General features: G+C 71.2%; 44 protein-coding genes, 1 pseudogene and 1 riboswitch (1 of these 46 running past the window's edge). Of the genes and pseudogenes, 25 read left to right on the top strand and 20 right to left on the bottom strand.

What is annotated here, in order from left to right; all coding sequences use genetic code 11:
• The 4 genes from EPO13_00680 to coxB form a co-directional block, all read right to left on the bottom strand.
• A protein-coding gene (locus EPO13_00680) for a L,D-transpeptidase (GenBank protein ID TAK71045.1) crosses the window boundary here: on the bottom strand, positions 1-649 show its 5' portion. Its footprint begins 566 nt before the window's first position; the window shows 649 of its 1,215 coding nt (coding positions 1-649); its start codon is at positions 647-649; its stop codon lies off the left edge, out of view.
• A 300-nt stretch (positions 650-949) separates the two neighbouring features.
• Complete coding sequence (locus EPO13_00675; GenBank protein TAK71044.1) at positions 950-1,345, bottom strand: cytochrome c oxidase subunit 4; 396 nt, start codon at positions 1,343-1,345, stop codon at positions 950-952.
• Positions 1,342-3,099 carry a cytochrome c oxidase subunit I gene (gene ctaD / locus EPO13_00670; protein ID TAK71043.1) on the bottom strand — a complete coding sequence of 586 codons (1,758 nt, stop codon included), beginning with the start codon at positions 3,097-3,099 and terminating at the stop codon, positions 1,342-1,344. Before ctaD ends, EPO13_00675 begins: the two co-directional genes overlap by 4 nt.
• Positions 3,096-3,872 carry a cytochrome c oxidase subunit II gene (gene coxB / locus EPO13_00665; GenBank protein TAK71192.1) on the bottom strand — a complete coding sequence of 259 codons (777 nt, stop codon included), beginning with the start codon at positions 3,870-3,872 and terminating at the stop codon, positions 3,096-3,098. Before coxB ends, ctaD begins: the two co-directional genes overlap by 4 nt.
• Positions 3,873-4,023: 151 nt before the next feature.
• On the opposite strand from coxB, the pseudogene EPO13_00660 reads away from it, so the two are divergent.
• Together EPO13_00660 and EPO13_00655 are read left to right on the top strand one after the other, a co-directional pair.
• Positions 4,024-5,494: pseudogene (locus tag EPO13_00660) on the top strand (aminotransferase class V-fold PLP-dependent enzyme).
• Between the two features lie 13 nt (positions 5,495-5,507).
• Positions 5,508-5,705: a sulfurtransferase TusA family protein gene (locus tag EPO13_00655; GenBank protein TAK71191.1), complete on the top strand. Its 198-nt coding sequence runs from the start codon at positions 5,508-5,510 to the stop codon at positions 5,703-5,705.
• Positions 5,706-5,869: 164 nt separating this feature from the next.
• Here the strand turns inward: EPO13_00655 and EPO13_00650 are convergent, their stop codons facing one another.
• The 4 genes from EPO13_00650 to EPO13_00635 form a co-directional block, all read right to left on the bottom strand.
• Positions 5,870-6,559 carry a leucyl/phenylalanyl-tRNA--protein transferase gene (locus EPO13_00650; GenBank protein TAK71190.1) on the bottom strand — a complete coding sequence of 230 codons (690 nt, stop codon included), beginning with the start codon at positions 6,557-6,559 and terminating at the stop codon, positions 5,870-5,872.
• Positions 6,560-6,617: 58 nt separating this feature from the next.
• A complete protein-coding gene (locus EPO13_00645; GenBank protein ID TAK71042.1) occupies positions 6,618-7,604 on the bottom strand; it encodes a carbohydrate kinase family protein in 987 nt (328 codons plus the stop codon).
• A 94-nt stretch (positions 7,605-7,698) separates the two neighbouring features.
• Positions 7,699-8,067, bottom strand: a complete 369-nt coding sequence (locus EPO13_00640) for an iron-sulfur cluster assembly accessory protein (GenBank protein ID TAK71041.1) — start codon at positions 8,065-8,067, stop codon at positions 7,699-7,701.
• A gap of 362 nt (positions 8,068-8,429) precedes the next feature.
• Positions 8,430-9,680 carry a glycerate kinase gene (locus tag EPO13_00635; protein ID TAK71040.1) on the bottom strand — a complete coding sequence of 417 codons (1,251 nt, stop codon included), beginning with the start codon at positions 9,678-9,680 and terminating at the stop codon, positions 8,430-8,432.
• Between the two features lie 187 nt (positions 9,681-9,867).
• Between EPO13_00635 and nadA the strand changes: the two genes are divergently transcribed.
• Both nadA and EPO13_00625 read left to right on the top strand, forming a co-directional pair.
• On the top strand, positions 9,868-11,049 hold the full coding sequence (nadA, locus tag EPO13_00630; protein ID TAK71039.1) for a quinolinate synthase NadA: 1,182 nt from the start codon (positions 9,868-9,870) through the stop codon (positions 11,047-11,049).
• Between the two features lie 208 nt (positions 11,050-11,257).
• Positions 11,258-12,055 (top strand): calcium-binding protein, encoded by a 798-nt coding sequence (locus tag EPO13_00625; GenBank protein ID TAK71038.1) that lies wholly within the window; start codon positions 11,258-11,260, stop codon positions 12,053-12,055.
• Between the two features lie 102 nt (positions 12,056-12,157).
• On the opposite strand, the gene EPO13_00620 is transcribed toward EPO13_00625, so the two are convergent.
• The 4 genes from EPO13_00620 to EPO13_00605 are packed head-to-tail and all read right to left on the bottom strand — an operon-like array spanning position 12,158 to position 14,708.
• A complete protein-coding gene (locus EPO13_00620; GenBank protein ID TAK71037.1) occupies positions 12,158-12,733 on the bottom strand; it encodes a hypothetical protein in 576 nt (191 codons plus the stop codon).
• A gap of 4 nt (positions 12,734-12,737) precedes the next feature.
• Positions 12,738-13,637, bottom strand: coding sequence for a zinc metalloprotease HtpX (gene htpX, locus EPO13_00615; GenBank protein ID TAK71036.1), 900 nt, complete (start codon positions 13,635-13,637; stop codon positions 12,738-12,740).
• 43 nt (positions 13,638-13,680) lie between these two features.
• Positions 13,681-13,956 (bottom strand): hypothetical protein, encoded by a 276-nt coding sequence (locus EPO13_00610; protein ID TAK71035.1) that lies wholly within the window; start codon positions 13,954-13,956, stop codon positions 13,681-13,683.
• Positions 13,953-14,708, bottom strand: coding sequence for a PspA/IM30 family protein (locus EPO13_00605; GenBank protein TAK71189.1), 756 nt, complete (start codon positions 14,706-14,708; stop codon positions 13,953-13,955). Before EPO13_00605 ends, EPO13_00610 begins: the two co-directional genes overlap by 4 nt.
• A gap of 317 nt (positions 14,709-15,025) precedes the next feature.
• Between EPO13_00605 and EPO13_00600 the strand changes: the two genes are divergently transcribed.
• Positions 15,026-15,625, top strand: coding sequence for a DUF3043 domain-containing protein (locus EPO13_00600; protein TAK71034.1), 600 nt, complete (start codon positions 15,026-15,028; stop codon positions 15,623-15,625).
• A 53-nt stretch (positions 15,626-15,678) separates the two neighbouring features.
• Here EPO13_00600 and EPO13_00595 read toward each other — a convergent pair whose 3' ends face one another.
• Positions 15,679-15,906 (bottom strand): hypothetical protein, encoded by a 228-nt coding sequence (locus tag EPO13_00595; protein TAK71188.1) that lies wholly within the window; start codon positions 15,904-15,906, stop codon positions 15,679-15,681.
• Between the two features lie 103 nt (positions 15,907-16,009).
• Positions 16,010-16,153, top strand: a riboswitch (cobalamin riboswitch).
• A 157-nt stretch (positions 16,154-16,310) separates the two neighbouring features.
• On the opposite strand from EPO13_00595, the gene EPO13_00590 reads away from it, so the two are divergent.
• The 18 genes from EPO13_00590 to EPO13_00505 all read left to right on the top strand — a co-directional run bounded on the left by EPO13_00590 (position 16,311) and on the right by EPO13_00505 (position 46,496).
• The gene (locus tag EPO13_00590; protein TAK71033.1) at positions 16,311-17,507 is read left to right on the top strand and encodes a hypothetical protein; all 1,197 of its coding nucleotides are present in this window, start codon (positions 16,311-16,313) and stop codon (positions 17,505-17,507) included.
• A 14-nt stretch (positions 17,508-17,521) separates the two neighbouring features.
• On the top strand, positions 17,522-18,502 hold the full coding sequence (locus EPO13_00585) for a hypothetical protein (protein TAK71032.1): 981 nt from the start codon (positions 17,522-17,524) through the stop codon (positions 18,500-18,502).
• 64 nt (positions 18,503-18,566) lie between these two features.
• Positions 18,567-19,760 carry an energy-coupling factor transporter transmembrane protein EcfT gene (locus EPO13_00580; protein ID TAK71187.1) on the top strand — a complete coding sequence of 398 codons (1,194 nt, stop codon included), beginning with the start codon at positions 18,567-18,569 and terminating at the stop codon, positions 19,758-19,760.
• Positions 19,757-21,367, top strand: coding sequence for an ABC transporter ATP-binding protein (locus EPO13_00575; protein ID TAK71031.1), 1,611 nt, complete (start codon positions 19,757-19,759; stop codon positions 21,365-21,367). Before EPO13_00580 ends, EPO13_00575 begins: the two co-directional genes overlap by 4 nt.
• A 47-nt stretch (positions 21,368-21,414) precedes the next feature.
• Positions 21,415-22,335: an ECF transporter S component gene (locus tag EPO13_00570; GenBank protein TAK71186.1), complete on the top strand. Its 921-nt coding sequence runs from the start codon at positions 21,415-21,417 to the stop codon at positions 22,333-22,335.
• Positions 22,332-23,867 carry a bifunctional adenosylcobinamide kinase/adenosylcobinamide-phosphate guanylyltransferase gene (locus EPO13_00565; GenBank protein TAK71030.1) on the top strand — a complete coding sequence of 512 codons (1,536 nt, stop codon included), beginning with the start codon at positions 22,332-22,334 and terminating at the stop codon, positions 23,865-23,867. Before EPO13_00570 ends, EPO13_00565 begins: the two co-directional genes overlap by 4 nt.
• Positions 23,864-24,958, top strand: coding sequence for a nicotinate-nucleotide--dimethylbenzimidazole phosphoribosyltransferase (cobT, locus tag EPO13_00560; protein TAK71029.1), 1,095 nt, complete (start codon positions 23,864-23,866; stop codon positions 24,956-24,958). The genes EPO13_00565 and cobT overlap by 4 nt, the downstream gene beginning before the upstream one ends.
• The gene (locus tag EPO13_00555) at positions 24,955-25,809 is read left to right on the top strand and encodes an adenosylcobinamide-GDP ribazoletransferase (protein TAK71028.1); all 855 of its coding nucleotides are present in this window, start codon (positions 24,955-24,957) and stop codon (positions 25,807-25,809) included. The genes cobT and EPO13_00555 overlap by 4 nt, the downstream gene beginning before the upstream one ends.
• A 98-nt stretch (positions 25,810-25,907) precedes the next feature.
• Positions 25,908-29,234, top strand: coding sequence for a transglutaminase family protein (locus tag EPO13_00550; GenBank protein TAK71027.1), 3,327 nt, complete (start codon positions 25,908-25,910; stop codon positions 29,232-29,234).
• Positions 29,231-31,810, top strand: coding sequence for a hypothetical protein (locus tag EPO13_00545; GenBank protein ID TAK71026.1), 2,580 nt, complete (start codon positions 29,231-29,233; stop codon positions 31,808-31,810). The genes EPO13_00550 and EPO13_00545 overlap by 4 nt, the downstream gene beginning before the upstream one ends.
• A 45-nt stretch (positions 31,811-31,855) precedes the next feature.
• Positions 31,856-32,743 (top strand): transglutaminase family protein, encoded by an 888-nt coding sequence (locus tag EPO13_00540; GenBank protein TAK71025.1) that lies wholly within the window; start codon positions 31,856-31,858, stop codon positions 32,741-32,743.
• Between the two features lie 87 nt (positions 32,744-32,830).
• Positions 32,831-33,028, top strand: a complete 198-nt coding sequence (locus tag EPO13_00535) for a hypothetical protein (GenBank protein ID TAK71024.1) — start codon at positions 32,831-32,833, stop codon at positions 33,026-33,028.
• A gap of 235 nt (positions 33,029-33,263) precedes the next feature.
• Positions 33,264-35,465 carry an Ig-like domain repeat protein gene (locus EPO13_00530; protein ID TAK71023.1) on the top strand — a complete coding sequence of 734 codons (2,202 nt, stop codon included), beginning with the start codon at positions 33,264-33,266 and terminating at the stop codon, positions 35,463-35,465.
• Positions 35,466-35,696: 231 nt separating this feature from the next.
• The gene (locus EPO13_00525; protein ID TAK71022.1) at positions 35,697-37,283 is read left to right on the top strand and encodes an Ig-like domain repeat protein; all 1,587 of its coding nucleotides are present in this window, start codon (positions 35,697-35,699) and stop codon (positions 37,281-37,283) included.
• Positions 37,284-37,886: 603 nt separating this feature from the next.
• Positions 37,887-39,854: an Ig-like domain repeat protein gene (locus EPO13_00520; protein TAK71021.1), complete on the top strand. Its 1,968-nt coding sequence runs from the start codon at positions 37,887-37,889 to the stop codon at positions 39,852-39,854.
• A gap of 133 nt (positions 39,855-39,987) precedes the next feature.
• Complete coding sequence (locus EPO13_00515) at positions 39,988-42,654, top strand: hypothetical protein (GenBank protein ID TAK71020.1); 2,667 nt, start codon at positions 39,988-39,990, stop codon at positions 42,652-42,654.
• Between the two features lie 219 nt (positions 42,655-42,873).
• Positions 42,874-44,643, top strand: coding sequence for an Ig-like domain repeat protein (locus EPO13_00510; GenBank protein TAK71019.1), 1,770 nt, complete (start codon positions 42,874-42,876; stop codon positions 44,641-44,643).
• Positions 44,644-44,705: 62 nt separating this feature from the next.
• Complete coding sequence (locus tag EPO13_00505; GenBank protein TAK71018.1) at positions 44,706-46,496, top strand: hypothetical protein; 1,791 nt, start codon at positions 44,706-44,708, stop codon at positions 46,494-46,496.
• Positions 46,497-46,620: 124 nt separating this feature from the next.
• Here EPO13_00505 and EPO13_00500 read toward each other — a convergent pair whose 3' ends face one another.
• Positions 46,621-47,790 carry an RtcB family protein gene (locus EPO13_00500; GenBank protein ID TAK71017.1) on the bottom strand — a complete coding sequence of 390 codons (1,170 nt, stop codon included), beginning with the start codon at positions 47,788-47,790 and terminating at the stop codon, positions 46,621-46,623.
• 102 nt (positions 47,791-47,892) lie between these two features.
• Complete coding sequence (locus tag EPO13_00495; GenBank protein TAK71016.1) at positions 47,893-49,548, bottom strand: alpha-D-glucose phosphate-specific phosphoglucomutase; 1,656 nt, start codon at positions 49,546-49,548, stop codon at positions 47,893-47,895.
• Between the two features lie 138 nt (positions 49,549-49,686).
• Between EPO13_00495 and EPO13_00490 the strand changes: the two genes are divergently transcribed.
• Together EPO13_00490 and EPO13_00485 are read left to right on the top strand one after the other, a co-directional pair.
• On the top strand, positions 49,687-50,946 hold the full coding sequence (locus EPO13_00490) for an MFS transporter (GenBank protein ID TAK71015.1): 1,260 nt from the start codon (positions 49,687-49,689) through the stop codon (positions 50,944-50,946).
• 133 nt (positions 50,947-51,079) lie between these two features.
• Positions 51,080-51,595 (top strand): DUF1990 domain-containing protein, encoded by a 516-nt coding sequence (locus EPO13_00485; protein TAK71185.1) that lies wholly within the window; start codon positions 51,080-51,082, stop codon positions 51,593-51,595.
• An 80-nt stretch (positions 51,596-51,675) separates the two neighbouring features.
• Here the strand turns inward: EPO13_00485 and gcvT are convergent, their stop codons facing one another.
• From gcvT to EPO13_00460, 5 genes are all read right to left on the bottom strand, one after another.
• Positions 51,676-52,815 carry a glycine cleavage system aminomethyltransferase GcvT gene (gene gcvT / locus EPO13_00480; GenBank protein TAK71014.1) on the bottom strand — a complete coding sequence of 380 codons (1,140 nt, stop codon included), beginning with the start codon at positions 52,813-52,815 and terminating at the stop codon, positions 51,676-51,678.
• 247 nt (positions 52,816-53,062) lie between these two features.
• Positions 53,063-54,067, bottom strand: coding sequence for a hypothetical protein (locus tag EPO13_00475; protein TAK71013.1), 1,005 nt, complete (start codon positions 54,065-54,067; stop codon positions 53,063-53,065).
• A gap of 1,803 nt (positions 54,068-55,870) precedes the next feature.
• Positions 55,871-56,110 carry a hypothetical protein gene (locus EPO13_00470; GenBank protein TAK71012.1) on the bottom strand — a complete coding sequence of 80 codons (240 nt, stop codon included), beginning with the start codon at positions 56,108-56,110 and terminating at the stop codon, positions 55,871-55,873.
• A gap of 478 nt (positions 56,111-56,588) precedes the next feature.
• Positions 56,589-57,035, bottom strand: a complete 447-nt coding sequence (locus tag EPO13_00465) for a hypothetical protein (GenBank protein ID TAK71011.1) — start codon at positions 57,033-57,035, stop codon at positions 56,589-56,591.
• A gap of 75 nt (positions 57,036-57,110) precedes the next feature.
• A partial coding sequence (locus tag EPO13_00460) for a hypothetical protein (protein ID TAK71010.1) occupies positions 57,111-57,671 on the bottom strand: 561 nt, incomplete at its 5' end.

The raw sequence follows: 57,671 nt of genomic DNA, 5'->3' as shown, positions 1-57,671 counted from the left end.
CCAAGATCGTGGAGTTCGCCGGCCAGTACGTCTGCGGCCGGTACTGCAGGACCGTGTCGCTCTGCCAGGACCAGGCCCCCGGGGCGGCCGGGACGGACGACGTGACGATCAGGTTGCGCTCGACGGCCGCGCGCGCCGCCTGCCCGGCGACCGCACGATCGAGGGTGACGGTGATGGGCATCCCGACGCCCACGACGGCGTCGGCCGCCGGAGTCACCGACGCCACGCGCAGCAGCCGGGTCGGCGTCAAGGTGGTGAACTCGCTCTGCGTCGTCGTCGGCACACCGCGGCTGTCGACAGCGTCAGCCTTGACCCGGTATGTCGTCCCGAACGCCAGCGACGTCGACGCGGAGGTCCAGGTGGCGCCGTCCTCGGAGATGGCGCCGGCGACCACCACGCCCTTCGGGCCGGTCACCGACACCGACGTCAGCCAACCGTCCTCGGCGGTCAGCACGACCGGCTCGTCCACCGCCACGTCAGTCTGGCCCAGCACGGGGGCGTCGATCGTCGCGCTGCTCTGGGTACCGCTGGGCGAGGTGGACAACCGCAGCGCCGGACCGCACGCGCTGACCGCCACGATCGCCGCAACCGCGGCAGCACCCGCGGCGACCGCCCGCACCCGCACGACAGTTCGACCTGCCTGGCCCACGGCCCTGCCCCTTCTGCTGGGCCACGCCGGGCCCGTCTGCCGCAGCTCCGGATCGCGGAGCCTGTCCACCCTCCGGCGCTGTTGCCCGGGAGACGTCGGTCCCGCTGCTACCGAACGACTATCGGACATCGTCGGTGGGCGCGGGACCGCCGAGGACATCCTGCGCAGGACAGCGCCGACGAGTCCAGCCGAGCGGGGCAAGCGTGGTCGGACGTTCACCGAATGGACCCGCCCAGCTGACCACGCTCGGCCGTGCGGGTGAGCGGCGGTCAACCGCAGCCAGGCGGCGCAGCGAGCGGGTCAGTGGGCGAAGTCGCCGCGGTAGTACTCGAAGACCCAGCCCACCAGCCCGACGAAGAGCATGAAGACGCCGAAGACGACCAACCACGCGGCGAACACGAAGCCGAACGAGATGCACGCCGCGCCGAAGGCTGTCGGCAGCGGCCACCAGCTGTGCGGGCTGAAGAAACCGTAGTCCGGGTCGGCGTCGTCGACCTCGGCGTCGGTGCGGTCCTCCGGTCGCGGATACACCCGCCGTGAGGTGAACAGCGCGTAGAAGGCGACCAGGAAGGCCAGGGCGCCGGTGAGGGCGAGGGTCGTCGTCCCGGCGACGTCGTACGACAGCAGCCAGTACACCAATGCGACGAGGCCGTAGAACAGGCAGCCTCCGGCGAAGAGATACCCCTCCATCTTCATCGCTCGTTCACCTCCTTTACTGCCTCGCCTGCGGCGGTGGCCGGCTGCGAGCCCGGGACCGGATGGGACTGCGGCCCGTGCGCGGACAGCGCGGCGTACTCCGGGTAGTGCAGGTCGAACGCGGGCGCCTCGGATCGGATCCGCGGCAGCGAGCTGAAGTTGTGCCGCGGCGGCGGGCAGGAGGTCGCCCACTCCAACGACCTGCCCCAGCCCCACGGGTCGTCCACGGTCACCTTCGGCGCATGACGCCAGGTGATGTAGACGTTCCAGAAGAAGAACAGGGTCGAGGCACCCAGGATCGTCGCCCCGATCGTGGACACGGTGTTCAAGGTGGTGAAGTTGTCGCTGTCCAGATAGTCCGCGTACCGCCGCGGCATGCCCTGCACGCCGAGCCAGTGCTGCACCAGGAAAGTCGTCTGGAAGCCGATGAACAGCAGCCAGAAATGCACCTTGCCGAGCCGCTCGTTGAGCATCCGGCCGGTCCACTTCGGCCACCAGAAGTAGAACCCGGCGAACATCAGGAACACGACCGTGCCGAACACGACGTAGTGGAAGTGGGCCACGACGAAGTAGCTGTCGGAGACCGGGAAGTCCAGCGGCGGCGCGCTGAGGATGATGCCGGTCAGGCCGCCGAACAGGAACGTGACGAGGAAGCCCAGAACCCACAGCATCGGGGTCTCGAACGAGATCGAGCCGCCCCACATCGTGCCGATCCAGTTGAAGAACTTCACCCCCGTCGGCACCGCGATCAGCATGGTCATCAGGGCGAAGAACGGCAGGAAGACCGAGCCGGTCACGTACATGTGGTGGGCCCACACCGCGACCGACAGCCCCGCGATGCCGATCGTCGCGAAGACCAAGCCCTTGTAGCCGAAGATCGGCTTGCGGCTGAACACCGGGATGATCTCCGAGGCGATACCGAAGAACGGCAACGCCAGGATGTAGACCTCCGGATGGCCGAAGAACCAGAACAGGTGCTGCCAGAGGATCGCGCCGCCGTTCGACGCGTCGAAGACGACCGCGCCGAACTTGCGGTCGACCTCGAGGACGACCAGGGCGGCGGCCAGCACCGGGAAGGCCATGAGGACCAGCACGCTGGTCAGCAGCGACGTCCACGTGAAGATCGACATCCGGAACATCGTCATACCCGGGGCGCGCATGCAGAAGATCGTCGTGACGAAGTTGACGGCCGACAGGATGGTGCCGAGCCCGGTCAACGCGAAGCCCATGATCCACAGGTCGGATCCGAGGTTCGGCGAGTTGACGATGTTGGACAGCGGGGCGTACGCGAACCAGCCGAACGACGCGGCACCGCCCGGCATGAAGAAACCCAGGATGACGATGATGCCGCCGAACAGGAACAGCCAGTAGCCGAACATGTTCAGCCGCGGGAATGCGACGTCCGGCGCCCCGATCTGCAACGGCATGATCACGTTGGTGAAGCCGATGAACAGCGGCGTCGCGAACAGCAGCAGCATGATCGAGCCGTGCATGGTGAACAGCTGGTTGTACTGCTCGGCGGAGAAGAACTGCAGGCCCGGCTGCGCGAGTTCGGCGCGGATGCCCAGCGCCAGTATGCCGCCGAGCAGGAAGAACACGAACGACGTGATCAGGTAGAGGTAGCCGATCGTCTTGTGGTCAGTCGAGGTGGCCCACGTGACGATGACCTTGCCCCAGCGGCGCCGCTTCGGCGTGGTGAGGAAGACCGGCGAGGTCACGCCGGTATCGGTGACCGGCTCCTCCAGGATCGTCATCCCCGACCACCGTTCTGGTTCTGGGTCTTCTCCACGTTGTCGGCGTTCTCCAGCTCCCGGTCAGACCCGAAGACACCGGTCTGACCCTTGGCCCGTAGCTCGGCCATGTGCGCGGCGTACTGCGCCCGCGACACGACACGGACGTCGAACAGCATCCGCGAGTGGTCGACGCCGCACAGTTCCGCGCACTTGCCGGCGTAGGTCCCCTCCTTGGTGGGAGTCACCTCGAAGCGGTTCACCCGGCCGGGGATGACGTCCATCTTGTAGAGGAACTGCGGCACCCAGAACGAGTGGTTTACGTCCGGCGAGGTCAGCTCGAATCGCACCGACTCGTCGACCGGCAGCCACAGCGTCGGACGCTGGCCGGGCGTCCCGACGTCGTAGACCTGCTCGTCCAGGTAGTTGAAGCCCCAGCTCCACCGGAAGGCCACCACGTTGACGGTGTTGTCCGGCTCCGGGCTCAACTCCTGGATGGCCAACTGGTCGCGGGTGCTGAAGAAGAACAGGCCCAAGATCATGATCAGCGGCGCGACCGTGTACATGATCTCGATGGGCAGGTTGTAGCGGGTCTGGACCGGCGTCGGCGCCCCGCGGCGGCGCCGGTACACGATGATCGCGTAGATGATCAGCGCCCAGGTGAGGACGCCGACCGCCCAGGCTGCGATCCAGGCGCCTTCCCACAGATGCCGGATCCGGTCGGTCAGGTTCGTCACGCCCTCAGGCATGTCGAAGAAGAATGCCTCGTTGGCCGTGCATCCGGTGGCCGACAACATGACCGCAGCGGCGCCGCCGACGCCGAGCACGATGCGCCGACGGGAGGATCGAGTCGAGCCCACGCGTGGCCTTCCTGCCGAGCCGGACATGGCCGCGAGACTAGCGCAGCGCACCGGCGCCGACGTGCGGAGGGGGCGGTAGGTTCACGGCATGTCGGACACCGGCTTTGACCGGACGACCGGCGCCGCGACGACGCCGTCGGGACGGCGCGGTGAACCGGGCCGGTCCACCTCCACGACACCTGTCCGATCGCAGCGATCCGGTGCCGGAGAACCGGCATCGGCCGGCCCCGAGGTCGCCTACCTCGACGCGACGGCCGGCCTGCCGCTGCATCCGGCGGCCCGCGCTGCGTTGCTGGTCGCCCTCGACGAGGGCTGGGCGGACCCGGTCCGGCTGTACCGCGACGGCCGCCGCGCCCGGCAGCTGCTCGATGCCGCTCGCGAGTCCGTGGCGACCGTCCTCGGTGCCCGCCCGGACGAGGTGTCGTTCACGTCGTCCGGCACCCAGGCGCTGCACCTCGCGCTGGCCGGGACCGTGCTGGGCCGAGCCAGGACGGGTCGGCGGGTGGTGGTCAGCGCAGTCGAGCATTCCGCCGTACTGCGCGCCGCCGATCGGCACGAAGCGGCCGGCGGCGAGGTGGTGGTCGTGGGCGTCGACTCGCTGGGCCGCGTCGACGTCCCGCAGTTCGTGGCCGCCGCCGAACCGGGGACGGCGGTCGCGTGCCTGCAAGCGGCCAACCACGAGGTCGGCACCCGACAGCCGGTCGAGCCGGTGGCCGCCGAACTGCGCGTCCGGGACGTGCCGTTGCTGGTGGACGCCGCGGCCTGCCTCGGGGTCGCGGGTGTCCCGGCCGGCTGGGATCTGCTGACGGCCAGCGCGCACAAGTGGGGCGGCCCGGCCGGGGTCGGCCTGCTGGCGGTACGGACCGCGGTGCGGTGGCGCTCACCGCAGCCGGCCGACGAGCGGGAGGCGGGCCGCGTCCCGGGCTTCCCCGCCGTGCCCGCGATCGTGGCCGCCGCGGCGGCGCTGGAGGCGGTGACCGAAAGCCGGGCCAGCACCGAGCCGCGGCTGCAGGCGCAGGTCGACCGGCTCCGCCGGGAGGTCGTGGCGACCGTGCCCGATGCGGTCGCGGTCGGCGACGCGGTGGACCGGCTGCCGCACGTCGCGACGTTCTCCTTCCTCTATGTCGACGGTGAAGCGCTCGTCGGCGAACTGGACCGGGCCGGCATCGCGGTGTCCAGCGGATCGGCCTGTACGTCGGACACCCGCCGGCCCAGTCATGTGCTCGCCGCGATGGGGGTACTGACCGAGGGCAACCTGCGGATCTCGCTCCCCCCGGACTGCCCCGACCGTCACATCGACCGGCTGCTGGCAGTGCTGCCAGCGGCGGTGGCCCGGGTCCGCGACGCCCTCGGCGCCGGCGGGCTGTGACCGGCGACCCGCTGCGCGTTGCGGCCGCAGCGTTCACCGAGCCGGGCGGGCCGACGCCGTACCTGGTGGACGAACGCGGTCACGCCTGTCCGCTGCCGGTGATCGCCCTGGCCCGCGCCGCCGCCGACCGGACCGCCGCCGCTGCCAAGACCGAGGGCAGCCCGGCGGAGGCCGACCCGGCGGGGACTGAGCCAGCCGGGACTGTGCTGGCCGGGGCGGTGCTGGTGGTGGTGGCCGACGACCCCGCGGCTCGGCACGACATTCCCGCGTGGTGCCAGCTGCGCGGGCACACCTATCTCGGCGACGTCCCGCTCGGCGAAGCCGAGCCCTCCGAGGCGAGCGGTGCGACGGCGTACGGCGTACGGCTGGAACCGGGCGCTACCGCACCGCGCTCCGACTGAGTCGTCGCGGATCTCGGGCGTCGTCGCGGATCGGTCAGGGTCGCTTGCGGATCGGTCAGGATCGCTGGCGTCGGTCAGGGTCGCGGACCTCGGCAGGGCCGCGGGCCTCGGTCAGGGTCACTGGCGTCGGCGGCCGCGGACCTCGGCAGGTGGCCGGGCGCCGGTCAGAACGCCGGCGGCAGGGTGAGCGCGCGGGACAGGCGCCGCAGGTACTCGGCTCGCGGTACGGCGACGGCGCCCAAGGTCGCCAGGTGGTCGGTGAGCCACTGCACGTCGAGCAACCGGTCGGCCGGCGCGGGTGCGGCCCGCAGCACCTCGACGAGCGCGACCAGCGCGACCTTGGAGGCGTCGCGGCGACGGTGGAACATCGACTCCCCCGCAAACAGACCGCCGACTTCGACGCCGTACAGCCCGCCGACGAGTTCACCGCCGTCACGGACCTCGATGGAGTGCGCCCAGCCGCGGGCGTGCAGGTCGGCGTACGCCACGGCGAACTGCGGCGTGATCCAGCCGTGGTCGCGAGCCGGATCGGCGCAACCGGCGACGACCGCGTCGAACTGCGTGTCGACAGTGACCTCGAACCGCCGGCAGGACCGTGCCAGCGACCGGCTCACCCGCAGGCCCCACAGCGGCAGCACGCCGCGGGGGTCAGGCGACCACCAGCCGAGCAGGCCGGGCCGCTCCGCCGACGGCGGGCCCGGTTCGGGGTCGGCGGCATCGACCCCCATCGGGAACAGCCCGGCACGGTACGCCGCCACCAGCGTCCCGGGCGCAAGGTCGGCCCCGACGCCCAGCAGGTCCTGGCCGGGCTCGGCCCGCAGCGGGTCGGGTAGGACCCAGCGGCTGTGCGGCAACGGCGACGGACTCACGGTCGACGTCGCAGCCGGGGTGGCTGTCGCGACCGGCGGCCGTTCACCGCCGCGCGCCCTCCAGCGGGCCGGCGACGTCGGCGGCCGCGTCGTCGCCGTACGCGGCGGCCAGCCGGTCGAGGAACTCACGCGGCGTGAACTCGTACTCCTGCGTCCCGACGGTCTCGATGACGTACGCCGCCAGCAGCGAGCCGACCTGCGCACAACGCTGGTCCGACAGTCCCCAGCCCACTGCGGCCAGATACCCGGCCCGGAACGCGTCACCGACGCCGGTCGGGTCGGCCTTGCGTTGCTCGGGTGCGGCCGCGACGACGACCGGCGGCTGGCCGGCGCGCTCCACCTGGGCGCCGGCCGCTCCCCGCGTGGTCACCCGCACACCGACCCGTGCGAGCACCTCGTCGCTGGACCAGCCGGTGCGCGATTCGATGAGCGCGGACTCGTACTCGTTGGAGAACAGGTACGCCGCACCGTCGAGCAGCTCACGGACCTCGGCGCCGTCCATGCTGGTCAGTTGCTGGCTGGGGTCGGCGGCGAACGGATAGCCGCGGAACCGGCACTCCTCGGTATGGCGCACCATCGCGGCCGGGTCGTTGGCGGCGATCACGACGAGATCCAGCGTGCCCGTGCGATCCACGACGGGCTTGAGCTCGATCTCCCGCGCCTCGTGCATCGCCCCGGCGTAGAAGGAGGCGATCTGGTTGTGGTCGGCGTCGGTGGTGCAGACGAAGCGCGCGGTGTGCCGGACGTCGGACACCAGCACGGACTCGGTGTCGACGCCGTGCCGCTGCAGCCAGGAGCGGTAGTCCGCGAAGTCCGAGCCGACCGCGCCGACCAGGACCGGCTGCAGCCCCAGGCACCCCATCCCGAAGGCGATGTTGGCGGCCACGCCGCCGCGGCGTACCTCGAGCTCGTCGACGAGGAACGACAGCGACACCTTGTCGAGCTTGTCCGCGATGAACGAGTCGGCGAACCGGCCCGGGAAGGTCATCAGGTGATCGGTGGCAATCGAGCCGGTTACCGCGATGGGCACGTCGCTCCTGCAGGGCTACCGGGCCTGCCAGACCGACCCCAGCAGGCGACAAAGCGGCCGGCGCGATTGCGCCGGCCGCTGGGAGCGGGTTCGCTCAGTGGAACGAGTCGCCGCAGGCGCACGAGCCCGTGGCGTTCGGGTTGTCGATGGTGAAGCCCTGCTTCTCGATCGTGTCGACGAAGTCGATGGTCGCGCCCATGAGGTACGGCGCGCTCATCCGGTCGGTCACCACGCCGACGCCGCCGAAGTCCTTGACCACGTCGCCGTCGAGCGAACGGTCGTCGAAGAAGAGCTGGTAGCGCAGGCCCGAGCAACCGCCGGGCTGCACCGCGACCCGCAGCGCGAGATCGTCGCGACCTTCAGCTTCCAGCAGCGCCTTGACCTTGGTGGCGGCGACCTCGGTGAGGACGATGCCGTCGGTCGGCTGCGTGCTGAGGATCTGCAGGGTGGTGTCAGCGGTCATGTCGAGAACTCCCGGACTGGATCCACGTGGACGGGCTGGTACGAGCGCCAACGCAGCGTCGCGCACGGCGATTCCCAGGATCGCACACCCGGGCCGCTCACGCGGTGCCGACGCCCCACCGGCGTGACCACGGCCCAGCGCGACCGGGACTCAGCGTGACCAGGCGCCCGGCATGATCACGGCCCAGCTCCGGCCGCCGTACCACCAGCCGCCGTCCTGGCTCGGGCGCCGTGCCACCAGCCGTCGTGCCACCAGAAGGGCTGCTATCGCGCCGACGATGACGACCCTTGTGGTGGCACGGCGGCTTGGGTGGCGCGGCAGCGCGACCCAAGGCTCCGTGACCGGCCCAGCCCGACCGGGACTCAGCGCGACCAGGACTTGGCCACCCGGGCGGCCAGGGCGGCCAGCAACTCGGCCGGGTCGCCCTCGGGCGGGCCGGGCACGGCCTCCCCGGACCCGGCCACAACGTCGTCGAATCCGGGCCCGGCGTCGTCGGACCTGGGCGCGGCGTCCCCGGACCTGGGCGCGGCGGCGCCGGGCGGCGGAGGTACGGCTTCCGTGGGTGCGATGTCGGATACGGCGTACGCCGCCGACACCCCGATCGCGACCCACTCGCGTCGGCCGACCGCCACCCGACCGGCGAGCACCACCACCGGCCGGGCGGACGGCAACGCGGCGGCGGCGACCCCGGCGACGACCTTGCCCCGCAGCGACTGCCAGTCGAACGTGCCCTCGCCGGTCAGCACGAGATCTGCCGCGGCGGCCCGACCGGTCAGCCCCACGGCTTCGGTCACCGTGGCGATGCCGGGCACGCGACGGCCACCCAGCGCCAGGAGGGCATACCCGAGTCCACCACCGGCGCCGGCGCCCAGCGCCACCGCCGGATCGCGCCCGCCCGGCGCATCGTCCGCTGGCTGCCGGCCCACGGCGGCGGCGAAGGCCTCGAGCGAGCCCTCCAGCAGCATCACCGACGCGTCGTCGGCGCCTTTCTGCCGGGCGAATCCGTTGCTGGCACCGCGCAGGCCGAGCAGAGGTACGTCGACGTCGGACGCCACGACGAGCTCGACGCCGGCCATCGCCGCCCGGGCGGGCGCGAGGTCGACCGCCGTCACCGACCGGAGGCCGCCACCGCCGCCGGTCAGTACCTCCGGGTGGTCCGCCGTCGCACCGAGCGCCGCCAGCAGTCCGGCGCCGGCGTCGGTGGTCCCCGTACCGCCGACTCCGACGATCACGCGGCGAGCACCGCGGGCCACGGCAGCGGCGATCAGGTCGCCGACCCCGGCGCTCGTGGTGACGGCAGGATCGCGGCGAGCGTCCGGGATCAGGTGCAGGCCGCAGGCACTGGCGGCCTCGACGTACGCCGTACCGTCCGGGCCCAGCAGCCAGGTGGCCTGCACGGGCTCGCGCAGCGGACCGGTGACCGTCTCGGACACGAGCTGCCCGCCCAGCGAGGCGTACATGACCTCGACGAAACCGGGCCCCCCGTCCGAGAGCGGAGCGAGGTCGAGTTCGTCGGCCGGAGCGCTGCGCGCCCAGCCTCGGCGGATCGCGACGGCCGCCTGCGTCGCCGTCAGCGTGCCGGTGAAGGCATCGGGAGCCACCAGCACGCGCACCGGCCGACCGTATCCGGCGAGCACACCGTCGCGCTGCGACCGATCCGACTGACCGAGCTAACTGTCGCGGCGACCGATGGCGTGCCGCCTCGACGGATCTGCCTACCGCGGCGATCAGCCGGAAGGTGCTGTGCGAGCATCGCGTTGCACGGGAGCAACCCACCTCCGAGACCCCCGGCAGGATCCGATGACAGCCTGGACCGAGCCGTCGCCGACTCCGCTCGCCCTGTTGCTCCTGGGCCGCGGCGCTGACCCGGACAGCGAGCGGGGCGTGGAATGTCCCGGCGCACTCCCCGCCGCCTCCGACCCCGACCTGGTCGCGCGGGCGCAGCGGGCCAAGGAAGCCCTCGGCTCGCGGGTCTACGTGCTGGGTCACCACTACCAACGCGACGAGGTCATCGCCTTCGCCGACACCACCGGCGACTCCTTCAAACTCGCGCAGCAGGCCGCCGCGCATCCGGAGGCGGAGTACATCCTCTTCTGCGGCGTGCATTTCATGGCCGAGAGCGCCGACATCCTGACCTCGCCGTCGCAACAGGTCGTCCTTCCCGACCTCGCCGCCGGCTGCTCGATGGCCGACATGGCCGCGATCGGCCAGGTGCAGGACGCCTGGGATGTCCTGGTCGACGCCGGCGTGGCCGACCGGACGGTGCCGATCACGTACATGAACTCGACGGCGGCGATCAAGGCATTCACCGGGCGTCACGGCGGCGCGGTCTGTACGTCGAGCAACGCGCGGCAGGCGCTGCAGTGGGCCTTCGAACGCGGCGAGAAGGTGCTGTTCCTCCCCGACCAGCACCTCGGGCGCAACACCGCCATCCTCGACCTCGGGATGTCCGCTGCGGACTGCGTGGTGTTCGACCCGCACCGGCCCGGCGGCGGGTTGACCGTCGAGCAGCTGCAAGCGGCGCGGATGATCCTGTGGCGCGGCCATTGCTCGGTCCACGGCCGATTCAGCGAGGACTCGGTTCACGATGTCCGGCAACGGATCCCGGGCGTGACGGTCATCGTTCACCCCGAATGCCGCCACGAGGTGGTCCGGGCCGCCGACATCGTCGGATCGACCGAGCGGATCATCGCGACCATCGACGCCGCCCCGGCCGGGACCGCGTTCGCGGTGGGCACCGAGCTCAACCTGGTGAAGCGACTGGCGCTGCGGCACCCGGACAAGCAGATCGTCTTCCTCGACCGCACGGTGTGCTTCTGCTCCACCATGAATCGCATCGACCTGCCCCACCTGGTGTGGGCCTTGGAAAACCTCGTCGCCGGCACGGTGGTCAACCGCATCGACGTCGACCCCGAGGTCGCGCACTGGGCGAGAGTCGCTCTCGACCGCATGCTCGCACTCCCCGCGGCGGCGGCCGGATAGCCGCCTGCAGCGGCAGTAGCCGGATAGCCGCCCGCTGCGGCAGTGGCCGGAGCGGCCGGCACCGGGGGCACGGGGGCGGCGACCCGCCAGGCCGGCGTGCACCTTCGGAGTAACGCCGTACCGCATTCCGTACGTCGGCTAAGAGCCGGACAAGGACGTCACAAGGCAGCCGGGGGACGCGTGATCGGGTCCCTGACCCCGGGTAGTCATGGGCCGCACTGGCGCGACGGAGCGCCGGCATGTGACGGAAGGGGTCACCATGAGCATCGTCCGGGCAGGACTCGGCGGTATCGCCGGTCTCGGCATGATCGCCGCCGGAACACTTCTCGCGGCACCGGCACAGGCAGCCAACGACCCAACCCCCGCACCGGTCAGCTGCAACGGGCTGGCAGCCACCATCACCGGTTCCGGGAAGGTCAAGGGAACCAGCGGTGACGACGTCATCGTGCTGACCGGACCCGGCGTCGTGCTGGCCGGTGCCGGGAACGACACGATCTGCGGCTCCGCCGAGCGGGACGTGATCCTCGCCGGCGCAGGCGCGGACTGGGTCGACGCGGGTGCCGGGGACGACCTCGTCATCGGTGACATGGGCTGGTTCGGCTTCCGCCACCACCACAAGGCCGGCTGGTTCTTCTCCAGCGGTGGCAACGACACGCTGGCCGGCGGCCTCGGCGACGACAAGATCCTGGGCGACGGCGGCAACGACGTCATCGACGCCGGTGCCGGCGACGACCGGGTCAGCGGTGGCCGCGGCAACGACACGATCGTGGGCGGCGAGGGCGACGACGTGGTCGCCGGGGACGCCGGCCGCGACACGCTCGTCATCGGGCCGGGCGCGGACCGGGCGTACGGCGGGAAGGGCCGCGACACCATCGTCGGGGCGACCTCCGACGACGTGGTCCGGCAGGGCGACGCCCGGCACCACAAGAACAAGGCGCACCACAAGGGCGACGACCACCGTGGCGTCGACGACCGCGGTGGCGACGACCGTCGTACCGACAGCTAACGAGGGGGAACGCCTCTCCCGCAGTTGACGGGCGCGATCACCGTGCCCGTCGCCACGACCAGGGGGCGGAGGAGAGGGGAGGTTCGCCGGCGGCCGCCGGGCTCAACAGCCCGGTGCGCCCCAGACGGCGAACCAGCGCGCGAGCTCGGGTTCGATCCGCAGATCGGACCCGAGCTCGTCGCGTACCTGCAGCTCCAGGATGTTGTCGCGTCGCTCAGCCCCGGAGACGTCGGGAGCGAACGGATAGAACGTGCCCTGCTTGAACAGGTACACTAGCCCCAGCCGCCGGCCGTCGGCTCCGACGAAGCCGACCAGCGAGCACAGCAACGTCGGGCCGAATCCACTGTCCTGCAACGACACGTTGACCGCGTGCAGATCGGTCACCAGCGCCGAGACGTCCGGCGGATCGGTACGGACGACCAGCCAGGTATAGCCGAACGAGTCCGGCGTCAACTCCACGGCCGGTCCGGCGTCGGCGTCCAGCAGCGCCCGTACGTCGGACTGCAGCTCGGCGAAGGCCCGGCCCTCCGGCGGACGGAAGGCGACCGAACCCACGCCGGTCGGCCGCAGGCCGAGCGAGGCCTCGAGAGTCAATGCCGCAGAAGGGATCGCGAACAGCTGGTCCAGATCCGGCGGTACCGCCTTACGGCGACCGAACACGCTGTCGAACAAGCCCATCGGCTCAGCGGCCCAGTTCGGTACTGATCCGGGCGAGGTTGGCTAGCCGCCGCTCCAGCGGCGGATGAGTGGCGAACAGGTGCGCGAGGTCCATGCCCTTGCCGGACAGCGCCGGAATGAAGGCGAAGGCGCTGACCGGCTCCATCGACCGCAGGTCCCGGTTCGGGATCTGCGCCATATCGCCGGAGACCTTCTGCAGGGCCCGAGCCAGCGCCGAGGGGTTGCCGGTCAGCAGCGCTCCCCCGCGGTCGGCGGCCAGTTCCCGATAGCGCGACAGTGCGCGGGTCAGCACGAACGACACGATGTAGACCACCGCGCTGACCAGGATCACCACCAGCGCCACCACCGCGGCGTTGTTGTCCCGGCGGTTGCCCCCGAGTCCGCCCCACATCGCCGTACGCGCCAGCAGACCGGCCAGCACCGCCGCGAAGGATGCGACGGTCATCACCGTCACATCCCGGTGGGCGACATGCGACAACTCGTGGGACAGCACGCCTTCGAGCTCGTCGCGATCCAGCCGGCGCAACAGCCCGGTGGTCACGCAGACCACGGACCGGTGCGGGCTGCGGCCGGTCGCGAAGGCATTCGGGACGTCGCTGTCGGCGATCGCGACCCGCGGTTTGGGCATGTCCGCCAAGGCGCAGAGCCGGTCCACGATGCCGTGCAGCTGCGGTGCCTGCTCCGCAGTGACGACGTGCGCACGCATCGCGGCCAGGGCCATCGAGTCGGAGAAGAACCACTGCCCCCACAGCAGCCCCGCGGCGATCACCACGACGACGATCGCGTTGACGCCGACGATGATGAGGACGACCGCGACCGCGACGTACAGCAGCAGCAACCCGCCCATCGTTCCGGCCATCCGGCGGGTCAGGCCGCTGTCGCTGGCGTACCGGGTCCGTGCCACGAGCCGTCCTCCGATCGTGCGTTGCTGCTGCGGGCCAACCACCTCAGCCCGGCAGCAGCCCTTCGTCGGTGAGCATCCCCCGCACGTCGTCCGCCGACGCGTCCTCGCCGGGCAGGATCACGTCGCTCTCCAGCAGTTCCTCGTCGTCGAGCAGCTGGCCGTCGGCGCGGACCCGCGACAGCAGGGCGGACAACGCCGTACGGAACTCCTGCTCGGTTCCACCCAGCGCGCCCTCGAGCGCCGCGTCCAGCTGGTTGACCTGGTCGATGACGTCGTCGGCGAGGCGGTACTGCCCCTCGCCGGAGATCCGGACGATCACGACGCCGCACCCTTCGAGCCGTTCGTCCCTTCGATGGCCGGGGTGGCCGGAGCACCGCCGAGTTCAGCCCGCATCGATGCCAGCTGGGCTTCGACGTCGTTGCTGCTGGCCAGCCGCTCCAGCTCCAGCGTGAGGTTGTCCTTCGACGTGCCGGTGGCGTCCTCCAGCGCGCCGGAGGCGATCAGCTCGTCGATCGCTCCCGCGCGGGCCGTCATCTGCGCGGTCTTGTCCTCGGCCCGCTGGATCGCCAGCCCAACGTCGCCCATCTCCTCGGAGATGCCCGAGAACGCCTCGTTGATCTTGGTCTGGGCCTCGGCGGCGGTGTACGTCGCCTTGATGGTCTCCTTCTTGGTGCGGAAGGTCTCCACCTTCGTCTGCAGCCGCTGCGAAGCCAGGACCAGTTTCTCCTCCTGCGCCTGCAGGCCGGCGAGCTGGCTCTGCAGGTCGGCCACCTGGGTCTGCAGGCCGCTGCGCCGGGTGAGCGCCTCGCGCGCGAGATCCTCGCGACCGGCACCAAGGGCCGCCTTGGCCTGGCCTTCCAGCTTGTCGCTCTGCTGGTTGAGGCCCTGCATCTGCAACTCCAGGCGCTTGCGGCTGGTGGCCACGTCGGCCACGCCACGACGGACCTTCTGCAGCAGTTCGAGCTGCTTCTCGTAGGAGTAGTCGAGCGTCTCGCGCGGGTCCTCGGCCTTGTCGAGAACCCGGTTGGCCTTGGACTTGAAGACCAGGGTGAAGCGCTGCCACAGGCCCATCGCCTGCTCCTTCCCTCGCGACGTCGGCGGTTGCTGGTCCATCGCCTTGCGGTCCATCGATGTGCTGCCGCATCGACATGCCGGTCCGGCGCATTGCCAGCGGTCGACACGTCGACAGCGCGTCGAACGGAGCCGGCCCGCCTCCACACTAGGGCGCTCCCCGCTCCGACGGCGACGACGCGACCCGACGGGTGCGCCTTCCCCGGCAGCGACGACGCGCACCACCGAATCACGACCAGCCGCCCGGTGCCTCTCGCCGACTGCGTGCCGTCATCGCGGTGGCGCCGCCCCCCGCACCGCCCGACTACGCTGCTGCCGTGTTCAAGCGCCGTACGCCCGAACCCGAGGCGCCCGTCTCCGAGGCCACCGTCGACCCCTCGCGGGCGGCGAAGGGCCGGCCCACCCCGAGCCGCAAGGAGGCCGAAGCGGCCCGGCGGCACGCGATCAAGGTGCCGGCCGACCCCAAGGCGGCGCGGCGGGCGGCTCGCGAACGCGACCGCGCGGCCCGGGTCGCAGCGCGGGCGGCGTTGGCGGCCGGTGACGAACGGGCGCTACCGGCCCGCGACCGTGGCCCGGTGCGCGCCTTCGCCCGCGACTTCGTCGATTCCCGCCGGACGTTGGCCGAGTTCTTCATCATCCTGGCCGTCGTCGTGCTCGTCCTGAACTTCATCCGGCTGCCCGGGCTGCAGGCGTTCGTCACGCTGATCTGGTTCGTCATGACCGCGGTCATCGTCATCGACACCGCGATCCTGCTGTTCCGGATGAGCCGGGCGATGAAGGCGCAATGGCCGGATCCGAAGGACCGCAAGGGGACGTTGCTGTACGCCGGAATGCGCTGCCTGCAGTTTCGCCGGTTGCGGTTGCCGCCGCCGCGGTTCCGTCCCGGCGGGCGACCGGTCGAGCCCCGGACCCGCTGAGCAGCAACCGGTCCGGCGAACCGCACCCGGTCCGGGCGAGCGACGACGAACTGCTAGGACGCGGGTGGGTGCAAACTCATTCCGGCGTACACCACACGGTCGCCTTCGAGCAGAGTCACCGCGTCGACCCCGGCGCCCAGCAGGTCCCGCCAGACCTCGCCCACCCACGTTTCGGCGTCACTCTGGCTCGGGAAACCCTCGGCCGGTGCGGCCGGCTCGATCCCGTCGTGCAGCGCGACGGGACTGCCGTCGACCCGCTCGTAGCGCCAGGTCCAGGACATTGCCGCCGCCTCCCGTCCAGCCGTGACGAGCAGTGCCACGGCGACGCCGACGGTACCCGGCGGGCCGCCGTACCGATCCGGGGGTTGCTTTGACGGCGCCGCCGCGGTCGTGGGAAGGTCCGTTGGTCCACAACTGAATTCACGTGTCCGAGATCCAGGGGAAGCCGGTGCGATTCCGGCGCTGACCCGCAACCGTGAGCCGCCTTTGCGGCAAGCCGGAGCACCTGGCGGTCACGATCGGCTCCATCCGTCGAGGTCTACGAGGCGGAGCCCGGGTCACGCCCGAGCCTCCGTCCCTCGCCGTCGCAGCAGCGATGCCGGGGGACGACGTGCGTCCGCAGTGGTCGCACCAGGCACCGGCCGGCCGGGGCGGCTCCTCAGACCGTGCTTCGAAAGGCCCTGCCATGCCCGGCCCGTCCCCTGCCACTCCTGCTGTCCCAGCCGCGAGGCCGCGTCGTACGACAGCCCTCGCCGGCGTCGCGGCCACCGCCGTCGCCGCCAGCCTGCTCGTGCCGGTCCTGCCGGCCGCCGCAGCCCCCGCACCGAGCACCGCCACCACGGTCGCGACGGCAAACAGCGCGACGCCGGTCGCGACGGCACTGAGCGCCAACGGCCCGGCCACCAAGGGCCTGTTCGGTGCCCAGGACCCGACGTACGACGGCGTCTACCGGCAGAGCCTGGCCATCCTCGGCCTGGTCGCTGCCGACTCGGCGGTCCCGACATCGGCGATCGACTGGCTGGTCCGCCAGCAGTGCGCCGACGGCGGTTTCGTGGCGTTCCGCGCCGACCTCACCGCACCGTGCCCGGCGACCGACCTGGCGACGTTCACCGGGGAGGACACGAACTCCACCGCTGCGGCGGCCCTGGCGCTGGCGGCCGTCGGCCGGTCCGGCAAGGCCGCCCGGGCGATCGGCTGGGTGAAGCGGGCGCAGAACCCCGACGGCGGCTTCCCCTACTACGACGGCGGGCAGTCCGACGCCAACTCGACCGGGATCGTGCTGAGCGCGTTCCGCGGTACGGCGACGCCGGTGGGCAAGACGAAGACGAACGGCAAGAACGGCGCGGCGTTCCTGCGCACCGTGGCGCTCGGATGCGCGGCCGGTGCCGACGCCGGCGCGCTGGCCTACCAGGGCCCGGCGCCGCTGCTGGCCAACGCCTACGCCACCGCCCAGGGTCTGGCCGGGCTGACCACCGCGCTGCCCCGGCCCGCCCAGCCGGTCAGCAAGGTCACGCCAAACGCGTGCGCCGGTACGGCGGCCGCCGGGACGACCGTGGCGATGAGTGCCGCAGGCTGGCTCGCCCGCACCCTCAACAGCGGCAACGGCACGATTCCCAACGCCTTCGGGCCTGGCACGGACTGGAACACCACGGCGTACTCGGTCCTGTCGCTGGTCGGCTCCGGCTACGGGCGTACGGCGGTGAAGAAGGCGACAACCCAACTGGCCCAGCATGTCTCGGCGTACGCCACCGACCTGCAGGGTCAGGCCAGCGCCGGCGCGCTGGGCACGCTGCTGCTGGTCACCGACTCCCGGAACCTCAACCCGAAGAACTTCGGTGGCGTCAACCTGATCACGACGCTGAAGACCAGCCGGCGCCGCTGAGCGTCGACCCGGACGTGACCAGTTCCGCTCGCACCGAACCCGGCCGGCTGCCCGCCGGCCGGGTTCGTCGGCGTGCCGCGGCCGGGCTGCTGGCCGCGGCAGCCGGGCTGGTGATCGGCGTCCTGGCCGCGGGGGCGGCGCAGGCCGCCGCGTACCGGTACTGGACGTACTGGTCCTCGACCGGGACCAGTTGGGTGTTCGCCCAGCAGGGCCCGGCGTACCGGGTCCCGGCCGACGGGACCGCGGAGGGCTGGCGGTTCGGGGTGTCGACCGGGACCACGTCGGGCCTGGTCCCGCGGCAGCCGGCGTCGACCGCCTTCGCCGAGGTCTGCGGGTCGACGCCGGCGCAGGACGGTCGCAAGCGGGTCGCGGTCGTCGTCGACTACGGCGTCCCGGCCGACGCCCCCGACGGGCAGAGCCCGCCCGGGGCGTTGCGCGGCAGCTGCGTCGTGGCGCCCCCGGCATGGACCGGGGCACAGGTCCTGTCCGCCGCGGCGGCGGTCCGCACCGGCCCCGGGGGGCTCGTCTGCGGACTGGACGGCTATCCGTCCGGTGAGTGCGCGGTGGTCGTCGGGACCACGCCGACCGCAGCGGCCACCACCAGCCCACCCCGCGCCAGCTCGTCACCGCGCCGCGCGACGCCGGATCCCACCACGACGGGGCCGTCGGCCAGTGGCCGGGCGACGGCGTCGACCACGAAGCCGAGCGGCGCGACCGGTACTCCCCCAGGCACTTCCGCGGCACCGACCGGGTCGTCGAGCAGCGGCGCGCCCACCGGCGTCGACGCTGGCGCGAGCAGCACGCCGACGACCAGCGACTCGTCGTCCTCGTCCGACCAACCCCAAGCCGAGCCCTCGGTCAGCCTGTCCCTGGGCGCGGCACCAGTCGCCGCGAGCAGCACCCTGGCCGGCCCGCTGACCGCTGCGGTCGTGGTCGTGCTGGCCGGCGGCCTCGGCACCGCCGCCTGGTGGCGTTCGCGGGGTCGGCGGCAATGACCGATCGCCGGCACGGCGGCGGTGCGCCTTGACGCCGGCGAGCACGATCCGGGCCCCCCGGTGGCTGCATCCGGGCGCCTGGTGGCTCTGGGCGCTCGGCCTGGCCACCGCGGCGAGCCGCACCACGAATCCGTTGTTGTTGCTGTTGATCCTGGGCGTGGCCGGCTACGTCGTGGCTGCGCGCCGGCCGGACGCGCCGTGGTCGCGCTCGTTCGCCGTCCTGCTGCGGCTCGGTCTGATCGTGATCGGCGTACGGGTGATCTTCCAGGCGCTGCTGGGCGCCCCGATGGGTACGCACACCCTGCTGGGCCTACCCAGCGTGCCGCTGCCGGAGTGGCTGGCCGGAGTGCGGCTGGGTGGTGACTTCACGGTCGAGGCCCTGCTGTTCGCGGTGTACGAAGGACTCCGGCTGGCGACGCTGCTCGCCTGCGTGGGTGCGGCGACCTCGCTCGCCTCCCCCAGCCGGCTGCTGCGCTCGGTACCGGCCGCGCTGTACACGCTGGGGGTCACCGTCGTGGTGACGCTGAGCTTCACGCCGACCCTGGTCGGCGACCTGCATCGCATTCGCGACGCCCGGCGGTTGCGGGGCCGCCCTTCCACCGGCCTCCGAGGCATCACCGGAGCCGCGCTGCCGGTCCTGGAAGGGGCGCTGGAGCGGTCTGTGACGTTGGCGGCGGCGATGGACTCGCGCGGCTACGGCCGCGTCGCGGCGCTGCCGCGGCGTACCGCGCTGACCTCTCAGGTACTCGTGCTCGGCGGCCTGCTCGGCGTCTGCGTCGGGGTGTACGGGCTGCTGGACGGCGGCTCGCCCGGCGCGTTCGGGTTGCCCGTCCTGGCGCTCGGCCTCGCCGCGGCGCTGGTCGGGCTCGGGTTCGGCGGGCGGAGCCGGGTGCGGACCCGCTACCGCCCGGATCCGTGGGCCTGGCCGGAGTGGGTGGTCGCCGGCTCCGGTGCCGCGGCCGCCCTGGCACTGGTCGCCGCCGGCGTACTCGGCGTCGCCGGTCTGCAGACTCCCGTCGACCCGCCGGCGTGGCCGGCGCTGCCGCTGCTGCCGGCCGCGGGGATCCTGCTGGCGCTGCTGCCCGCGGTCGCCGCCCCGCCGGTGCCATTGCCGATGCCGCCCCGGCAGCGGCCGGCGCGATTGCCGATGCCGCCCCGGCAGCGGCCGGTGCGAATGCCTCAGGCCGCTGACGGCGACGTCCGTACCGGAGCTGCCACCATCGGCACCTCAGCTGCGAGAACCGGGACGACGACGTGATCACCTTCGAGTCCGTCACCGTGACGTACCTCGACGCGCCGGCCCCGGTCCTCCGCGACGTCGACCTGCAGATCCCCGAGGGCGAACTGGTCCTGGTGGTCGGCAGCACCGGCAGCGGCAAGTCGACACTGCTCGGTGCGGTGAACGGCCTGGTCCCGCACTTCACCGGCGGGACGCTGCACGGCCGGGTGTGCGTGGCCGGGCGCGACACCGCGACGCATCCACCGCGCGACCTCGCCGACGTCGTCGGCTACGTACCGCAGGACCCGCTGAGTTCGTTCGTCACCGACACCGTCGAGGACGAACTGGCCTATGGCATGGAGTCGCTCGGCGTCGCCCCGCAGGTGATGCGACGCCGCGTCGAGGAGACGTTGGACCTGCTGGGCCTGGCCGCCCTGCGCGACCGGCCGCTGCGCCGGCTGTCCGGCGGGCAGCGGCAGCGGGTCGCCATCGGCGCCGCTCTGACGTCACACCCGGCCGTGCTGGTGCTGGACGAACCCACCAGCGCGCTGGATCCCGCTGTGGCAGAAGAGGTCCTGGCCGCACTGCAGCGGCTGGTGCACGACCTCGGCATGACGATCCTGCTGGCCGAGCACCGGCTGGAGCGCGTCGTGCAGTACGCCGACCGCGTGGTGGTCGTCCCCGGTGGCGGCGCTCCGCTGCTGGTCGGCGCACCCGCCGAGGTGATGCGGGACGCCCCGGTCGCGCCACCGGTCGTCCGGCTGGGCCGGTGGGCCGGCTGGTCCCCGTTGCCGCTGTCGGTCCGCGACGCCCGCCGGGCCGCCGTATCGCTGCGCGAGACGCTGGCCGCCCTCGATCCCCCGGCGCCGCGGCCCGTGACGACGCCGGCCGGCACCGCGGCGCGACTGGAACGGGTGAGTGTCCGGTACGGCGCGGTCCAGGCGTTGCGGGACGTCGAGCTGACCGTGACCACCGGCGAGGTCCTCGCGCTCATGGGCCGCAACGGGGCGGGCAAGAGCACCCTCATGGCCACGCTCGTCGGGCTACGGCGTCCCGACACCGGGCGGGTCCGCGTCGGCGACGCCGACCCCGCCGGCCTCGCCGGACCCGACCTGGTCCGCCAGGTCGGGCTGGTGCCGCAGGAGCCGGGCGACCTGCTGGTCAGCGACCGGGTCGCCCAGGAGTGCCGCGCAGCCGACGCCGACGCGGGTGTCAGCCCGGGTTCGACCCGGGCACTGCTGGCCCTGCTCGCGCCCGACATCGACGACGACATCCATCCGCGCGACCTGTCCGAAGGGCAGCGACTGTGCCTCGCGCTGGCTGTCGTGCTCGTCGCCGAGCCGCCGGTGGTGCTGCTCGACGAGCCGACCCGCGGGCTGGACTACGCCGCCAAGGACCGGCTCGTGGACATCCTGCGCGCGGTCGCCGGGCGCGGCCACGCCGTCGTCATGGCCACCCACGACGTCGAGCTCGTCGCCGACGTCGCCGACCGGGTAGTACTGCTGGCCGACGGTGAGATCGTCGCCGACGGGCCGACCGGCGAGGTCGTCGTGTCCTCGCCGATGTTCGCCCCGCAGGTGTCCAAGGTGCTCGGCCCGCAACCGTGGCTCACCCTCGACGCCGTGACCGCCGCGGTGCGGCCGTGACGGCGACGACCGCCGGGCCTGCCCCGGCGCCGGCCCGGGTGCGGGCGTTGCCGCTGGGCCGCCGGTCCGTCCTGGCGCTGGCCGCGGTCAGCGTCGTCGGCGTCTTCGCCTTCGGCTGGCCGTTCCTGGCGGATCCGACGTCGTTCACCGTCGATCACGCCGCCGACGCGCCGTGGCTGTTCGCGCTGCTGCTGCCGCTGGTCCTCGGCGTGGTGCTGGCGACGCTGGCCGACGGCGGCCTGGACGCCAAGGGGATTGCCGTACTGGCGGTGCTCAGCGCCGTCGTCGCCGCAGTACGACCGCTGTCCGCCGGCGTCGCCGGCCTCGAACTGGTCTGGATCGTCGTGGTTCTCGGTGGCCGGGCGCTGGGGCCGGGTTTCGGCTTCGCACTCGGCTCGGTGTCGATGTTCGCCTCGGCGCTGATCACCGGCGGCGTCGGGCCCTGGCTGCCGTTCCAGATGCTCGGTGCGGCCTGGGTCGGACTGGGAGCCGGCCTGCTGCCGCCGGTCCGCGGCCGGCGCGAGGTCGTGATGTGCGCGGCGTACGGCGCCGGCGCGGCGGTGCTCTACGGCTGGCTGCTGAACCTGTGGTTCTGGCCGTTCCTGTCCGGTATCGCCAGCCAGGTCTCGTTCGTCCCCGGCGATCCGGTCCTGGCGAACCTGCGGCGCTGGATCGTGTTCGACCTGACGACGTCGCTGGGCTACGACCTGCCCCGCGGCGTGCTGACCGCTGCGCTGATCCTCGTCGCCGGCGGCCCGGTGCTGCTCGCGCTGCGGCGCGCCGCCCGTCGGGCCTGCTTCGACGCCGACGTCCGCTTCAGGCCCGCCGTCCCCGCCGGCGACGCCCTGCCCGACACCGGCCGCAACCCCGTGGGCGGCGAAACTCCGCGCAAGGAAACTCCGGCCGACGAAACTCCGCGCAGGGAAACTCCGGCCGACGCGCTGCCCGACAGCGGGCGGCCGGGATGAAGGTCACCCTGCTCGGTACGGCGGGAGCCGACGGCTGGCCGAACCCGTTCTGCCGCTGCGCTTCCTGTACGGCGTTGCGCTCCCGCGGCGAGGTGCGCGGACAACCGGCGGCCCTCCTCGACGACGCGGTGCTGCTCGAATGCGGCCCGGAGACGCTGCGGGCCGCCGCCCGCGCGGGCCGGGTGCTCGACGGCGTCCGCCTCGTCCTGGTGACCCACGCCCACCCCGACCACCTGGACCCGGCGTTCCTGTTGTGGCACGCGTGGGCCGGCGCACCGGCGTTGACCGTCGCGGGACCGCCCGGGGTCGTCGCGGCCTGCCGGGACTGGCTGGCACCGCAGTCCGGCGTGAGCCTCCACCCGCTGCGCCCCGGCGAGACGCTGGTCTGCGAGGGCTACCGCGTGCGCGCCGTGCCGGCCGCGCACTGCCCGCCGGGAGGCGCGGACCCGTTGGCGGCCGAGGCATTGCTGTACGACGTCACCGGGCCGGACGGCGCCCGGGTGCTGTGGGCGACCGACACCGGCCCGCTCCCAGCGGCCACCGTCGACAGCCTGCGGGACACGGCGTACGACCTGGTGGCCCTGGAGGAGAGCTTCGGCGACCACACCGACCACGGCACCGGCCATCTCGACCTGGTGACCTTCCCCCGGGTGCTCGCGGACCTCCGCCGCGTCGGCGCCGTCGTCGACCACACCGCCGTCGTCGCCGTCCACCTCGGCCACCACAATCCGGATGTGCCCGTGCTGCGTGACCGCCTCGGCGCCTGGGGCGTCAGCGTCGTGGACGACCTGACCACGCTGCAGCTGGGCAGCGGGCGGCAGCCCGGTACGGCGGCAGCCGAAGCGCCACAGCCCGGTACGGCGGCAGCCGAAGTGCCGCAGCCCCCACCGGCGCGCCGGACGTTGCTGCTCGGTGGCGCCCGTAGCGGGAAGTCGGTGACCGCCGAGCGGCTGCTCGCCGACCGCGACGACGTGATCTACGTGGCGACCGCGGCGGCCGGCACTGCCGGTCCGGCCGACGCACCGGCGGACCCGGAATGGTCGGCCCGGATCGCCGCGCACCAGGCCCGGCGCCCGGCGGCGTGGACCACGATCGAGACCCTGGACATCGCCGAGGTCGTCGCCGCCGCCGGACCGGGGCAGGCCGTGCTCGTCGACTGCCTGTCGTTGTGGCTGGCCGGCCTGCTCGACCGGCACGGCGCCTGGGACGGCGGCGGCGCCGCGGTCCCCGCCGCGCTCGACGCCGCGGTCGCCGGCCTGCTGGACGCGCTCCGACGTAGCCGCGCCCGGATCGTGTTGGTATCCAACGAGACCGGCATGGGTGTCGTACCGGCCACCGCCTCCGGGCGGCTGTGCCGGGACCACCTCGGCATCCTCAATACCCGCGTGGCCGCCGCGTGCGACGACGTGACGCTGCTGGTGGCCGGCCGCGCCGTACCGCTGTCCGGCAGCGCCGCGCCTGCGGCGGCGCCAACGACCTCGGCGGGCGGCCGTACGCCGCTGTCCGGCAGCGCCGGCGGGTCGGCCCGATGAGCGCTCCGCTCGACCTCGCCGCACTGGCGGCTCAGGTCCGTCCGCCGGACGAGACCGTCGCGGCGCAGGCGCGCGAGCGGCAGGACCGGCTCACCAAGCCCGCGGGAGCACTCGGCCGGCTCGAACCGCTGTCGGTCTGGCTGGCCGCGACCACCGGCCGCTGCCCGCCGCAGCCGCCGCAGCGGGCTCGGGTCGTCGTCTTCGCCGGCGACCACGGCGTCGCGCGCACCGCGGCGACCTCGGCGTACCCGCCCGAGGTCACCGCCCAGATGGTCCACAACCTCGTCGGCGGTGGCGCGGCGGTCACCGTCATGGCCGCCGCGCTGGGAGCCGGCGTCCGTGTCCTCGACCTGGCGGTGGATGCCGACGACGACGCCGCGCTGCCCGACGAGGTCCGGCACTGGAAGGTCCGGCGCGGCAGCGGCTCGATCGACCGCGAGGACGCCATGAGCGCGGCCGAATCCGACGCCGCACTGCGCGCCGGGCTCGCGATCGCCGACGACGAGATCGACGCCGGAGCCGACCTGCTGATCCCGGGCGACATGGGCATCGGCAACACCACGGTCGCCGCCACGCTGGTGGGGCTGCTCACCGGCGCCGGGCCGCTCGAGGTCGTCGGGCGCGGCACCGGCATCGACGACCTCACCTGGATGCGCAAGTGCGCGGCGGTACGAGACGCGATGCGGCGTGGCCGGCCACACACGGCGGACCCGGCAGCGCTGCTGGCGGCCGTCGGCGGCGCCGACGTCGCGGCGATGAGCGGGTTCCTGCTGCAGGCGGCCGTACGCCGGACGCCGGTGATCCTCGACGGCGTGGTGTCCGGCGCCGCCGCGCTGGTCGCGGCTCGGCTCTGCCCGACCGCGGCGCTGTGGTGGCAGGCCGGTCACCGGTCGACGGAGCCGGCGCATCGGCTCGCCCTCGACGCCCTCGCGCTCTCCCCGTTGCTCGACCTCGACCTGCGCCTCGGCGAAGGCACCGGCGGTCTGCTGGCCCTCCCGCTGGTGCAGGCCGCGGCGGCGACGCTGCGCGACATGGCGACCTTCGACGAGGCCGGAGTGAGCGGCCCCGCCGCTGCTCCCCCGCCGGGATGAGCCGGCCCGCCCGCTCCGGCGACGGCGAGCGCACCGCAGCACCCCGCCGGGTCGACGGATTGCTGCTCGCCGTCGGCACGCTGACGGCGATCCGCGTGCCGCCGCCGCGGTCGGTGGACCGGCGTACCGCCCGGGCCGCCGTACTGGCCGCACCGCTGGTCGGAGCCGGGCTCGCGGTGATCGCCGCGCTGATCGTGTTCGCCGCGCGCCTGCTGCTGGACCGAGCCGATCGCGGTACGGCGACCGTACTTGCCGACCTCGTCGCGGCCACCCTCGGCATCGCCGCCCTGGCCGTCGCGACCCGCGGCCTGCACCTGGACGGGCTGGCCGACACCGCCGACGGCCTGGGCTCCCGCCGGCCCCGCGACGAAGCGCTGCAACTCATGCGCCGCTCCGACATCGGCCCGTTCGGGGTCACCACGCTGGTCCTGGTACTCCTGCTGGACGCCGCCGCCCTGGCGACGTGCATCTCGGCCGGTCACGGCACCCAAGCGCTGATCGCGGCCGGTATCGGCAGCCGGCTCGCCGTGGTCTGGGCGTGTCATCGCCGCATCCCGGCGGCCCGGACGGACGGCTTGGGCGCGTCGGTCGCCGGCACCGTCGGCACGCTCGCCGCCGTGGCGGTGACCCTGGCGAGCCTGGCGGCCGTGGCCGTGGTGGCCTGGCACGACGACGACGCGTCGCTGCGATCCGACGTGGTGACGACGGTCGCCCCCGCCGTCGGGGTGCTCGCCGGGCTGGTCCTGGTACGGCTCGCCCGGCGCCGGCTGGGCGGGGTGACCGGCGATGTCCTGGGTGCCGTGGTCGAGATCGCCGGCTGCGTGACGCTGCTGGTCGTCGCGGCCGCCTGACGCCTTGTGAACGCGGCGTTACACCGCCGGACGCGGCGGCGGCGAGCCCTAGGGTGGGCGCTGCCTCGCCCGTCGCCGCTGTTGTGGGAGCCGTCCGCGTGACCATCAAGGTCGCCCTCGAGCACCGTACGACGTACCGGTTCGACCGCCTGATCGGGCTCGGTGCGCACGTCGTACGGCTGCGACCGGCACCGCACTGCCGCACTCCGGTGGAGGCGTACTCCCTCACCGTGTCACCGGCCGACGCGTTCGTGAATTGGCAGCAGGACCCCTTCGGCAACCACCTGGCGCGGCTGGTGTTCCCGCAGCGCACGACGGAACTGTCGATCACGGTCGACCTGGTCGCCACGATGACGGTGATCAATCCGTTCGACTTCTTCGTCGCCGAGCAGGCCGAGACCTACCCCTTCGGCTACGACCGCGACCTGGCCGCGGACCTCGCGCCGTACCTGCGGCCGGTGACCGAGCCGGGCCGCTCCGAGCCCGGGCCCTTGCTCCGCCGCTGGCTGCACGGCATCCGGCCGCCGACCACCCCGATGCGGACCGTCGACTTCCTCGTCGCGGTGAACCAGCGGGTGTACCAGAGCGTCGCGTACGACGTCCGGCTGGAAGCCGGGGTGCAGTCGCCGGACACCACGCTGCAGCGGGCGATCGGCTCCTGCCGGGACAGCGCCTGGCTGCTCGTGGCGATCCTGCGGGAACTCGGCCTGGCGGCCCGCTTCGTCTCCGGGTACCTCGTCCAGCTCGCGCCGGACGTCGAGGCGCTGGACGGGCCCACCGGCCCCCGGCAGGACTTCACCGACCTGCACGCCTGGGCCGAGGTCTACCTGCCCGGCGCCGGCTGGGTGGGGCTGGACCCGACGTCCGGCCTGTTCGCCGGGGAGGGCCACATCCCGCTGGCCGCCAGTCCCGAACCGGCCACCGCGGCGCCGGTGACCGGCGTGGTGGAGCCGTGCGAGGTGGAACTGACCTACCGCAACACCGTCCGGCGCATTCACGAAGACCCCCGGGTCACCCGGCCCTACACCGACCAGCAGTGGGCGCGGGTCAACGAGTTCGGCCTCGCCGTGGACGCCCGGTTGGCCGCCGGGGACGTCAGGCTGACGATGGGCGGCGAGCCGACGTTCGTCTCCATCGACGACATGGACGGCGCCCAGTGGAGCACCGAGGCGCACGGCGACGCCAAGCGGGAACGGGCCGGCGAACTGGTCGCGGCGCTGCGCGAACGCTGGGCTCCCGGCGGCCTGGTGCATCACGGCCAGGGCAAGTGGTACCCGGGAGAGCCGTTGCCCCGCTGGCAGCTCGGCCTCACCTGGCGCACCGACGGTGAGCCGGTATGGCGTGACGCCGCGCTGCTGGCCGATCCGCTGGTCGCCGGGACCGCCGGACCGGACGACGCCGCGGAGTTCGTCCGCGGCGTCGCGGCCGCGTTGGGTATTCCGGCGACGTTCGCGATACCGGCGTACGAGGACCCGCTCGCGCAGCTGCTGGCCGAGGCCCGGCTGCCCGACGGCGCTCCGCCGGCCGACGACGGACTCGACGCGGCCCTCGACCCCGCCGACCCGGACCCGGCGGCGAGCGCTCGGGTCCTGGCCACGCTCGACGAGCGCCGTGGCGAGCCGGTGGGCTGGGTCCTGCCGTTGCACCGCACCGAACAGACCGGCTCGCACGCGGAACCGGGCTGGGCGACCACCCGCTGGCAGACCCGCCGCCGGCACCTGTACCTGGCGCCCGGCACCTCGCCGATGGGGCTGCGGCTGCCGCTGGACTCGCTGTCGTGGACGGCGCCGCCGTACCTGCCGGAACCGTCTCCGCTGCAACCGCTTTCGCCGCTGCCCCCGGCCACGGCTCCTTACGCCGCCGATACACCACCGGCGGCGGCCGTGGTACCCGGCGAGGGCGCGCCGACCACGGCACTGTGCGTCGAGCTGTGCGACGGGCGGCTGCACGTCTTCCTGCCCCCGGTCGCCGACCTCGCCCCGGCACTGCACCTCGTGTCGGTCGTGGAGGCGACCGCGGCCGTGCTCGGCCAGGCCGTCGTCGTCGAGGGCTACCCGCTACCGGCCGACCCGCGGACGCCCACCGTCGTGGTCGCGCCGGATCCCGGTGTGCTGGAGGTCAACGTCCATCCCGCGGCGAGCTGGCCGGAACTCGTCGCCACCACCGAGGACCTGCACGCCGAGGCACGCGCCGTACGCCTGGGCACCGAGAAGTTCGCCCTCGACGGCGTCCACACCGGGACCGGCGGGGGCAGCCACCTGACCCTCGGCGGCCCGACGCCGGCCGACAGCCCGCTGCTGCGCCGCCCCGACCTGCTGCGCAGCCTGGTGACGTACTGGCAGCACCATCCGGCGCTGTCCTACCTGTTCGCCGGCCGGTTCATCGGCCCGACCAGCCAGGCCCCCCGGGTGGACGAGGGCCGCGCCGAGAACCTGTACGAACTGGAGATCGCGTTCGCCGAACTCGACCGGCTCGCCGACGACCCGCCGCCGTGGCTGGTGGACCGGTTGCTGCGCCACCTGCTGACCGACATCACCGGCAACACCCACCGCGCGGAGTTCTGCATCGACAAGCTGTACAGCCCCGACAGCGTCCGCGGCCGGCTGGGACTGTTGGAGATGCGCGCCTTCGAGATGCCGCCGCATCCGCGGATGGGACTGGTGCAGGCCCTGCTCGTGCGCGCCCTGGTCGCCCGGTGCTGGGAAACGCCGTACGCCGGACGCCTGGTGCGCTGGGGCAGTGAGCTGACCGACCGCTTCCTGCTGCCGGCGTACGTCGAAGCCGACATCGGCGACGTGGTCGAGGACCTGCGCGCGCACGACCTGCCGTTCGAACTGGGCTGGCTGGACCCGTTCCTGGAGTTCCGTTTTCCGCGCCTGGGCCGGGTGCAGGTCGGCGAGGTCGGCATCGAGCTGCGCCGGGCCATCGAGCCGTGGCACGTGCTGGGCGAGGAGGCGACCGGGGCCGGCACCGCGCGGTACGTCGACTCCTCGCTGGAGCGGGTCCAGGTCGAGGTGACCGGCCTGACCCCGGGCCGGCACGTGGTGACCTGCAACGGCGTCCCGCTGCCGTTGCGGCCCGGACCGGTCGAGGGCGTCGCCGTCGCCGGCGTCCGCTACCGGGCGTGGCAACCCTGGTCGGCATTGCACCCGACCATCGCCGTGCAGGCGCCGCTCGTCTTCGACCTGGTGGACTGCTGGAACGGCCGGTCGCTCGGCGGATGCACGCACCACGTCGTGCACCCCGGCGGACGCGCGTACGACCGGCTGCCGGTGAACGCCAACGAGGCCGAGGCCCGGCGGGTCAGCCGGTTCGAACCTCGCGGCCACACCCCGGGCCCGATCGACCTGAGCCGCTTCGCCGCCCTCGCCGCCGCTCCGGAGTCCGGCCGCACGCTCGACCTGCGCCGGACCCCCCGCACGTGACCGCATCCGACGTGGACCAGCTGGCGGCGCCGGCCCTGCTGCGCGACTACCCCACGTCGCCGGACGTCTTTGACGAGGCGGTGACCGGCGACCGGCAACTGCGCGGTCCGTGGCAGGGACTGCTGGGCGCCTTCGACGGCCTGGGCGTGGCCGAGTTGCAGTGGCGCCGTTCGGAAGCCGAGCGACTGCTGGAGGCCGACGGCGTGACCTACCACGCCCACGACAGCAGCACCCCGCGGTGGGCACTGGACCCGATCCCGGTACCTATGGCCCGCGACGAGTGGACCCGGGTGGAGGCGGCGGTCAGTCAGCGCGCCGAGTTGCTCGACCTCGTGCTGACCGACCTGTACGGCCCCCGCGAGACGCTGCGCCAGGGGCTGCTGCCCGCCGACGTGGTGTACGGCCACCCGGGCTTCATCCGCGCCTGCGACGGCATCACGCTGCCCGGCCCGCGGCAGTTGTTCAGTTACGCCGCCGACCTGGCCCGCGACGCCGACGGTTCCTGGCAGGTGCAAGGTGACCGGGCGCAGGCGCCGTCGGGGGCGGGCTACGCCCTGCAGAACCGCGTCGTGGTGTCGCGGATCTTCCCGGACCTGTACCGCGACACCAAGGTCACTCGCCTCAGCCCGTTCTTCCAGCAGTTGCGCAGCGCATTGCAGGACGTCGCTCCCGAGGGAGTCGAGGCTCCCCGGGTGGTCGTACTCACGCCGGGGGCGGCCAGCGAGACCGCGTACGAGCACGCCTTCCTCGCCTCCCGGCTCGGCTTCCCGCTGGTGGTGGCCGCGGACCTCACCGTGCGGGGCGGCCGGGTCTGGTTGCGTTCGCTGGGCCGCCTCGAACCGGTCGACGTCATCGCGCGCCGGGTCGATGCGGCGTTCAGCGATCCGCTGGAGTTACGCCCGGACTCCCAGCTCGGCGTACCGGGCCTGATCGAGGCGACCCGGCAGGGCACCGTGTCGGTGGTCAACACCCTCGGCAGCGGCGTGCTGGAGAACGCCGGGCTGCTGCCGTTCCTGCCGCGGCTGTGCCAGGCGCTGCTCGGCGAGCCGCTGCTGCTGCCCAGCGTGCGGACCTGGTGGTGCGGCGATCCGGCCTCGCTGCGCTACGTCCTGGACCACCTGCCCGAGGTCGTGGTCAAGCCGCTGGCGCGCGGCGCCCGCGCGAGCCGCTTCGGCTGGACGCTGTCCGGCGACCAGCGCGACGAGGTACGCCGGCGCCTGCTGGCCGACCCCGCGGCCTGGGTCGCCCAGGAATCGCTTCCCGGCAGCCAGGTGCCGATGGTCGGCGACCACGACGTACAGCCGCGGCGGATGGTGCTGCGAGCGTTCGCCGTCGCCGCCGGCGACCGGTACGAGGTGCTGCCGGGCGGGCTGGTCCGGGTCGCCCCGGCCGTCGACACGGTGCGGATCTCCAACGCCGACGGCGCGGTGTCCAAGGACGTCTGGGTGCTCTCGCCCGACCGGGTGCAGCCCGGCGAAGGCTGGCAGGACGAGGCGCCGGTCACCGTCCGCGCCGGCTCGAGCGCCATCTCGCCGCGCGCCGCGGAGAACCTGTTCTGGCTGGGCCGGTACGCCGAGCGCGCCGAGTCCACGATCCGGCTGCTGCGGGTGGTCCACAACCGCTACAACGACTTCCAGCGCGGCACCGATCCGGCGGGTGCCGCGGCGCTGCGCGTGCTGTTCGCCGCCCTGACCGAGGTCACCACGGCCTTCCCCGGTTTCACCGGCCCGGACGCCGGTACCCGGCTGGAGCACCCCAGCGCCGAACTGCGCTCGCTGGTCGTCGACCCGACGCGCCCGGGCACGGTCGCCTACGCCGTACGCCGGCTGCTGGCCACGGCCATCGACGTCCGCGACCAGCTGTCGGTCGACACCTGGCTCGTGCTGGGCACCCTCGACCGCCACTTCGTCGAGCTGGAACGGACCCCGGAGCTGACCGCTGACGCCGCGCTGCTGTCGCTGGACCGGGCGCTGGAGGCCCTGCTCGCGCTGGCCGGCCTGGCCTCGCAGAGCCTGGTCCGTGACACCAGATGGCGGTTCATGGGCATCGGCCGGGCCCTCGAACGGGCCCTCGGTCTGACCGCGGCGATGCGGACGACGCTCGCCGACCAGCGACCGGCCAGCGAGGAAGGGCTGGTCATCGAGTCGTTGCTGGGCGCCGCGGAGAGCATCGTGACCTACCGCCACCGGTACCGGGCCCGGCCCCATGTCCGGCCCGTCCTGGAGCTTCTGCTGGCCGACCGCGACAATCCGCGGGCGCTGGCGTTCCAACTGGACCAGCTCGGACAGGACCTCGACCGGATCCCGGCGTCGGCCGGGGGCGACCGGCCGCAGCGGCTGCAGCAGGAGTTGCGGGACCTGCTCGCCCTGGCCGACCTGTCCGTGCTGGCCGAGGCCGACCCCGACGGCCGACGGAGCGAGCTGGACGCCTTCCTGGGCGACGTCATCGCGCTGCTGTCCGACCTCGCCCTGGCGGTGGACGCTCTGCACTTCAGTCACCTGGCACCGCTGCGCCCGCTGATCAGCGCGCGATCCTGGGCGCAGGCGCCGCGGTCCGCTGCGTTGGGCCTGCGGTGACGGCGGCGAGTATGACGCTGAACCTCAGGTGCAGGTGAGTCGGCGGTGAGTGCGACGTACCAGGTGGTGCACCGGACCCGCTACGAGTACGACGACGAGGTGTCGGCCAGCTACGGCCGGATGCACCTGCTGCCGCGGACCACGCCGGGCCAGGACTGCGACGGCGCAACGTTAACCGTCGACCCCCCACCAGACGTCGTCACCGAGCACCGCGACTACTTCGGCAACCGCTCCTCGTACTTCGAGGTGACCGTCCCCCATCGGGCGCTGCAGGTGACCTCGACCAGCACCGTCACGGTCCACGGCCGTAGCGGCGACCACCCGCTGTCGCGGTACGACGCGCCCTGGGAACGGGTCCGCGACGGACTCGACGCCGGCGACGACGACCCGGTCGCCGCGCGGGAGTTCACGCGACCGTCGCCACTGGTCACGGCGTCGCCGGCGCTGTCGGCGTACGCCGCCGGGTCGTTCCCGGCCGGGCGGCCGATCCGTGCCTGCCTCACCGACCTGCTGACCCGGATCCACACCGACTTCCGCTACGAGCCCGGCGTCACCACGGTCACCACCACCCTGGACGAGGTGCTGCGGCAGCGACGCGGCGTCTGCCAGGACTTCTCCCACCTGATGATCGGCGGCCTGCGCTCGCTGGGCCTGGCCGCTCGATACGTCAGCGGCTACGTCGAGACCCGGCCGCCGCCGGGCGGATCCCGGCTGCAGGGCGTCGACGCATCCCACGCGTGGGTATCCGTCGCGCTGCCCGGCGTGGGCTGGCTCGACCTGGATCCCACCAACGACCAGGTCGTCGACGACCGGTACGTCACCACGGCGTGGGGCCGTGACTACGGCGACGTGCCGCCGTTGAAGGGCGTGATCTTCACCGAGAGCGCCGAGAGTTCGCTGCAGGTGTACGTCGACATGGTCCGGCAGGACTGACCGGTCAGTATTGGTGTGGCACAGGTCACATCGCAGGAGGGCCCTCGGCGCGACGAGCACCCGGCAGCGCCGGGGAGGATTGCCCGCATGGCCCTCACCCGACCGCTGCCCGCCGACATGCCGTCGCTGGAGCGCACCGAGAAGACCGACCGGATTCTCTTCGCGACCGCGGCCTTGGGCATGCTCGTCGCCCTGGTGACCTTCTTCCTCGTCGCCTCGACCGCGCCTGGTGAGGACGCCGGCGACTTCCGCACCGAGCCGAAGATCCTCACCGTCGACCGCTGAGCCAGCCGGTCGCCGCACGCGCTGCGGCAGGTCCTCAGCCACGCTGGGCTACTGACACCGTCACCTTCAGTTGTCGACCTGGGTCGCCGTTCGACCGAACGGGTTCACCTGATCGGTTGAAATCGATCTCAGACCGTCTCAGACAGCCCGGCAACGGCTAACTCGCCGTGAACACCTGACATCCTTCAGCCCAGTGAGTCGCCGGGGGGCGACCGGTTCAGGGGTGGTGGGGTTCATGCGCGCAGTTGCGCGTCGTGTGTTGTCCGTGGGGGCCGTGCTCGGGGTCGTTGCCGCGGGGGTCGTGGTCGCCACGCCTGCCTGGGCTGCCAACGGCACCGTCAGCGGTTGCGTCGTCGACAAGAACAACGCCCCGATCGCGGGCCTCACCATCGGTGTCTACCAAGCGATCGAGACCCTGCCGCCGGACCCGGTGCATCCCAACGACCTGTACCAGCGCATCGGCATCAACGCCGTGGGGTCCGAGACGATGGCGGGAGTAGCCAACCCGACCACCGGAGCCAACGGCTGCTTCTCCGCCGCGCTTCCCAACGGGCAGTACGACTTTGCCTACCTCGACTTCGTCACCAGGTCGACGCCGCGGTACGGCCTGTCCTGGTACGCCGGGGCAGCCGGCGGCCTGGCGTCGCAGGGCACCGCGACCCCGACGGTGTTGCCGCGTATCGATGCGACCGCGGTGACGGTCTCGCAGAACGTCGCGATCCAGCTCGGCACAGCCAAACTGCAGGACGCGGTGTCGTTGTCCGGGGTCTTGACCGGCCGCCTTGCCGGATTCCCGCGCGACCGTGGTGGTGTCGTGCTCTACACCGACGTCCACAAGGTCGTGATGAACACCGGGTACTACGCCTTCCCGGACACCGGTTCCAACGGTCAGTACACGATCGGGGGGGTCCCGGGCGTCGACGCGAACGGCAACCCGATCCAGTACCGCGTGCGGTTCGTCGACCGCCGGCACGGCTGGCCGACGGATTTCCTCTACGGCCCCAACGGCGGCGTGCAGACCGAACTCAGCAACGACGACGGGCCGTTCCTCGGCTTCGACAACCACGGCACGGACTATCCGTTCGACGACACCTGGGTCGCCGGCGTCACTCCGGTGACGCTGCCGACCGGACCGTTGAACTTCTCGCTGCCCGGCGTCCCGACGCAGATCACCGCGTTCACGTCGTCGTCGACGTCGCCCGCGGCTGGTGGCTCGGTCACGTTGAGCGCCACCGTGGTTCGTACCGACCAGGACTGGAACAACCTGTCGCAGTCCCCGCCCGGCCGGGTCGGCTTCTACGACGGCACCACGCTGCTCGGGACGTCGGCCCTGGCCACGGGACGGGCGACGTACACCGCCAGCCTGCCGTCCGGCGCGCACTCGCTCAGCGCGCGGTACCTCGGCGAGGTCAACGCGACGACGTTGGCGTACACCCGTGACGAGTACGCGCCCAGCACGAACTCGAACGCGGTCACGGTGACGTGGGGCGGCGGGAGTGGGACGAGCGCGAGTACGACCACCCTGGCGTCCAACCCGACGTCGCTGGCCCGCGGCGGCAGCTTCACGCTGACCGCGACCGTCGGCAAGGCGGCCGGGACCCCGACCGGCACGGTGACCTTCTCGGCGACCGCGCCCGGCAGCACGTCCTCGTTCAGCCTCGGCTCGGCAGCGCTCAACACCAGCGGCGTCGCGACGCTGACGGTGAACTCCGGGACGTCGCCGGCCGGCAGCTACACCGTGGCGGCCAGCTACGGCGGGGACGCGACCACGACCGGCAGCACCGCGACGCCGATCACCGTGACGCTGACCAACGGCACGACGACCACCGCAGCGACGACCACGACGCTGGCAGCCTCGGCGACGTCGGTCACCTCCGGGACCGCGGTGACGTTCACAGCCACCGTCGCCTCCAGCGGCGGGACCCCCACGGGCACAGTCACTTTCCGGGACGGCTCGACGACGATCGGGGCCGGCACGCTCTCGGGCGGGACCGCGACGTTCACGACGTCGGCGCTCGCGGTCGGCTCGCACTCGATCACCGCGGCCTACGGCGGGACCACCGGCTACGCCGCCAGCACGTCGGCGGCGCGGACGGTCACGGTGACCTCGGGTGGCGGCACGACGTCGGCGTCCACGACCACGCTGACGGCCACCCCGGCGTCGCTCCCGCGCGGCGGCAGCTTCACCTTGACCGCGACGGTCAGCCGCGCCGCGGGCGGTACCGCAACCGGCACCGTGACCTTCACGGCGGTCGCCCCCGGCGGCTACACCTTCACCCTGGGCACGGCTGCACTGAACGCCAGCGGCGTCGCCACCCTGACGATCAACTCGGGGACGTCGCCGGCGGGGACGTACACGCAGCGGGCGGCGTATGGCGGCAATAGCACGACCTCGGCCAGCACCTCCGGCGGCACCGTCACGGTGACCCTGACGTAGCGGGCCGCGGCAGCAGAGCCGCGCTACGCGACTGACGGCGCGTGACCTAACGGTCACGCGCCGTCAGTGCGTTGTCACCCGTTCGGGTGAGTGTCGTTGGCATCCTCAGGGGAAAACCGCTACCTGATCGGCTCTGCTTGCTCACTCTGCGTTCATCGAGTGTTTCCCCCGAGCAGAACCGAGAGTCAGGATGTGGCCACTGTCGGTGCTTCTTCGACCAAGGGGAAACTCATGCGAGTACCCGCTCGCCGCGCGGCATGGATCGCCGCGACGGCCGGCCTGCTGACCGCCGGCCTTGCCATGACCGCACCCCCGGCGTTCGCGGCGGGCACGGTGACCGGCTGCGTCACCGACAAGGCAGGCGCACCCGCGGTGGATGTCACGGTGGGCGTCTTCACGGCAGTCGAGGCACTCCCCGACAACCCGCAGCACCCCGGCGTGGACTACCAGAAACTCGGTGTCGACATCTTCGCCGACAGCACCCAGGCACCGTCGGTGGCGTGGCCGCAGACGAACGCCGCGGGCTGTTTCTCCATCAGCCTGCCGGCCGGGTCGTACGAGTTCGCGTTCCTCGACTTCGTGACCCGCGCAACCCCGCGCTACGGCCTTGGCTGGTACGGCGGCGGCGCAACCGGCACCGGGTCGGACGCCACGGTGGTGGCATGGCAACCGGAGCGGATCGACGCCACCGCGGTGACCGTGGCGGACAACGGCACCGTGTCGCTGGGCACCGCGCGACTGCAGGACCCCGTCACTCTCAGTGGCACGATCAGCGGCCGCCTCGCCGGCCTGCCGCGCCAGTACGCCGGCGTCGCGGTCTACACCGACGTCCACAAGGTGGTCACCAACAGCCTGCGCTACCCGCCGTACCTGACCTCTGACGCGGGCGGCAACTACGCGATCGGCGGTTTCCCCGTCGCCGACGCGAATGGGGCTCCGCTGCAATACGTCCTGCGCTACTACGACACCCGCCACGGCTGGCCGACGGACTTCGTCTACGGCCCCGGCGGCGGCGTGCAGACCGAATTGGACAACGTCAACGGGCCGTTCCTGGCCTTCGACGACCACGGCACCACGGATCCGTTCGACGACACCTGGGTTGCCGGGGTATCCCGGCTGACGTTCTCGACGACACCGGTGGACATCGACTTCACGTTGCCCGCCGTACCGACCTTCATCACCGCGTTCGGCGCCAACGGCACGACCGCGACCCCGGGATCGCCGGTCACGGTGTCGGCTCACGTCGAGCGGGCCGACCAGGGCGCCGGCGACGCAACCTCCAGCCCGGCCGGCACGGTTGCCTTCTACGACAACGGATCCCTGTTGACGACGCAGGAAGTCCACCTCGGTACGGCGGCGATCACGATCACCAAGCTCGCCGCCGGAGCGCACGCCATCACTGCTCGCTACCTCGGCCAGATCAACCAGTCCTACCAGTTCACGTCCGACGAGTACGCGCCCAGCGCGATGTCGTCCGCGGTCGTGGTGAACGGGACCGCCGTGGCCGCACAGGTCGGCCAGGACTCCAAGACCGCCGCCCTCCCGCTGCTGAAGTCCACCGCCAAGAAGGGCAAGGTCAAGGCCGGAAAGAAGATCACCCTCACCGTGATCGTCAACCGGTACGGCGGCGGCGTCGCCACCGGGAAGGTGACGTTCAAGGACGGCAAGAAGGTGCTGAAGAAGAACGTCAAGATCAAGCATGGCAAGGCCGCGATCAAGGTCAAGCTGAAGAAGGGAAAGCACGTGATCTCGGTGGGCTACTCCGGCGACGGCACCACCCTGTCCGGAGCCGCCAAACTCACCATCAAGGCAACCTAACTCCCGGCCCACCACCGTCCCACCCACCGCCGTCCCACCCACCGCCGTCCCACCCACCGCCGTCCCACCCACCGCAGTACCGGCCTCCGCAGTACGCGCCACCGCGGTACCGGCCCACCGCAGTACCGGTGTTGCGCGCCGTACGGTCGCTATCTGCGGCCCTTAAGGGCCGCTAAGCAACCACAAGGCGCGCCACACAGGGGTACGGCGCAAACCCCGGCCGGCGCCGGGCGGCCGAGGGAGTCGGACGGCGACAGGGGTACGGCGCAACCCGGGGGCCCACGCCGGCCGGGGGCATCTGAGGTGCCGGGCTGCGGCGCCAGCGGTGGCGGAGGTGCCGGGCTGCGGCGCCGGTATTGGCGGTCGGCGCGCTGCGGCGTCGGTGCAGTAGCCGGCGTCGAGGGTCACCTGTCGTCACCCCAGTGTCGGCTCGATGGTGACGTTCTGCCATGGCCTGCTCCCCCGCTCACCCGTCCGGGTTCAGCCGTTCGGTTCCAGTTGCCCCGCCACGCCCACTGCGCGCTGTCGGTCATTACGGATCGTTGATAGTCATGTGGTGTTCATTCGTCGGCCGCCCGGGGAGTGGTGGCCACAGTTCAGGGGATGGGTGGGGTCTGCATGCGCATGCGCGCACCGCGCACGGTCGCGGCAATGCTCGGGCTGGGGGTGACCGCGGCCCTGGTGTCAGGAATCGGGACCGCGGCGTACGCCGCCGACGGAAATGTGAGTGGTTGCGTGGTCGACAAGACCGGCGCACCGGCGGCGGGGGTGTTTGTCGGGGTCTTCAAACCGGTGCACTCGCTGCCGGACAACCCGCAGCATCCCGGCGTCGACTACCAGAAGATCGGCATCGACCTGTGGAACCAGGCCGGCCAGGCCGGTATCGACTTCCCCGTCACCGGCGCGGACGGCTGCTTCGCCGCCACGATGCCGGCCGGGGACTACGAATTCGCGTTCCTCGACTTCGTCAACCCTGCCGCCACACCGCGATACGGCCTGGCCTGGTACGACGGCCCCGCCAACGGCTACGGCGACACGACCTCACCGGTCACGACGTCGCTGGCACGCATCGGCGACGACGGCATGGGCGTGACGGCGGTGACCGTGCCCGACAGCGGCTCGGTCGCGTTGGGCCGCACGACCTTGCAGGACGCGGCAACCTTGCGCGTCGATGTCACCGGTGCGCTGGCGAACATCCCCCGGGAGTATGCCGGGGTCGCGCTGTACACCGACGTCCACAAGGTGGTCAACAACACCGGGTCGCTCAGCGGTCCGTACCAGTCGGCCGGCGAGGACGGCGTCGTGACCATCGGCGGGGTTCCGGCGTACCAGTCCGACGGGACGACGCCGGTCACCTACCGGGTCCGGATCTTCGACACCCGGCACGGTGCGGTCACCGACTACATGTACGGCCCCAACGGTGGCGTCCAGACCGAAGTCGACAACGTGCACGGGCCGTTCCTGGCCTTCGATGACCACGGCACCGAAAACGACCCGTGGGACGACACCTGGGTGGCCGGCGTGTCGCCGGTGACGCTGGTCGCGGGCAGCAACCCGAGCCCGCTGTCATTCGCGCTCCCGCCGGTGTCGACCTACGTGACGAACCTCGAGACCTCCGCTGCGGCGGTGACCGAGGGCGAGCCGGTGTCGTTGACGGCGACGGTGATGCGATCCGACCAGAGTTCCGGTGACCTCACGCAGTCCCCGGCCGGCCGGGTGGGCTTCTACGAGGGCGCAACGCTGCTGGGCAGCGCCGCGCTGTCGACAGGTACCGCCACGCTGACCGTCAACTCGTTGCCGGCCAACGGTGACGGCTCGCCGCTGGTGCATTCGATCACCGCGCGCTACCTCGGCGTGGTCACCGCCGGCAACCTCACCACCCTGCTGCAGGACGAGTACGCGCCCAGCGCACCCTCGACTCCGGTGCTCGTCACCGCGTCCGCCGCCCCGGTGTCGCCGCCCACGCCGGTCGCCACCACGACGACGCTGACCGCGACGCCGGCCACGACGGTGCCGGGCAGCTCGGTCACCCTGTCGGCCAAGGTGTCCGCTTCGGCCGGTACCCCCACCGGCACCGTCACGTTCGCCGAGGGCAGCACGATCTTCGGGACCGCGTCGGTCAACGGCGCCGGCGTCGCGACGCTCGTCACGCCATCGCTGGGTGCCGGGCATCACACGATCACCGCGGCCTACACCAGCAACATCTCCACCGCATTCACCGACAGCCAGGGCTCGGTCGCCGTCGTCGTGGCGGCTGCCGGGGTCACGTCGCCGCCGCCGGTCGCTGCGGCGCCACGGGCGATCGCCGTGCTCAAGGTGTCGAAGGCCACGGTGAAGCGCGGCGCCAAGCTGTCCATCGTCACGGTGGTGAGCAAGGCGGGCGCGCCGGTCGCCGGCCGCGTCACGATCAAGGACGGCCGCAAGAAGCTGGCGACAGTGAAGCTGAACAAGAAGGGCAAGGCCGTCGTCGTCACCCGGAAACTCAAGCCCGGCAAGCACAAGCTCGTCGCGGTCTACTCCGGCGACGGTACGGCGACGACCAGCGTCATCGTGGTGAAGGTCCGGCGCTAGCCCGGCCGGGCAGAGCCCGTCCGAGCCAGCTGGCCTGGCGGGCCCTGCCCGTTCGGATGGCCGTCACCGTCCCAGCCGGACGGTGACGGCCATCGGCAAGTCATCCCACTGCGAGAGAACAGGAACAGATCCGATGGTGTCGAGCTCGGTCCGTACCCGGGCCTTCCGGCTGACCGCTGCAACGGCGGCGGTCGCGGTGACGGCCACCCTGGCCGTCACCGTCCCCGCGATGGCCGCCGACGGCCAGGTCCGCGGCTGCCTGCGCTCGGCAACCGGCGCTGCCGCAACCGATGTCGCGGTGGGCTTCTATTCGCCGGCCTCCGGTGACGCGGCCGCGATCGGCTCGAACCCGGCCTACACCAATACCAGTGCCGCCGTCTTCGGCGGGACCGGCAGTGACGGCTGCTATGCGGTGACGCTGCCGGAGGGCAAGTACGAGATCGCTTTCGTCGATACCTTCAACCGGGTCACCCCGCGGTACGGCACCGCCTGGTGGCACCAGGCCACCACGCAGAACACCGCCCCGTGGGTCGTCGCGCGGGCGGACGCGAGCGCACTCACCGTCGGGCCCAGCGGATCGGTCGACCTCGGCACGCTGACGCTGTCGGACGCCGGCCAGATCACCGGCGATGTGACCGGTTCGTTCGCCGGGCTGCCGCGCTCAGTCGTCGGAGTGTTCGTCTCGACCTCCGGAAAGGCCGTCGCCTCCACCGGGCCCTGGCCGTTCTTCGACGTGGGCGAGGACTTCAACGGCGACTCCCAGCCCAACCCGGCGCTGGGCGAGTACACGTTGGGCGGCCTGCCGATCCGCGACGCCGCGGGCAATCTGGTCAGCTACACCGCCCGCTACGCGCACCGGACCCTCGGCGCCCCAGCCGATGTCACCCATCCGTCGCCCATCACGCTCGCCGGATCGTCGGCGACTGTCGACGTGGTGCTGCCCTCGATCCAGACCGTGGCCGCCACGCCGACGCAGTCCGCCGCCCAGGGCGGCAACGTCACCTTGTCAACCACGATCACCGCGCAGAACGGCCTCGCGCCGACAGCTGGGATCGTCGCGTTCTACCGCGGCTCAGCCGGCGCTCGCACCCTGCTGGGGACGTCCACCGCGACCGGCGCAGTCGTCACGCGGGCGGTCGCCGCCTCGGCGGTCAGCGGCCAGGTCCTGTCGGCGGAGTATCTCGGCGACGTCGAGCCGGGGTCCGTGGTCGCCGCGACCGGCAACGGCGTCGACCGCAACGCCCTGCAGTTCCGCAACGACGACTATGCGCCGAGTTTCTTCGCCAGCACACCGTCGACCGATCCGGCGGCCACCAGGATCACCGGCGTCGTGACCCGCGGGCAAACCGGTGCTGCCGTGTCCGGAGTCCAGGTCCGCGCCTACCTGCGTCCCGGGGTCCAGGTCGGCACCACCGCCACGACCAATGCCAGCGGCGGCTACACCATCACCGGCCTGAGTGCCGGCTGGAGCTACCGGATCTCGTTCGCATCCGGCGGCGCCGAGTACGTGTACATCGGACCGGGAAAGATGGGGCGCCTCAACGAGCCTGGCGACTACAACGCCTATCAGCAGGGTGCCACGGCATTCAGCACGGACACCGTTGGCGTCCCGGCGGGCTCCAGCCTGTCGTACCAGTGGTGGGGTACGAGGACCTACGTCACCAGTTTCCGTGGCTACGACGGCGCGGTCAGCCAAGCACAGGTGAACGCCGGGCAGATCCCGGTCCCGAACCAGTACGACGAGCCCGCCGTCAACGGCGGGGATCCAGTCACCCTCATCGCCACCGTCAACCCCTGGAACAGCAGCTTCTACTACACGAACTCCGACTACGACGACGACGTGAACTGCAACGTCGCCAGCAACCCGGTCTGCAATGACCTCTACCCGATCCTGACCGCGCAGTATCAACCCGACAGCAACCACGACCGGTTCTACGACCGCAAGTGCATCGGCGCCGCGGTGATCTGCGCCAACCCTGCTGCCAACGTCAACAACTGGGTGACCGGAAGCGTCGCGTTCTACGAGTTGTCCTGCGCGCCCACGCCGTACCCCTACCCCCGGACGCTGCGGGGCGTCGCGCCGCTGGTCAACGGGATTGCGACGTTCGCGCTGGACACCGCCGGACTGTCCGACGGCGTGCACTGCTATTCGACGCAGTACGTCGGGGCGATCAACACCGCCACACTGAGTCTCGCGCCCGGCTCCAACGACCGGTGGGTCGATCCGGGACTCAACTACACCGCGTCGACGTACGCGCCGTCGTACCAGACCGAGGACGAGCCGCTCCCGCGTTACGAGCGCATCCACGTGACGGCTGGAACGCCGACCCCGACTCCCACCGCGACGCCGACACCCACGGCCACACCGACACCGACGGCCACACCGACCCCGACGGCGACCCCGACGCCCACTGTCACACCCACGCCGAGTGCCACACCCACGCCGACGGCGACACCCACGCCAACGGTGACCACCACTCCGCCGCCGGTGGCACCGGTCCCGGTGACGCCGCCGGCGGCCGCCAGCAGCCTCGGGATCAAGGTCAGCCCCACGCAGGCCCGGCGCGGCGCCAAGGTCACGATCACCGTCCGGCTGAAGCAGCCGCACGGTAGTGCCGGGACCATCGCCTTCTACGACGGATCGAAGCTGCTGAAGGTCAAGCTCCTCGCCGGTGGCCGGGCAGTCCTCACCACGAAGTCCCTCGGCAAGGGAACGCACCGGATCTCGGCTGTCTACAGCGGCGACGCGCAGGCACAGCCGTCGGCGACCCGTCCCGTCACCGTGAAGATCAAGCGGTGACGGGATGCCCGGTGAGTCGACGGCTTCCGCCCGGGTCGACCGACGACTACTCCACGTGGCGGCCAGTCCGGCCGTTGGACCATCCGGGCTCATCCGTTCGGTCCGGATTGGCTCGTCGCCGCTACGTTGCGTCGACCTGCGCCCGTTCCGCCTGATAGTCATGGGCGCGAGTGGGGCTACGCCTTGGGGAAGGCGTCGAGGAACCTGGGGGTTCACAACGTGAGGAAGTCGTCCATCGGGCTGCGCGCCGCCGCCGCGGCGCTCACCGGCCTGGCACTGGTCGGCACGTCGATCGCGGCGGCCGGTCCGGCTGCCGCTGCGGCGTCGAACGCCATCGCCGGCAAGGTCACGATCACCTTCTCCGGCGTGAACGCCCGGGCGATGACCGTTCGGGCGTACTCGACGCCGACGACTCTGGTCGCGACCACGACCACCTCGACGACCGGCACGTTTACGCTCACCGGCCTCACGCCCGGACAGGCGTACCGGCTGCGCTTCACCAACCCGTCGCACAACCAGGTCGACTACGTCTACGGCGGTCCCGGGGTCGCCGGGCCGGAGTGGACGTCCTCCTTCAGCGGGACCACGTGGGCCGCCGGCGCCGTGGAGGTCCCGGCCGGAGCGGACGTCAACGCAGCCGTGATGCCGGGGGTCAAGACCTATCTCACGAGTTTCCGGATCCTCGGCGCCGCTGTCACCGGGACGCAGATCCCGGTCCCGGTGCAGGGCAATCAGCCGACGGTGGCGCCCGGCGGTGCGGTCACGCTGATCTCGACGGTGAATCCGCAGGACGGGGCGTTCTACTACACGAACTCGTCGTACACGCCGGGCCTGGTCTGCAACGTCGCCACCGACCCACGCTGCGGACCGAACCCGCAGTACCAGCCCGATCGTGACGGCAACGGGTTCTACGACCTGAAGACCGGCAAGTGGCCGACCGGCTCGGTCGCGTTCTACGAGACGGACTGCACGACCTATCCGTACGCCCGCACATTGCTGGGCACCGCACCCCTCACCAGCGGCGTGGCGACCTTCGCCGTGGCAACCGGCGCGCTTGGCGGCGGCACCCACTGCTACACCTCGCAGTACGTCGGCGCGGTGACCACCTCGACGGTCAGCCTCACGCCCGGCTCCACGACGAGCTGGGTGAACCCGGGCGTGGTGTACACCAGTTCCGAGTACCAGCCGAGCTATCTGACCGCCGACGAGCCGGATCCGCGGTATGCCCGGATCACGGTCACCGGGACGACGCCGACCGTCTCGGCAAGTTCGACCACGGTGTCGTCGAACCCGGCCACGCTGCCACAGGGCGGCTCGTTCACCTTGACTGCCAACGTCTCGCGCGCCGACGGCGGCACGGCGACCGGCACCGTGAATTTCCGGTCCGTTGCTCCCGGCGGTTTCTCGTTCTCGCTCGGCACCGCGTCGGTGACCGGTGGGGCGGCCACGCTGACTGTGGCGTCCGGCACCGCGGCCGCGGGCGCCTACACCGTGACCGCGGTGTACGGCGGCGACAGCACCACAGCGGCCAGCACGTCGCCGAGCACCACGGTGACGCTGACCACCGGCGGGTCGACGCCGACCCCAACCCCCACGCCAACACCTACTCCGACGCCAACCCCCACTCCGACGCCAACCCCCACTCCGACACCGACTCCCACGCCGACCCCGACCGGTTCGGTCAGTACGACGACGACGACGGTGACGGCCAATCCGCAGACCCTGCCCAGCGGCGGCACCTTCGTGCTCACCGCAACCGTGGCCGGGGGGACGACGGCACCGACGGGGACGGTGACGTTCCGATCCACGGCACCGGCGGGGTACTCGTTCACCCTCGGCACCGGCACGCTCGGCCCTGACGGCATCGCGACGCTGTCGGTGAACTCGAGCGGCGCGCCGGCCGGGGCCTACGTCGTGGTGGCGTCGTACGGCGGCAGCAGCGGTGCCGGCGCCAGTTCGTCCGCCCCGGTGACCGTCACTCTCACCTGACCTTCGCTGCCGCCGGCGAGGCACGCCGCGGGCGGTCGACGAGTCGCTAAGGAGCCTGACCGATGGGCAAGTTCGCCGTCCGGAGAATCGCCGGCACACTCGGCATCGTCACGGCGGCAGCGTTCGCGCTGGCCGGCGGATCGATCGCGAACGCGGCGACCAGCACCCAGATCGACGGCACCGTGACGCGCGCGTTCAACGGTGCAGCACTGTCCGGGGTGACCGTGCGGGCCTACGACACACCCGGCCATCAGGTGGGGACGACGGCCACGACCGCGGCGAACGGGTCGTACACGATCAGCGGGCTGACCGCCGGGCAGAGCTACCGTGTTGCGTACACCACCGGCGGTTCCTCGTACGTCTACACCGGGGCGGGCAAACTCGGGAAGCTCAACGAGGCCGGTTTCAACAACGCCTGGCAGAACCCCGGCGACACCTCGTTCAATCCGAGCACCGTCGCGGTGGCGGCCGGTAGCACCGTCGACTACCAGTGGTGGGGCAAGCGCACCTACATCACCAGCTTCCGGGCTGTCCCCCAGGCGGTCTCCACCGCGACCGTCGACGCCGGGCAGATCCCGATCCGCGCTCAGAGCGAGCAGCCGACGATCGCCGCCGGCGCCGGCCTGACACTGGTCTCCACCGTGAATCCGTGGGACGGCAGTTTCTACTACACGAACCCGAACTACGACCCCGGCGTGAACTGCACCATGGCCAGCGACCCGGTGTGCAATCCGAACCCGGCCTACCAGCCGGACAGCAACCACGACAACTTCTACGACCGCAAGTGCTACGGCTCGGCGGTCCGGTGCGCCGCGCCGGTCAGCACGGCGAACGCGGCCTCGGCCAACTGGGTCACCGGCAGCATCGGCTTCTACGAGGTCGACTGCACCACGTACCCGTACGCGCGGACATTCCTCGGTCTCGGCACGGTCGTGAACGGGATCGCCACCTTCTCCGTACCCACGTCGGGCCTGAGCAACGGGATGCACTGCTACTCCTCGCAATACCTGGGAGCGGTCACCAGCAACTCGGTCAGCCTGACGCCGGGATCCACGACGACCTGGGTCAACCCCGGCGTCAACTACACAGCGGGCACCTACTCACCGAGCTACCTGACCGAGGACGAACCCGATCCGCGCTACGAGCAGGTCTTCGTCACCGGTGGCGGCGCGGGCGTCGCGGCCACGACGACGTCGCTGACCGCCGACCCGACCACCGTCGCCGAAGGGGCGTCGGTCACTTACACCGCGACGGTCAGCTCGGCCAGCGGAACTCCGACGGGCACCGTGGACTTCGTCGTCAACGGCACCACCGTCGCGACGGGGGTCGCGCTGTCCGGCGGCGTCGCCAGTTTCGCGCCGCCGGCCGTGACCGGCGTCGGTGCGAAGCAGGTCCACGCGGTCTACAGCGGCGATTCCACCCACGCGTCGAGCACCTCACCGTCGATCACCGTGACAGTGGTACCGGCCACCTCACCGACACCGACACCCACCCCTACCCCGACCCCCACGCCGACAGCGAGTCCGACTCCGCCGCCGCTGTCTCCGGTGCCGCCTCCGGTCGCGGTCGTGACACCGCCGACGGCGGTGCTGACGGTGTCGGCCACGAAGATCCGGCATGGAGCCAAGATCACAATCAAGGTCGTCGTGACCGGCCCCGGCGGTCCGGTGGCCGGTGGCAAGGTCGTCATCAAGGACGGCCGCCACACGCTGACGACGGCGGCGGTCAACAAGAAGGGCAAGGCCGTCTTCGCTACCCGGGGGCTGGCTGTCGGCAAGCACGCCATCTCGGCGGTCTACAAGGGCTCGATCAAGATTCTCGTGCCTGCGATTGCGGTCAAGGTGAAGCGCTAGCGCCCGACGTCACGTCGACCAAAGTCTTTCTGTCCCACCCCTGACCGGCGGGCCATCACCATCACGGTGATGGCCCGCCGCGGTGTTTCCCGCGCCGACTGGGTCGCGGCCCAGCGGACGACGGTCAACCGGTTCCCTTGTAGTTGAACACCTGACGCAGCGTATGGGTGACGGTCACCAGATCAGCCTGGTCGGCCATCACCTGGTCGATGTCCTTGTACGACAACGGATGCTCGTCGAGTAGCGCCGCGGCGTCGTCCCGGTTCCAGCTGCGCTCCCCCATCGCTGCCACCAGGCTCTCGGTGCTCAACGACCGACGCGCCTGGCTCCGGCTCATCCGTCGGCCGGCGCCGTGCGAACACGACTGGTAGGCCGCCGTCGAACCGAGGCCGGAGACGATGTACGACCGGGTTCCCATGCTCCCCGGGATGACACCGCGGTCCCCCGACCTCGCGCGAATGGCCCCCTTCCGGGTGATCCACAAGTCCTGTCGCCCATGGTGTTCGAGCTGCGTGAAGTTGTGGTGGCAGTTGATGGTGTCGACCACGGCACCCTTCCCGACGACGCTGAACAAGCACTGCGTCAGTGCCGCCTGCATCGCCTCCCGGTTGCCCATCGCATAGGCCTGCGCCCACAGCATGTCGGCGATGTACGAGTCGAACTCGGCCGTGCCCTGCACGAGGTAGGCGAGATCGGGATCGTCGAGAGTGATGAAGTACCGGGCCATCAGCGCCCGGGCACCCTCGATGTGAATCGTCGCGATCTGGTTGCCGATGCCGCGGGATCCCGAATGCAGCACCGTCCACACCACGTCGTCCTGGTCCAGGCAGACCTCGACGAAGTGGTTGCCCGATCCCAGGGTCCCGAACTGGGTCGCGGCCGTCTCCTCCTGGCGCGCAGTGAACGCCATGGCCCGAGCCGGCCAGGTCGCGGCTGCCGAAGCAAACGCCGCGGAACGGTCGGCATGACCCTGGCCGACGCCCGCGGGGATGGCCCGGGCCACCAACGGCATCAGCCCGTCGAGGCTGTCCGGCAGATCGGCAGCCGTGAGATCAGTCCGAGCCGCGATCATGCCGCAGCCGATGTCCACACCGACCGCCGCCGGCATGACCGCTCCCCGCGTCGGGATAACGGACCCGACCGTCGCACCGATGCCCAGGTGCGCGTCGGGCATCAGGGCGACGTGTCCCCGCACGAACGGCATCGCCGCCGACCGCGCGGCCTGCGCGACGGTGGCGGCCTCGACATCGCTGGCCCACGACAGGACGTTGGGCGCGACCATGCTGCGGCTCATCGCCTCCTCCTCCGTCGGCCAATCGGACCGATCGGCGTACCCCGTCGGCCGCCCGACCCTACGAGGAGACTCGCTACGCCGCCTGGGAGTTTCGCCGGCCGGTTAGGTCACGGCCAGGGCAACTCGGACCACGTCGCGCGCTTCGTCCTGCACCCGCGCGAGGTGGTCGGGACCGTCGAAACTCTCCGCGTAGATCTTGTAGACGTCTTCGGTACCGGACGGCCGGGCCGCGAACCAGCAGTCCTCGGCGACGACCTTGAGCCCCCCGATCGGCGCGCCGTTGCCGGGCGCCGTCGTGAGCTTGGCCGTGATCGCCTTGCCCGCCAGCGTCGTTGCCGAGACCTGGTCGGCTGACAGCGAGGCGAGCCGGGCCTTCTCCTCTCGGCTGGCAGCGGCGTCCACCCGGGCGTACGCCGGAGTGCCGAAGCGTTCGGTCAGCGCGGCGTACGACTGACTGGGGCTGCGTCCGGTCACGGCGAGGATCTCCGATGCCAACAGGCACAGGATGATTCCGTCCTTATCCGTCGTCCAGACCCGGCCGTCGCGCCGCAGAAAGGACGCGCCGGCGCTCTCCTCGCCGCCGAAGCCGAGCGAGCCGTCGATCAACCCGGGTACGAACCACTTGAAACCGACCGGGACCTCGACCAGCCTGCGCCCCAACGACTCCGCGACCCGGTCGATCATGGATGAACTCACCAGCGTCTTGCCGATCGCCGCACCGGCGCTCCAGCCGTCGCGGTGGCGGGCCAGGTAGTCGATCGCCACGGCGAGGAAATGGTTGGGGTTGAGCAGTCCGCCGTCCGGGGTCACGATGCCGTGCCGGTCGGCGTCGGCGTCGTTGCCGGTGGCCAGGTCGTAGTCGTGCCGCGCGTCGATGAGCCGGGCCATCGCGTACGGCGACGAGCAGTCCATCCGGATCCGGCCGTCCCAGTCCAACGTCATGAATCGCCAGGTGGGATCGACCGTCGGTGTCACCACAGTGAGGTCGAGCTTGTGCCGTTCGGCGATGGCGCCCCAGTAGTCGACGCTGGCACCGCCGAGCGGGTCGGCTCCGATCCGCACCCCCGCGGCCCGGACCGCGTCGAGGTCGACCACGTGCGGCAGGTCCTCGACATACGACGTCAGGTAGTCGTACCGATGGGTGGTGTCGCGCCGCAGCGCCGTCGTGAACGTTTCCCGCCTGACGCCGGCGAGACCGGCGGCCAGGTACCGGTTCGCGAGATCCTGGACCACTGCAGTGATGTCAGAACCCGCCGGCCCGCCGTCGGGCGGGTTGTACTTGAAGCCGCCGTCGCGGGGCGGATTGTGGCTCGGCGTCACCACGATGCCGTCCGCACGGCGCGGGTCGCCGGCGGACCGGCCGTCGTTGTGAGTCAGGATCGCGTGCGACACGGCAGGCGTCGGCGTGTAACCGTCGACGCTGTCGATCATCACGGTGACGCCGTTGGCGGCGAGCACCTCCAGCGCAGTCGTCCAGGCCGGCTCGGACAACGCGTGGGTGTCACGCCCCAGGAACAGCGGCCCGGCGATCCCCTGCTCCCGACGGTGGTCGCAGATCGCCTGCGTCGTCGCAGCGATGTGGTCGTCGTTGAACGCGGCGTCGAACGCCGAGCCACGATGTCCACTGGTACCGAAGGAAACCCGCTGGCCGACCTCGGAGACGTCCGGATGCAGCGCGTAGTACGCGGTGACCAACGCCGCGACATCGACGAGGTCGGCGGCCTCCGCCGGCTGGCCGGCCCGCTCGTTGACGGTCATGGACCCTCCCTCGATCGTCGCTGCCGCGCCGACCCACGACACGGACCGTGGCACCGCACGACTGGTGCGTCGATCCTGCCGCGCCCGAGCCCGGCTGTCCGGTCGGAGGTCGCATTCGGCGGCGCGTAGCCTCCCGACGTGCCCCGCCTGCTCGCCGACGTCACCCCGATCCGGGTCAGCCGCAACTTCCGGCGGCTCTGGCTCGCCCAAGGCGTCAGCAACGTCGGCCAGCAGATGACCGCGGTGGCCGTCGGTATCCAGGTCTACGCGATCACCGGATCGAGCCTGGCCGTCGGCCTGGTCGGCCTCGCCCAGCTCATCCCGCTGGTCGGGCTGGGGCTGTACGGCGGCGCCCTGTCCGACAGTCTCGACCGACGCCGCATCGGCATGGTGGCGACGGCGGGCCTGGCGGCCTGTTCGGTGGTCCTGGTCCTGCAGGGCGCGCTCGCGCTCGACAGCGTGGTCCTGCTGTACGCCGTGGTCGCCGTACAGTCCGGGCTGTTCGCCGTCGGCAACCCTGCCCGGGCGGCCATCGTCCCGCGGCTGGTCGACCGCGAGCTGCTGCCGGCCGCCAACGCGCTCAGCATGGTCGCGTTCAACCTCGGCTTCACTGTGGGACCGCTGCTGGGCGGCGCGGTCATCGCCGCGACCGGCTCGGCGACGTGGGTCTACGTCGTCGACGTCGTCGCGTTCACCGGCACGTTCTACGCCATGGCCCGGTTGCCGGCGATGCGGCCGCAACCGCTGGCGGGACAAGCCGTCCAGCGAGCGGGCTGGGCGTCGGTGATGGAAGGGCTGCGCTTCCTCAAGGGCCGGCGGAACCTGCAGATGTCGTTCTACCTGGACATCGTGGCCATGGTGTTCGGGATGCCGCGGGCGCTGTTCCCGGCGATCGCGGCCGACTGGTACGGCGGCGATCCGCGGGCCGTCGCGGTGATCGTGGGGCTGCTGTCGGCCAGCCCGGCGATCGGTGCGGTACTCATTGGCGTCCTGTCAGGGCCGCTGACCCAGGTGCGCCGGCAAGGTGTCGTCATCGTGATCGCGGTGCTGGTGTGGGGCGCCAGCATCGCGGCGTTCGGCCTGGTCCGCTGGCTGCCGGCGGCCCTGATCCTGCTGGCCGTGGCCGGAGCCGCGGACAACGTCAGCGCCGTGTTCCGTTCCACCATGCTGCAAGCAGCCGCACCCGACCACTACCGCGGTCGGCTGCAGGGCATCTTCACCGTCGTCGTGGCTGGTGGACCACGGCTGGGCGACGTGGAGGCCGGAGCCGTCGCCGCCGTTGCCGGAGAGGGCTTTTCGGTCGTCTCCGGCGGCCTGGCCTGCATCGCCTGCACCCTCGGGCTGGTCGCCTGGTCGCGGGACTTCCTCGCGTACGACGGCGCCCATCCGGTGCCCTGAGTTCACGGGCACCGAGCGCCCGACGCATCGACACCGGCGCTGTCGTGGGGTGTCACCGGCAGATCAAACTCGGCATAGGCGATGGGACGATTCAGCTGTGCGGCTGACGACGACGCGAGACCTGCCCAGGCACCTGGCGGCGTACCGCAAGACGGAGCCGACGTATGAGCCGGTCGGAGCCACGAGCGGCGACCTGCCGCTGGGGTACGGCCATACCCGGCGCCGGGTCCGCCTCGGCAGCGGCCAGGCGGCGTTCGACCGGGCGTCGCAGGCCCTGCTCAGCTGGCAGATGCACCGGCACTCGGGACTGGCCGTCGCGACCGACGGACCGGTGGAGCAAGATCGGACCGTCGTCCTCGGACTCGGTTTCGGCCTGTCACTGGTGATCCCGTGCCGGGTCGTCTACGTCGTCGACGAGCACGCGCGTCAAGGTTTCGCCTACGGCACCCTTCCGGACCACCCGGAGCAGGGTGAGGAGGCCTTCGTCGTGACGCTGGACGACAACGGTTCGGTGTGGTTCGACATCACCGCGTTCAGCCGGCCGGGAGGCCCGCTTGTGCGTTGGGCCGGCCCTGTCGGTCGCGCGATCCAGTCGATGGCGACGACGCGGTACGAGCGCGCCCTGGCAGCTCTTGCGGTGGCGGCCTGACGGTCTACTCCCCGTCGTCGCCGATCGGGTCCTCGCGTGCCTGCGCGACTTCGTGACCGGTCGCCGTCGTCAACCTGAGTTCAGCGCGTGGCCGCCGGGACGAACGGCGGCCGTACGACGGTGGCCTGCGCCGGACGGCCCCGCACGTCGACCACGACCGTGTCGCCTTCGGCGACCGACGAGGAAACCAGCGCGAGCGCGATGCCGGTGCGCAACGTCGGTGAAAACGTCCCGCTGGTGACCTCGCCCACCGCGACGCCGTCCACGGTCACGGCCATGTGCGGCCGCGGGATCCCGCGGTCGACGAAGCGCAGACCCCACAGCAACCGCGTCGGCCCGGCCGCACGTTCTGCCAGCAGTGCGTCCCGGCCGGCGAACTCGGGTTTGCCCCAGCCGACGGCCCAACCCAGCCGTGCCTGCACGACGGTGATCGCCGGCGACAGGTCCTGGCCGTGCAGCGGATATCCCATCTCGGTGCGCAGGGTGTCCCTGGCCCCCAGTCCGCACGGGGCGATTCCGAGGCCGGCGCCACGCTCGAGCAACTCGTCCCACAAGGCGCCGAGGAGCCTGGACGGGGCAACCAGTTCGTAGCCGTGTTCGCCGGTGTATCCGGTCCGGCAGACGACCACGGGCTCGCCCCGCCAGGTGGCGTCGGCGAAGGCCATGTAGTCCTGCGAGGACGGCAGACCGAGGATGTCCAGCAACTGCGCGGAGCGTGGGCCCTGCACGGCGACTATGCCCCGCGCGTCGTGCTCGTCGGCGATCTCGACGTCGTCGTCGCGAGCGGCCGCGCGGACCAGCGCGGCGACCTTGGCGGCGTTCGCCGCGTTGGGAATCACCAGGACGTCCTGGTCGGTTCGCCGGTACACGATGAGATCGTCGACAACGCCACCGGAGTCGTTGCACAGCAACGAGTACTGCGCCTGGCCGGACCCGATGCGATTCAGGTCGTTGGTGAGCAGGCGGTCGAGGACCGCGACGGCGCCGGGGCCGCGGGCGGCCAGCTTGCCCATGTGTGACACGTCGAAGATGCCGACTCGCTCGCGGACCGCGGTGTGCTCGGCGACCACGCCACCGCCGGCGTACTCGATCGGCATCTCCCAGCCACCGAAATCCGCGGTCTTCGCGCCCAAAGCGGCGTGGCGGTCGGCCAACGGTGTACGCCGCAACGCCGGCTCCCGGCTACTCGACGTCGGCTCCGCACTTCGGTCCGGACTCATGCTCGGGACCGTAGTCCACCCACGACGGTCACCGTGCCACCGGCAAGGTCCACAACACAGGCCAGTTGCCAGCCCTTGTGGTGGCACCGCCGAACCGATCGCGCTCGCGGCGGGCTGGGGTGGCCGGATCGTCCTTGACGGAGCCGATCGCATTCAACCTGGTCGCCAGATCATGCTCCTCGGTAAGGACGTCTGATTGCCAGGACCGGGACACCGCTACCGGGGACGTCGCGAGACGTCCCAGTACTCACAGCGCGAATCGAACAGATTCGAGCGTACGCAGGATCGGAATGGGCTCGTTGCCGGCCCCGTCGAGGTGGAGTTCCAGTCCGAAGTCGTAGAGCGGTGACGCAATGCTCGCCGAGGCGCCAATACCGCTGTGTCCCAGACTCTCCGAGACAACACCCAGGAGACTTGCCGCGAACGTGCCGGTACGCAAGACATTGTCGGCGCACATCGCATAGGCGTAGAGGGCATCGTCGTCGCCGGCACGGTAGTAGTGGTCGAGTAGGGAGGGCAAGAGCGACTCGTGGTGCATGCGAGCGCATGCCTCCACGGCAAAAGTCGGTGCCGGGATGGCCTGGAGTTGCTGAAACAGTCCGGGAAGCGCGACGGGGTCGCGCCGGCAGGCGAGACCCCGAACCGCTTCCTCCCGCACCGCAGGCGACGGATCGCTGAGGGCGCGGTAGAGGAGCTTTCGAAGTCTGTCGCCGTCCATCGCCATCTGGTACCCCACGACGAATGTTGCCCACTCACGAACGTCATCATCCGAGTCGCTCATCAGGTCGAGCAGCACAGCCGACGTCGCCTCATCTGGTACGCCGACTACAAGTTCGGACAGCGCCAGGACGACCGAGAGCCGCACCTGACTACCGGATGACACTGCGTACTTGCGGAGCAACGGAACACACGTGGGCTCCGCCGTCCGCGCCAACGCTCGGATCATGGTGGCCAGCGTCTCGGTATCGGATTCGATGTCGGCCGCTGCTGCCAACGTCGCGGCTACCGGCTGCCGCAACCGATGCGCAGCGTCGGCCGCGTATCCGAGCAGCTCCGCCGCCACTGCGCGGCAGGCGGCGTTCGATTCGACGATCTTTGCGGCGCAAACGGCGATCGCCGTATCCGGATCGTCGTCGGCCAGCCGGATCAAGGCGGCCGAGATTCCGTCGTCCTCCTCATCACCGGTATCCGGCGTTGTCCGCGCATCGACCAAGGTCGATAGTTCCGCGTCCACGTCTCGATACGAAGCCACCGGTCGTCTCCTCTGGAGCTAGCTAGACCGATCATCCCGCAGAACCGCCGCGGCTGACCTGCCGACGGCGCCGGTGTCGTCCTCCTGCGCCTACGGGAATTGCCCTTCGACAACAGAGCGGGCAATTCCGGCGGCCGCGGAGGCCGCCTCGGCCAGAGTGGGAAATGTTCGTTCGAATAGGGCCGGAGGCAAGACACGACCGCGATCTGTATCAGGCCTGGTAGCGACCACCCGCCACTGTCGCCGACGTGGTGGCGTCAGCCAGAAGCAAAGCTTCCTGACGACGAGCGCCAAGCCGTCGGTGTAGGCACCTCGATCGATACCCATGGTGGGGTGATCCTCGTAGACACCGACCGTGATGACTACGTCGTTCGGGCCCGCAACGCTCTGCACTCTCAGGTCAGCAAATGAGAACAATGGAGTATCGCGGGTCATCTCGAATCCCTGAATCGAACCGTCATACGCCGGGCCATGGCCGGAAGCTAGCACCCGATCCGGCCTCCCGCCCGAGAACGCCGGACTTCCCCGCGTCGATCTCTACTTCCAAAACCCATGCGGGGATCGTTGCGCATCGGTCGCCGCCTGACGCAAAGGGAGATCAAGCGCGTAACGAGCTGAACCCACCCACGATGATGCCCAAACCGACCACAACCATCAGTACGGCCGGCACAGCGACGTAGTAGACGTAGGCGATCCGGTTGCGTTCGATGCTCGCAACGATCCTGTCGACTTCTCTCACGTTAAACGCCATTCCGCTGTTGGCCCGCCGGAGAGCTCGATAGAATCCACGCCAAGCTACTGCGATCCAGATACCAAGCGCTGCACACGCTAGGCCAGCGAGAATCTGGAGCACGGCTACCATTCTATCCAAGGACTGGGGTGCAGCCGCCAGTCGGATCATTCAAGCCAGTGCCATACTTCACGCTTGCTCCCACGAGGACGATCAACGCCGATCTCCCAGGAATCCGATCGGTGCAACTGGTTGGGGCTCCTCGGGACAGACCCACACCGCTACGTCATCGATCAGCCGAGCGTGGAGCCCTGACCCGTCCCCCGGGCACAGCGGCCAATAGTGCGGGAGGCCGAGCAGGCTGTCGGTGATCGCATCCTGAATCTCGGCTACCAGTTGCACGACACGAAATCCCTTCGATCCACTCGGCGCCCATCCACCCGCCCCGTACACCCACGACTCGTTGCGAGTGTCCAGACTGCGTCTGCCGACATACAGTGTGTTCCGCTCGTCTTCGCGAACGTAGATTTCGAGGTCCGCAGCCTGGCCGGTGGTCGTCCATAGATCCCGCAGGACCACGTTCCACGCGTCAGCGATGGCTGCAAAGCGGACGCTTGAGCGTGGGAGCGGAACGAAGCCCATGCTTCATCACCTTCGGGTCAACCTCTCGCCAGCCTCGACCACGACGAGATGCTCTAGTAGCTGTGGAACCATGCTCTACTACATGATCGGCATGAGGGAAGATCAGATCGTGGGCCGCTCAGGTCCAACGGCGGGCGATGGGTAATGATGGACGACGCGGGAGGCAGTGCAGCACCGGCTTGCAGAGTTCTGGCAGGGAGACCGGTGTGAGCGTGCACCAGGTCTGATCGGCCTGGACGTCACGTACCGTCATGGGACGGAGCCTCTGATGCAGTGCAAGACGATCACCTATGCGCCGAATGGCCACCTGGCGAGGGCGTGGCTACGGCGGTGCACCCATACGCTGGCTCCGTTGTGGACTGGGACGGCCAAAGGCTTCGCGTGCCATGTGACCGCCTCGCACTGCCGCAATTCCTTGGGTACTGACATCGTCAGAACAGCCACCTATTGCTTCCATTCAGCGCCCTCCAGCGGTAGTCAAGTGCCCTCGCAACGCCGAAGACAATCAGCGCCGGCACCCAAACCACCACCAGGTCAGCACCGAGTCCTACGAAAATGAGAAAGAGACCGATGGGAACGAGGAATTTGAAGCTGGGCTCGTCTGGCTGAGCCAGGCATCGGATGAAGAAGACGAGTGCCATCGCCAGGCCCGCTAGGACCATGAACACCATCGACGTGCTCCCAACCGTCGCAGCGCCTGCTCACAGGTTCCAATCAGAGATCCCGGCGTAGGTGCTGACGCTCGTTGCGGCCACCTGACCACCTGCTCGCGTCAGCGTACCGCGCCGGTAACGCGGGTTCACATACGAACTCCACGTCGAGACGCTCCTGGACTTCACCGTCGTCATCCTCCTACCGATCACCGAGTAGCCCCTTGAGACGGCTCCGGTCGGCGGCGCCGCCAACAGCGCATTGTTGATGTCCGGCAGGGCGTGGCCGGGATGGTGGCAGCTTTCCCGATGCCTGCAGCCATGATCCTGAGCGGCATGTCGTGGCCGGCTCCGATCTACGCTCTGATCGGAATACTGGCTTGGGCTCCTGCAGCGTGGTGGGTCACGAAGCCGTGTCGCCAGCCGCGCACGGCAGGAAGACGAAAGGCACGCAAACTCCTCCTGGACAGGGTGGTCCAATCGAGGATGGAATAGTTCGCTACTTCTCCGACCGCGGCGCCTCGTCGCCCCACACAAGATCTTGGGAGTACGGCACATCCAGGGCACGGCCCAAGCGCGCGCACCTGCTGATCCCAGCACGGTCGCCTCGCTTCGTGAAGGCGAAGTCGCGGACGGTCCGCAGCGCAACCCGCTCGCCGTCAACCAAAACTAGCTCGATATCGACGGCGGGCAACATACCGCCAAACGCTGTAGCGGCTGGACAGACATCGACGTAGCGGACCTCCGATGCGCGCCACGTCCTCGTCCAGAAGATGAAGGTGCGTTCAGTCACGGCGCCATCTCGCACGGAGAGGCCCCTGACGACTAGCCCCGTCGTCATCAAGACACCGAGGATCAATATCGACGCCCCCACGAGAACACTTCCCACGTCTCCCTGCAACAGCCCAGCGAGGCCAAGCAGGATGAATCCGCTTGTGCCCGCCATTGGCACGATGCGCGAGGCACTAGCCTTGAGGCGCAGCCGCTCCCCGTGCACCGCTCCTCCAAAAGGGCCGTTGACCTACCATCTCGAGCGGTTGCGGTTCCAGTGGTGGTTGATCCCGTAGTAGGGCCCCATAGAAGCACCACGATACGCCAGAGTGTAAGCGCTTTGCCTGGACAGGTTGACCCTCGGCCTAGACAGCATCGCCTTTCCGGACCAAGTCACCATCCGGGGAGCTGCTGCCCGGAATGCAGAGCCGACTCCAAACGTCATTCCTGAGACGATCCCGTCGGCAAGGTTTGTCTGCCAACTGTCGCTCCATCCGACATCCGCAATCCGCTGGGTAGCGCGGACCGCGTAGGCGCCCGCCATCGCACCGGCACATAGCGCTGGTCCACCGAAGCATCCTGCCACGGCGACGACTGTCGCGATCGTTCCGCGGTTGTCCCATGCCCAGCTTCCGACTGATTGGATGCCGCTCCACAGGTCGCTGAATCCCCATTGGCCGTTGAGGTCGTACATGGTGATGGGGTTGACCGGGTAGGTGTAGGTGTTGGCGTTGCCGCCGTGGACGGGGTCGGTGGATTGGAATCGGCCGGTGGTCGGGTTGTAGAGGCGGGCGCCCATGAGGGTGAGTCC

Source organism: Actinomycetota bacterium (assembly GCA_004297305.1).
Classification (GTDB): domain Bacteria; phylum Actinomycetota; class Actinomycetes; order S36-B12; family FW305-bin1; genus FW305-bin1.
Note: the sequence above shows the minus strand (reverse complement) of the source record. Positions and strands in the feature narration are given on the sequence as shown.

Bases quoted from the DNA above. Each gene is read 5' to 3' on its own strand.
- EPO13_00595 (TAK71188.1), bottom strand. From the start codon at position 15,906: ATGTCCTGGACCTGGCGCTACGAGCGGGTCGACGGCAGTCCCGTCGCG.
- EPO13_00590 (TAK71033.1), top strand. From the start codon at position 16,311: ATGCCCGGCCCGTCCCCTGCCACTCCTGCTGTCCCAGCCGCGAGGCCG.
- EPO13_00465 (TAK71011.1), bottom strand. From the start codon at position 57,035: ATGGCGGGCACAAGCGGATTCATCCTGCTTGGCCTCGCTGGGCTGTTG.
- EPO13_00625 (TAK71038.1), top strand. From the start codon at position 11,258: ATGGGCCGCACTGGCGCGACGGAGCGCCGGCATGTGACGGAAGGGGTC.
- EPO13_00470 (TAK71012.1), bottom strand. From the start codon at position 56,110: ATGGTGTTCATGGTCCTAGCGGGCCTGGCGATGGCACTCGTCTTCTTC.
- EPO13_00495 (TAK71016.1), bottom strand. From the start codon at position 49,548: ATGACCGTCAACGAGCGGGCCGGCCAGCCGGCGGAGGCCGCCGACCTC.
- EPO13_00515 (TAK71020.1), top strand. From the start codon at position 39,988: ATGGTGTCGAGCTCGGTCCGTACCCGGGCCTTCCGGCTGACCGCTGCA.
- EPO13_00500 (TAK71017.1), bottom strand. From the start codon at position 47,790: ATGAGCCGCAGCATGGTCGCGCCCAACGTCCTGTCGTGGGCCAGCGAT.
- EPO13_00520 (TAK71021.1), top strand. From the start codon at position 37,887: ATGGGTGGGGTCTGCATGCGCATGCGCGCACCGCGCACGGTCGCGGCA.
- EPO13_00605 (TAK71189.1), bottom strand. From the start codon at position 14,708: ATGGGCCTGTGGCAGCGCTTCACCCTGGTCTTCAAGTCCAAGGCCAAC.
- EPO13_00565 (TAK71030.1), top strand. From the start codon at position 22,332: ATGAAGGTCACCCTGCTCGGTACGGCGGGAGCCGACGGCTGGCCGAAC.
- nadA (TAK71039.1), top strand. From the start codon at position 9,868: ATGACAGCCTGGACCGAGCCGTCGCCGACTCCGCTCGCCCTGTTGCTC.
- EPO13_00530 (TAK71023.1), top strand. From the start codon at position 33,264: ATGCGCGCAGTTGCGCGTCGTGTGTTGTCCGTGGGGGCCGTGCTCGGG.
- EPO13_00555 (TAK71028.1), top strand. From the start codon at position 24,955: ATGAGCCGGCCCGCCCGCTCCGGCGACGGCGAGCGCACCGCAGCACCC.
- coxB (TAK71192.1), bottom strand. From the start codon at position 3,872: ATGTTGTCGGCCACCGGATGCACGGCCAACGAGGCATTCTTCTTCGAC.
- EPO13_00640 (TAK71041.1), bottom strand. From the start codon at position 8,067: ATGACCGCTGACACCACCCTGCAGATCCTCAGCACGCAGCCGACCGAC.
- ctaD (TAK71043.1), bottom strand. From the start codon at position 3,099: ATGACGATCCTGGAGGAGCCGGTCACCGATACCGGCGTGACCTCGCCG.
- EPO13_00675 (TAK71044.1), bottom strand. From the start codon at position 1,345: ATGAAGATGGAGGGGTATCTCTTCGCCGGAGGCTGCCTGTTCTACGGC.
- EPO13_00505 (TAK71018.1), top strand. From the start codon at position 44,706: ATGGGCAAGTTCGCCGTCCGGAGAATCGCCGGCACACTCGGCATCGTC.
- cobT (TAK71029.1), top strand. From the start codon at position 23,864: ATGAGCGCTCCGCTCGACCTCGCCGCACTGGCGGCTCAGGTCCGTCCG.
- EPO13_00620 (TAK71037.1), bottom strand. From the start codon at position 12,733: ATGGGCTTGTTCGACAGCGTGTTCGGTCGCCGTAAGGCGGTACCGCCG.
- EPO13_00525 (TAK71022.1), top strand. From the start codon at position 35,697: ATGCGAGTACCCGCTCGCCGCGCGGCATGGATCGCCGCGACGGCCGGC.
- gcvT (TAK71014.1), bottom strand. From the start codon at position 52,815: ATGAGTCCGGACCGAAGTGCGGAGCCGACGTCGAGTAGCCGGGAGCCG.
- EPO13_00535 (TAK71024.1), top strand. From the start codon at position 32,831: ATGGCCCTCACCCGACCGCTGCCCGCCGACATGCCGTCGCTGGAGCGC.